Raw genomic sequence first — 48,110 nt, 5'->3', positions numbered from 1 at the left:
TGAAAACCACTCGGTAACACATGCAGTAAAAAACGTCGGATAAACTCATCGTGTGTTAACGTCATAGTGCGGTGTCGATTCTGCTCCTTTACACGATAATTCTTCCACTTAAAACTCACCGTTTGCTTATCCATAGCAACCAAGCGAGAATTCGCAATCGCAACACGATGGGTATATCTCGATAGATAAGCCAATACTGCTTGTGGCCCAGCAAAGGGCCTTTTAGCATAAATCACCCAATCCACTTTACGTTGATTATTGAGCCACGCCAAAAAGGGTCTTTCCTCCTCAATCGATAAACACTCACCAAAGAACAGTAATTTATTTTGCTCATACGCTTCACGTAATCCCTCAAGGTACAGCCGTCGAAACAAACGTGATAACACACGTACAGGTAAGAAGAACCCTGCTTTGCACGATACCCATTTCTCCCCATCAAGTGATAAGCCACCCCCCGGGATAATCCCATGCACATGGGGATGATGTGTCATGGCGCTACCCCACGTATGCAAGACAAAAGTAACACCTAAACGCGCACCTAAGTGTTTGGTATCTTTACCAATAATCAACAGGGTTTTGGCCGCGGCTTTGAGTAACAAACCATACATCACGGACTTGTTGTAGTACGCCAATTCACTGATAGGTTGTGGCAAAGTGAAAACAACATGATAGTAATCGACAGGCAGTAATTCGGTTTGCCGTGCCGCTAACCAGCGTTTCGCTGCACTGGCTTGGCACTTTGGACAATGTCGATTGCGACACGAGTTATAAGCAATTTGACTATGCTCACAGGCTGGGCAATGTAAAACATGACCACCAAGCACCTCACTACGACAATATTCAATACCCGACATCACTTTGAGTTGTTCTAAACTGACATGACCAGCATGGCTATCTCGCCAATGTTGACCGTGTGCGCGAAAGACATCGGCCACTTCCAGTGTTGAGCGAGGCATAGGCTCACTTCACGCCCTTTACTTTCTTTTTCTTAGGCGTAATGGTATCTAACGGACTGATCACTTCTTTGAGTAAATCCGTTGCCACCTGTGTATAACGCGCAGTAGTATTAAGCTGAGCATGACCAAGCAATACTTGAATAAGTCGAATATCGACTTTAGCTTCGAGTAGATGAGTCGCAAAGCTGTGCCTCAACGTGTGCATTGATACATTCTTGTCAATATCAGCGGCATTAGCGGTTTGCTTACATACTCGACTCAGGTGACGCGAGGTCATATGATCGATAGGGTTCAATCCTGGAAATAACCAACCGCCCACAAACATTTGCCCTTGTTGATTGGCAAAGCGCCACCAATCTCTCAGATGCTCAAGCAGTACAGGTGATAACAAGGCGTATCTATCACGGCTACCTTTACCTTGCTCCACACGTAATGTCATACGTTCACTATCAATATCACTGACCTTTAAGGAAACGACTTCGCTAACACGCAGACCTGCACCATAAGCTACAGCTAAAGCCGCTTTGAATTTAGGGTGTGTTGCAAAGGCCATAAAGCGTTTAGCTTCTTCCAAACTCAATACCACAGGTAATTTACGTGCAACCGTTACAGGACAGACCCGTGCAACCACCTCCGGTTTGTCTAAGGTTATCTGGAAGAAGAACTTAAGTGCTGTAAGCGTGGCATTAACGGTAATGCCAGAAACACCGTGATTGACCATGAAAAGTTGAAACTCACGTAACTCTTCTTGGGTGGTATTTCTAGGTGAGCGTTGTAAATAGTCACAGAGTTTATTAACACCGCGTATATACGCAATTTGTGTTTTAGTGGCGAGTTTACGCATCGTCATGTCTTCGTTAAATCGTTTGCGTAAGGGTGCTGAAAAGTATGGGCTGATGTTCATGGGATATTCTCCAATCTAAGATGAGGCGACATGCCTCAAAACTTAGTGTAGGAAAAAGTGAATGTGTTATAGGGGGAGACGGTGCTTGCCAAGGTCACCATTACCGCGGAGCGGTTTAGTTCAAAGCGCACCAAGCGGTCTAAAATAAATATATTCTATTGCGTTTTTACTTCAACTTTGTAGTGAGAAAGAGATAATAAGAGGTCAATCTCATTTGGTGATTGGTGATTGGTGATTGGTGATTGGTGATTGGTGATTGGTGATTGGTGATATTAAAGATTATGCGTAGTCACACACGGTTAGCATAATATCTTGGTATATGGCAAGTCGATTAGATTACAGACTGCCTTTAACCCCACGGCTAGCGCATTTTAATCCCTGATTCTAAAAGGGTTGACCGATATTCATCGTCTAGCCCTGCCATCTTCTTTTTCCTCGACATACTTGCTGACTTTGTTTCATCTTGTTTAAATAGCGCCATCGCTATTTTTCTCATCACATTAAAAACTAATGGGCCTTGCTTTTTCCTTATACGAGATTCATCTTCCCTGAAGGTCATATCCAGCACCCAATGCATACTTTCAACTTGCCAATGGCTGCGTACAGCGTTTAATGCTTGCTCTGCATTTAAGCCTAGAGAGCTGATAAACCAACGGGTTTCCTCTGTATCTTTACCCGTCGATTTATCATGAACTTGTGCCTTGATTTTTATAATGCTTTTAAATCCAGTCCACTGATATGATTTATCTAACCAGCTTCTATCAATCAATAATTGATGGCAAGTTCTCGTTTCTATTCGACCATGACCTGCACTAATTTCTGTATGTTTTTCATATGAACTTTCAGATAAACCTTCTCGCTGGCTTTTATGCCTCCAAGCTTCTAACTCTGCCTGCATACCAGAATGATTGCCTTTGAGTGCAAGTATATAATCCGCTTTCTGTTTAATGATTTGCTCAGCGATTGCTTTTTGACACCCCATGGCATCAAGGGTAATGATACTATTTTCAATATCTAGCATGCTTAATAACTCAGGGATAGCGGTTATCTCATTACTTTTTTCGCTAACGGCCGTTTGTCCTAAAACTAATTGATGTTGGCAGCTCCAGGCACTTACTGTATGAAGTGCATTCTTTCTATCTTTCGTCGTAAAAGAGCGTCTAGCCGTTTTTCCATCAATCGCAATGACATCGCATCCTGTAACTTTGACAAGAGAAGATATCCATGATTGAAAGGCCTGTTCTATCTCGTCCGTCTTTAACCGGCAGATAACTCTAGCAATCGTATCGTGCTTGGGAATACCCGCTTCAAAATCACGATACTTTCTTAACCAATCAAGCTTTAAGTGGCCAAAGTCTTCGATATCTTCCCAGCCTTCAGCACCAGAAATTACGGCACTGATAGCCAGTAAAAGAATATCGAGTAAGTTATGTTTTTTACAACGCTCAATACGTGGGTCGGTTATTGACTCAAAATGCTTTAAAAAAGTAGTACTCATACGGGAAAACCAAGGCTTTGTTATACCTTGATTTGATCACAGCTACATCAATAATTCAATTTATAATGATCTTGCCGTGCCTTTAACCCCTAATAAATCACGAATTGCTTGTGATATTTCGTCAATGCGATTAACGTTTATCGGAGCGATAAAGATAGTATCGTCGCCGGCTAAAGTCCCTAGAAAACCTGCTTACTCTCCCATTATATCTAACATTATGGATATCAAGGGTGCACCGCCAATACCAGTTTTAAAAAATATTTTGCATACGATTATGTTTAACACTTACAGTTACATCCTGAGTTAACTGCATAGCCATGTAATACTATCGATTGTTTTGACTTGGATACTGCTAATTCATCCAGTGAAATATAGCGAGTTTTTAATACAGGATACCTGACTGGTGCATTTCCTTACATCTTTTAAACAAAACCCGACTTGCCATCTGTGGTGAAAACGATAAGCTAGTCACATGCATAAAATTTTTCGCAAAACGCGCATTTTATTACTTGTAATTCCCTTACTTAGCGGCTGTAGTGCCAGCTCATTCACCAACTTATTTAGTAACTACAGTCAACAAATGTATGGTGTAAAACAAGCACAGCAACAAGGGGATTTCCAACAAGCGATTAGCTTAATACCTATACGTAGCAGTACTGATGGTAGCTATAGTTTAGGGTTATTAGAGAAAGCCCGTTTGGAGTATTTAGCAAATAACAATAAGCAAAGTAGACAAGATTTTGAACAAACTTATAAGCTGATTCAACAAAGCCAACAAAGAGCAAAAATTGAGCTTAGCCTAGGAGTTGAAAATGTTGCCGCTGTAATGAGCAATGACAATGCTATTCGCTATGACATACCCCGCTATGAGCAAAGCATGTTACACAGTTATCAAGCATTAAATTACCTTTCTCAGCAAGACTTATCTGGCGCTTTAGTCGAAGTAAGACGCGCTAACCTAGTACAAGAAAGCGCGTTAAAAGCCAATGCTAACAATATTGATGCTAGCCAAAAGAGCATAATCGCTCAAGGTGCTAGCATGGATAGCCTATCTCAGCAGTATCCCTCCATGAACCGTGCGATTGGTAAGGTTAAAAATGGTTTTCAAAATGCCTATACCTTTTATTTATCAGCGTTACTTTATGAAGCGGCAGATCAAAAAAATGATGCTTATATTGATTACAAAAAAGCGTTAGAAATTTATCCTGATAATCGCTATTTACAGCAAGACATATGGCGCTTAGCGAATACTTTACACATGACAAACGATATAAGCTTATATAGAAAAAGCTTATCACAAGAGGTCACTAAAAAAAGTGCTGATGCTAGTAATAATAATCAGGGACAAGTTGTCTTTATCATCGAAAATGGCATAGTCGGAGCCAAGCAAGAAGCGTCATTAAGTTTGCCTATTTATACTAGCCACGGTGATATGCGTTTTTACAGTGTTGCTTTGCCTAGCTATCAAAACCAGTTAACCGTATATTCACCTTTAACACTGACGTATCAGGGCAAAAGTTATCAAGCAGAAGAAATTGTCCGTTTACAGTCTTTGGCCGCCAAGAAGCTACAAGATCAATTACCCATCATTGTTACTAGACAAATCACACGCATAGTCGCTAAAGAAGAAATTAGGAAGAAATTAGTTAAAAAAGGCGGTGATGTCGGTAATATATTTGCTAACCTCTATAATATTGTTACTGAAAAAGCCGATACTCGCAGCTGGAGCACTCTACCTGATAGCATCCATATTTTACGCTTAAATTTATCGGCAGGTATTCATACCCTTAATATTCACATTAATGGAGTAAACCAGCAAATTGAAGTAGCCATTAATCAAAATAAACAAACCTTAGTCACATTAAACACTATTGGCACTTATGTTGGCCAAAATATTTTCAACTTATAATACGCTACACTTATTACGAGGAAATAAAGCTATGTCGTTCATAAAAAATCTCCCCCTACTATTGCTGTTATTACTGTCAGTTTTTTTTATTAGTGCCTGTAAAAATGTTCCACCAGTTACTTCTGGTATAGGCAGTGAAAAACTTGCCCTCGAACAAAAGTACAGCAAACACTTACAAGTACATAATAAAGAACTAGCAAGCCAACTTCATATCAGTGAAATAAAATCACGTAAACAAAATGATTTATTACAAGTCAATTTAAGCCTAACCAGTACCTATAAAAAATCACTTCAACTGCAATATCAGTTTCAGTGGTTTGATAAAGACGGTTTTGTTATTGAAGCAGGAAAAAGCCCTTGGCAGTCGCTTGAGTTGCACGGCATGCAAACCCAAACAGTGTCAAGTTTAGCACCAACACCTAACGTGGCTACATTTAGCCTATATGTACGTAAAGTACCTGAAAAGTATTTCAAATATTAAATAACGTTTAGAAACGTTTTAGACAATATATTAAATAAAATACTACTCACATAAAAGGACATATTATGAACAAATTACTCGTTACCGCCACCATTAGCTTAGCCCTAATAGCATTAGGTGGTTGTACAAATAAATCAGTCGTTCGCTATGGTGATGCTACTGCGGTTGAAACTACCGACATTAATTTTGGTTCAACAGACTTACAAACAATTGCTGGCCAAATGACAGACTCATTATTACTCTCACCTGTTGTTGGTACCTTAACGGCAAACACTCGTCCAATTCTTTTTGTTGAAAGTATCAAAAATAAAACCAGTGAGCATATTGATACCGAGTCAATTACTGATTCAATTTCAACTAAGCTATTACGCTCTGGTAAGTTCCGTTTTGTTGATATGGCTCGTGTTGCCGCTGTACAGGAGCAACTTGAATTCCAACAAAACAGCGGTATGGTAGATGCGAGTAAAGCAGTAGCATTTGGGCAGCAAGTTGGCGCGCAATATATGCTATACGGTAATTTGGCCAGTATTGTAAAATCGAACAAAGATAAGTCTGACGTTTATTATAAGTTCACGTTACGCTTAATGGATTTGAAAAGTGGCTTAGTCGAATGGGCTGATGAAACTGAAATACGAAAAACCAAAGAGAAAATGTTTATCAGTTGGTAAGGAGGCAATATGAAAACGATATCACTTGGCATTTTAGCGTTATGCATTTTATTTTTTAATTCTACAAGCGTTTATGCTAATTACGACAGAAACAAGGCAGTACCAGTAGAAAAAGTACTTTTTGGCAGCGTGGTATCTGTACGTAATATTAGTCATGAAGAGTTAATACGTGATAAAAAAAATGGTTGGCACACTTTTGGCGGAGCACTCATTGGCGGTGTTATTGGTAACCAATTTGGTGGTGGTAGTGGCAGAGATGTAGCTACCATATTAGGCGCAATTATTGGTGGATCTATTGCCAATAATCGTCACAGTCAGCCTGAAAAACTGATCACTTATTTAGTTGAGTTAATGATCAAAACAGATAGTGGTGAGCAATTTATGGTGATTCAAGACTATGATAACAGCATGGTTTTTCACTCTAAAGATAAAGTCAGAATGATCTATCTAGCCAACAGTACCGTGAGAATTGACAAACAACGCTAATTTCTATTTAACTAATAAATAGTCAGTTAAAATTTATCATTTTCATTTTCTAACTCTTAATGACTTTGTGATATTATAATCTCGCTTAAATTAGAAATAAGTAACGTTTTCAATAGTCATAATTCATTCGAGGTTGATATAGTGCGCAGATTGATTTTTAACAAAAAAGGTGGGGTGGGTAAAACTAGTATTGTTTGTAATTTAGCTGCCGTAAGTGCTATGTCAGGTAAGAAAACCTTGGTAATAGATTTAGATCCACAGGCTAATTCAAGTCATTATTTGTTAGGAGATCAAGCTTGTGATCTTTCAATTGCTGATTTTTTAAATCAAAGTGTCGGTTTTTTTGGCAAAACACGTGGCGCAGAAGAATTTGTATTTGAAACCCCGTTTGAAAACCTTTTCATCATGCCTGCTTGCGATAAATTACCTGAAATAGAGCATAAATTAGAATCTCGCTACAAAATTTTTGCACTACGCAAAGCGATGGAAACGCTAGAAGAGTTTTATGATGAAATATACATTGATACACCACCTGCACTAAATTTTTATACCAAGTCGGCATTAATTGGTGCTGACAGAGTTTTGATCCCATTTGATTGCGATGCCTTTTCTCGCCATTCATTAGAAAGTGTTTCTGCATCAATTCATGAAATATGTGAAGATCACAATAACGATTTGGTTATTGAAGGTGTAATCGTTAATCAATTTCAACCTCGTGCCAAGTTGCCGAAACAATTAGTAGATGAATTAATAGAAGCCGGTTATCCAATTATACCTGTAATGTTAAATAGTTCGGTAAAAATGCGCGAGTCTCATCAACATGCAATGCCATTACCTTATTTTGCACCTAAGCATAATTTAACACAGCAATTTAAAGCGCTTTATGATTTCATTGAAACACCCCGTAGCAGCGGTTAAAAAATAAACTGCTAATATTGATTTTGCGCAGTTAATGCCAAGATATTTGTTTGAGCATCGATGAGTTGCTGACTAACCACTTTGTGGTGTTTAACTGCTTGTTCAAGCGCTATGTAATAGGTAGCGCTGTTTTGCTCTGCAATCATAATGTAATTTTCGCCTGCCACAATAGCTTGTACTGCGGCAACCCCCATTTTAGTTGCTAATAATCTATCTTTGGGTACGGGCGAACCACCTCGTTGAATATGTCCTAACACACAAGCTGTACATTCAATTCCTGCTAATTCTGTCAATTTTTTTGCCAGTTCAATAGCACCGCCCGGCCATAAGTTTTCGGCCATCACAATAATATAACTACTATGACGGTTTTGCTGAGCATTTTTGATTTCTGTTGCCAATACTTTAAGTTTACTTTGTTGCTCAGCCACCGAGAAATTTTCAAAAGATAATACTTGTTCTGCACCGCAGGCAATACCCACATTAAACGTGATATGACCGCTATGTCGACCCATCAATTCAACGAGAAAAATCCGCTCAAAGGCATCAGCGGTGTCGCGAATTTTATCAATCGCTTCAATGGCTGTATTCACTGCCGTTGAAAAGCCTATGGTAAAATCTGTGCCATCAAGATCGTTATCAATAGTACCGGGAATTCCAATTAACTGACCTTGCCAATAGTTTTTCAATGCTAATAAACCGTTAAAAGACCCATCACCACCGACAACAATTAAGGCATCTATGTTTTTTTCTTCTAGGGTTTTAGCTGCTTGTTTGAGGCCGTCTTTTGTTAGCATTTGCTCACAGCGAGCACTTTTTAAAAAAGTACCACCACGATGAATAATACTATTAACATCAGTGAGCTCTATAAGCTTTGATTCATTTATACTTTCAGCACAAATCAAACCGTTATAACCATGATAAAAACCAATAACATCGATATGATAATGATGAGCAGACAGCACAACAGCGCGAATAGCGGCATTCATGCCCGGCGCATCGCCACCACTGGTTAAAATAGCAATGCGTTTACAATTGGTATTCGACATGTGGATATTTCCTGTAATCTCAATTTTATCTCATTAAGAAAACTATACCACAACCACATCGAAAAATTTTAGCGTTACTAAGCACTAATAAGTGCCTATAAGCTTTATGAATAACTTACCGAGATAGGAATAGTGAGCACTTTGCGCCCTTGATGTTTGAGCCAAAAATAAATACCCGCAAAACACAAGAATACGGCAGCAATATAAATACTTGCCATAAATGGCGCAGCAAAAAAGTTACCCACTTGAAAACATAACGTTGCCATTAAATAAGCCAGTAAGAAACTCCAAATAGCAGCAAAACCAGCCCAACGAGTGCCTACTTCATTTTTAATTGCACCCATAGCAGCGATACATGGCGTGTATAGAAGAATAAAAAGCAAGTAACTAAACGCACCCAACTGTCCGGCAAAAGCGGCTTGCATTACTTGATAAGTACTTAACTCTACATCTTGATCTTTAGCTACCTGCGCTAAATCACTCAGGTCACCAACATCAATACCTAAAGGATCATCGGGCGCGATACCCAATAAATTCTCTTTAATACTACTAATGGCATCATGCCAACTTGCCGTTAACGATGGCGCTTCACCGTCTACACTATTACTTGGGGAATATAAACTGTTAAACGTTGCTACCAGAACTTCTTTAGCAAAAATTCCAGTAATAATACCAACACCTGCTTGCCAATTATCTTCCTTAATGCCCATAGGCGTAAGCAGTGGCATTACCACTTGTGCGCTTTGGCTTAAAATAGATTTTTCGCTGTCTTGATGACCAAAACTTCCGTCTGTGCCTATAGAGTTTAAAAAGTTTAGTAAGCACACCACAATAACAATAGTTTTACCTGCGCCGGTAACAAAGCTATAAGTACGTTGCCACACACGTTTACTGATAGTGACAATTTTAGGTAATTCGTAAGGTGGTAATTCCATTATATTCAATGAACTAGTACCAGATAATACGGTTTTTTTAAGCAAAAACCCCGTGAATATAGCAGCAGCAATGCCAATCAAATACAATAAAAACACTAAGTTTTGGCCGCTTTCAGGAAAAAAGGCCGCGGCGAATAATGCGTAAACCGGTAAGCGCGCTCCACATGACATAAATGGCGACATCATAATAGTGGTAATACGCTCTCTTTCGCTGTCGAGTACTCGCGCTGACATAACCGCTGGTACGGTACAACCAAAACCAACAATAAGCGGCACAAAAGCTTTACCCGGCAAGCCAATTTTTTGCATCACGCTATCCACTACAAAAGCAGCACGAGCCAAATAACCTGAGTTTTCTAATAATGATAAGCCAATAAATAAACAAGCGATAACAGGAATAAAAGTAGCAACAGTTTGTATGCCACTACCAATACCTTCCACGATAGTGAGTGACCACTGCGGTAAACCTAAAGGAGCAAGAAAATGGAGCGGATAGTCAACAAAAATGGTGCCACTGAGAATATCAAAAAAATCAATAAACGCACTACCGACATTAATAGCAAACATAAATAATAAATACATCATGCCTAAAAATACCGGAATACCCGTCAGCGGATGCAAGACAAAATTATCTAAGCTATCAGAAAAGCGAGCTCCGCCTCCACCAACACTTGATCGGGATAAAACATCTGCAACATAATCTTGTCTTGCTTGAATTGCTGATGAACTTTCACCTGGCAGGTTTTGATTTTCTTCTGTTTTAGCTTGTTTTAAAACTTGGTCTTGTTGGGTAAATTCTTGTTGCGCTAATAATAAGTTTTTCTCCATGCAGACTAGTGCATCTTTATCATGCGCACTTAGCGCCACCACAGGACAGCCTAATTCTGCGCTTAATTTACCAACATTAACCGAGGCATGTTTCTGCCTATCCATTTTATTCAGCACTACTATCATAGGCACGCCTAATTCAAGCAGCTGTGTAGTAAGATAAAGTTGACGGCTTATTTGGTTAACATCAACGACATTAATCAAACAATCAATATCATTGGTTGTGATAAATTGTTGAGAAATAGTTAAGTCTTGACCTTGCTCACCGCGTTTAGTTAGTGAACTTAGGCCGGGTAAATCTGAAAGAAAAGTGTCGACACCATTTAACTGTATTGATGTTTTTGTCGCCGCTACCGTAATGCCTGAGAAATTACCAACATTTTGCTGGACTGCATTTTTATTATGAGAAGACAGTAAATTAAATAATGTACTTTTGCCTGTATTAGCAAATCCAACAAGGGCGTAATGCAACCCTTTTACTGGCAAGACAGCACCTTTATCAGAAGATTGGCTGCATGATGAAGAACTAGAACAACAACTCATGATGAAAACTCATATAACGCTTACTAAATGGAACGGTGTTTAAATACGTCGTAGGATTGAAGCCAAACCTACAAAAAATTACATGCTAGCAACTTGAATTTGTTCGGCAATAGAGCGTTGAATGCTTATTTTAGTGTTATGTAATCGAAAAGCGATTGGTCCGTTAAATGGCGCTTTATGCGCTAATGCTACTTCGGTACGCAAAGCAAAACCTTGCTCTAATAATTGAGCAGAAAGCATTTCATCAAGCGGTAACCCGCTAATTTTAACAACCTGATTTTTGGCTACATCAACTAAAGTCATTTCTTTACCTTTTTCTACTTCACCTTTAACAACAGTTGGTTAAAGACAAGCCGGCTAAATACAAATAAAATATCATCATTACTTTGTTAGTAACATTCGCTAAAAATATACTTTAGAGAACACAATACAAAAGATAATGAGAATTACTACTATTTGCATTCTACACTGAGATGGGTAAGGACACAATGAAAACAATTATTGTTTACGTCTTAGTTGATGTTGATCAATGAATGATACTAATTTGAATAAATCAGCAAAGGGAGCCATCCTTGGCACCCTAGAATTTACATAACATTGTAGTTTTTCAAGAAATAAAATTTTACTCTTTATCGCTAATATCTAGTTCCACTTCAGTTAATTTAATCAACTCCACATCAACTTGATCTACCCTTTGCAAACCACGTGGTAACTTATTACCCCTACGGCCACGTTCGCCACGATAATGCTCAATATCACTGGTTTTTAAGGTGAGTTTACGTCTACCCGCATGCAAGGTAACTGATGCACCATCTGGCACAATGGCAAGCAAAGTAACAAGTTCTTCACGTGCCTTAGCGCGCGCTGATGGAATATTAATAATTTTATTTCCCTTACCTTTACTTAAAATAGGTAGATTTTTCACCGGAAATACTAACATTCGTCCTTCAGTGGTGATAGCTAAACAAGAAGCACTCTCAATATTTTCAATTAACTGCGGCGTTAACACCCTTGAACCTTTTGGCAATGATATCATTGCCTTACCATTTTTATTGCGACTGTTCATATCGCCGAAACAACTAATAAAACCATACCCAGCATCACTAACCAGTAAATATTGGGTGTCATCATCAGCCATTAAACAATGTACAAAATTTTCACCTGCTGCTAGGTTAAATCGCCCTGTGAGTGGTTCTCCTTGGCTACGTGCCGTTGGTAGCGTATGCGCATCGGTAGTAAAAGCCCTTCCTGATGAGTCAATAAAGACTACCGGACGGTTACTTCGTCCTTTGGCTAAACATAGATAACTATCGCCCGCTTTATAGCTAAGTGCAGTAGCATCAATATCATGCCCTTTAGCACATCGCGCCCAACCTTTGTCTGATACCACAACAGTGACGGACTCACTTGGCACCAGATCTTTTTCAGTTAAGGCTTTTGATTCAGCACGCTCTACTAATTTAGAGCGACGATCATCACCATATTCTTCTGCTGCAGCCAAAATTTCTTTTTTCATTAGCGTACTCATGCGCGCTTTTGAATTAAGAATTTTTTCTAAATATTCTTGCTCTTCGCGTAAGTCATCTTGCTCTGCGCGAATTTTAACTTCTTCTAATTTAGCGAGCTGTCTTAGTTTAATTTCTAAGATGGCATGGGCTTGAATTTCTGACAAACTAAAGCGCGACATTAACTCGGCTTTTGGATCATCATAACCACGGATGATCTCAATAACTTCATCAATATTTAAGTAAGCGACTAATAAACCGTCTAAAATATGTAAACGTGCCAATACTTTATCTAAACGATATTGCAAACGTCGACGAACTGTTTCACGACGATATTCAAGCCACTCAGTTAAAATCTCTCGTAAGTTTTTCACCGCTGGGCGATTGTCTAAACCAATCATATTGATGTTAACGCGGTAACTTTTTTCTAAATCGGTACTCGCAAACAAATGCTGCATTAATTGCTCTATATCAACTCGATTCGATCGAGGAACAATCACTAAGCGTACAGGAGTTTCATGATCAGATTCATCACGAAGATCTACCACCATAGGCAGTTTTTTCGCGTTCATTTGTCCCGCAATTTGTTCTAATATTTTACCACCTGATGCTTGATGCGGTAATGCGGTGATCACCACTTCACCCTGTTCTATATCATAAACCGCACGCATTTTAATGCTGCCACGCCCCGTTTGATATATTTTTTCAATATCTGCTTTAGGGGTAATTATTTCCGCATCCGTTGGGTAATCCGGCCCTTGAACAAATTCGAGTAAATCACTCACTTCTGCTTTAGGTTGCTCAATTAAATGCACACAGGCAGCGGCAATTTCACGGACATTATGGGGGGGAATATCGGTTGCCATGCCTACAGCAATACCCGTAATGCCGTTGAGCATAATATGAGGTAAACGCGCTGGCAGCGTTTTTGGCTCTTGCATGGTGCCGTCAAAGTTTGGCACCCAATCAACAGTTCCTTGGCCAAGCTCAGCTAGAAGAACCTCACTAAAACGTGATAATCGTGATTCTGTATAACGCATAGCCGCGAAAGATTTTGGATCATCGGGTGCGCCCCAGTTCCCTTGCCCATCAACTAAAGGATAACGATAAGAAAACGGTTGCGCCATTAATACCATAGCTTCATAACAAGCACTGTCACCATGAGGATGAAATTTACCGAGCACATCACCAACGGTACGAGCTGACTTTTTATATTTAGCTGTTGCCGATAAACCCAGTTCTGACATGGCATAAACGATACGTCGTTGAACTGGCTTTAAGCCATCACCAATATGTGGCAAGGCACGGTCCATAATAACGTACATGGAGTAGTTTAAATAAGCTTCTTCTGTAAAGCGTCTTAGGGGAACTTGCTCTACCCCGTCAGGACTATATTCGAGCACATCAGACATGAAATGATTTTCCTATTTCCGTAAACATGAATATCGCAAACACGAGCGTCTAAAGTATGAGTACGATTTATTTTTATTATTAATAATGATATGAAGTAGAATTAAACTACTGCCATATTACCTTTACTTTGCAGCCACTCTTTGCGATCGCCACTGCGTTTTTTTGATAACAACATATCCATCATTTCAATGGTTTGGCTGTGTTCTTCATCAAGCGCAGTTAATTGCACTAAACGGCGGGTATTAGGATCCATGGTGGTTTCGCGTAATTGTGGAGGGTTCATTTCGCCCAAACCTTTAAAGCGCTGTACGTTCACTTTTCCACGCTTTTTCTCGGCTTCGATTCGGTCAAGAATTCCGTCTTTTTCGGCTTCATCTAGCGCGTAAAAGACTTCTTTACCAACATCAATGCGATACAATGGCGGCATTGCTACATAAACATGCCCTGCTTGTACTAGTGGTAAAAAATGTTGAGTAAATAAGGCACATAATAAGGTGGCAATGTGAAGTCCGTCGGAGTCAGCATCAGCAAGAATACAAATTTTACCGTAACGTAATTCTGATAAATCATCACTATCAGGATCGATCCCTAACGCAACCGAAATATCATGAACTTCTTGCGAGGCAAGAATTTGGCCTGAGTCAACTTCCCACGTATTAAGAATTTTTCCTCTCAGTGGCATAATAGCTTGTATTTCACGATCACGTGCCTGTTTAGCACTACCGCCCGCAGAATCACCTTCCACTAAAAACAATTCTGTACGCGCTAAATCTTGGCTACCACAGTCGGTAAGCTTTCCTGGTAATGCCGGGCCTTGGGTAATCTTTTTTCGTACAACTTTTTTACTTGCACGCATTCTTTTTTGAGCGTTGCTAATACAAAATTCTGCAAGGGTTTCAGCTATGTCCGTATGTTCATTTAGCCATAAGCTAAAAGAATCTTTCACTACACCTGTTACAAACGCTGCACATTGGCGTGATGATAAACGCTCTTTCGTTTGGCCGGCAAATTGTGGGTCTTGCATTTTTATTGATAATATATAGCTACATTTGTCCCAAATATCATCAGGCGTTAATTTAACACCGCGAGGAACTAAGTTTCTAAATTCACAAAACTCACGCATAGATTCTAACAAACCTTGGCGTAAACCGTTTACATGTGTGCCGCCAGCAATAGTAGGAATTAAGTTAACATAACTTTCGCCTATTCCTTCTCCGCCTTCAGGTAGCCAAGTTACTGCCCAGTCTGCCGCTTCATTTTGCGAAGAAAACACGCCAACAAAAGGCTCTTCGGGTAAATTAACATAACCTTTTACAGACTCTTTTAAATAGTCTGTTAGACCATCTTCATAACACCATTCGTATTTTTTATTTTCAATTTTGTCATGAAACTTAATGATTAAACCGGGACACAATACCGCTTTTGCTTTTAATAAATGGGTAAGCTTTAATACAGAAAATTTAGAGGAGTCAAAATAGCTAGGATCAGGCCAGAATTTTACTCGAGTACCGGTATTACGTTTGCCAACAGTGCCCGTTTGAGTTAACTCTTCAACTTTATCGCCATTTTCAAAAGCCATTTCATAGACAAGGCCATTACGCCTTACGGTAACATCTACACGCGTGGACAAGGCATTAACAACAGAAATACCAACACCATGCAAACCACCGGAAAATTGATAGCTTTTATTAGAAAATTTACCACCCGCGTGTAACTTACAAAAGATTAGCTCAACCCCTGAAACGCCTTCTTCAGGATGAATATCTGTTGGCATACCACGGCCATCATCAGTAATTTCTAATGATTGATCGGTATCTAATACCACTATAATATTTTGTGCATGACCGGCAAGTGCCTCATCCACCGAGTTATCAATAACTTCTTGACCTAAATGATTTGGGCGCGTGGTATCAGTATACATACCTGGGCGACGTCGAACGGGTTCTAAGCCGCTTAGTACTTCGATGGAATCGGAATTATATTGGTCGGTCATGTTTATATCGTATCTTTATAAATATTATTTTTTATTGGATGTTTTTTGCTGTATTAAAAACTGTTAAGTTGAAAAAGTCTGCTATTACCGGTAAATGTTGTTCAAAATCGACAAAACTATGATCACCACCCTCCTCCACTACTAGTCGACAATGTTGGTACTTTTTCACTGCTTCTTGGTAATTTAACACTTCATCATCGGTTTGTACCATAACTAGATAATTATTTTTTTGCTGCATATCAAAACTAGGAGGCTTTGGTTCAATCACTTTTAGTTCAGTCATATGCTCTGTGGTGACTTGATAAACTTCTTCAGTGTAAGGGTTCACTTGTTCGCCAAGATAGTCTTGAAGTAATTCAAAAGGTTTAATGGCAGGATTAATAAGTACACAAGGGAAGTTATATTTTTCTGACAGGTGACTAGCAAAATATCCTCCTAATGAGGAACCCATTAAATACCATAAGCCCTTAGTTTGAGACGATTGAATTATATGTTCTAGTTGATCAATAGCCTCTTTGGGATTGCTGGCAACTTGCGGACAATAAAAATGAACCTGAGGAAAGTTATTGAAAAAATATTGTCGTGCTTGCTCTGCTTTTACCGATAAAGGTGACGAATTAAAACCATGAATATAAAGAATGTTTTTTTGCATTTTTGTACTTCTAACAAATGAGATTTTTTAATGAATAATTATTTAAGGCCTGATATTTAAGGCCTAACAATTTCACTCGCAATTGTACCATTACTGTCAAGGTATAATAATCGATAACTTGGCAAAATAGAGGCCATTTTTTCTTTAGTATCACCAAATTGAACAGACGTTGCGGGGCAAGTATAAATATCAACCTGGTCTTTAGTAAGCTGGCTAGCTCGATGTACATGCCCACAGGCAATGGCTTTTATCTTCATGTCTTCATTATTTAATTGATTAACGGCTTGCCAAAAAACTTGCTGGTTTTTTAAGCCATGTTTATCAATATAATAGCCAATATCTACCGGGTGATGGTGCATCATCAATAGCTGAAATTTATTTTTGTCTATTCGTTGTGCTAATTCATCTAAGGCTGTTTCGCTAACCAAGCCTGATGGCGTTTCACTTTTACTGTCTAATAGTTGTACTTGCCAAAAATCATGGCTAATGATGTTATTGGTTTGAAAGTTTGGCACCACTAAATATTTCGCAATCATCTCTTTATCATCGTGATTGCCAGCCAAGAAATATACTGGGATGGTAAACTTAGCCTGTGCTACCGCTTCAGCAAAATATTGATAAGATAATTCAGAATGGTCTTGAGTGAGATCACCTGTAAAAACCGCACAATCAATATTGTCTCGAAGCGCAATATCAGTTAATACTTGTGTTAGATTTTGCCAAACATTAGCACCAAAATGTTTAACCTTTTTATCCGCAAACAAGTGGCAATCGCTAAATTGGGCAATGATAAAAGGTTTATTTTGAGTAGTCATAAGGGTGTTTGTAACTCAACATCAACTTGTCCATGCGTTAAGCAAAGATGTAACCATTCATTTAAAAATTGATTGATTTGCTGCTTCTCATCCTGTTGGTGCATGTGTTTATTAGGGTAATCGTAACGAGGTTTCACTTGGTGTATGTCTTGGCTGCTGATCACTTCAGCCATACGAGCATCATGATACAGACGAATAGACATACGAGGATGAATAGAATGAAGTAAGGTTTTATTTGTAGACTTTGTTTGTTCAAAGTCTTTTAGCTCAAGTACTTTATGTTCCAACACTTTTTGTTCAAATGTGATGAGCGAAGTATAACGAGTCACTTCATTAACCGTTATTACATAGGCAAGATGGTCATTAATGAAAAAATGGCGCTGTTGATAAAGTTGAGTTTGATCCGCCTGTATTTTTAAAAATAAAAAATAGTTATTGGCGCACAAAGACATCAAACTAACGAGGTTAGGCTGATATTTTTTTCTGCTATTAACTTTACTGCTCGGGAAAAAACTCACTTATGAGAGTCCCTCTTTATAACTATACTCATGTTACCTCGAAATACTCGTTTCAGCGAGAATTAAAAGGCTTAGAGGCAAGGCATTGATTGAAGATAATGGTTACTCCCTTCTCGAAATCAATAACGCCGCATATAAGCCTTTTAAACTCGCCCTACGGGAGCTTCTGAATAAATCATGCTCGTCGTTGCATCTATTTTTAAGGGAACACCATTAATAAAAAGATGCGCCTTGATCATAAATTATTCAGTACCCCTGAAACAGACATTTTGAAGTATCATGAGTATTTGCCGTTGCATTATAGTTCCCACAATCAAATATAGCCTATAAATTTTGATAATTTATGGCCAGCCATTGTAAGCCAATTACCGTTGCAGCGTTACTAATTTTGCCATCAGTGAGTAATGTAAAGGCATCATTACGTGACACGACATGTAGCATAATATCTTCATTTTCATGGGCTAAACCATGAATACTCCCTGATGATACTTTACTGCTATCAAAAGGTGCCCAATATAAATGAATACATTCACTCGTACCGCCAGGGCTAGAAAAATATTTCATAATAAGTTGTACTGATGCTGGCTTTAATTCAATGTTGGCTTCTTCTTTCGCTTCACGAATAGCAACATCAATTGGGCTTTCGTTATCATCAAACATACCCGCAACAAACTCAAGCATCCACGGTGTTTCATTTGCCCGTAATATACCTGGCCTAAATTGCTCTAATAACAATAAGGTATCTTTTTTGGGATCATAAAGCATAACCACAACAGCATCACCACGCTCAAACACTTCACGAGTAAAGGGTTCACTTTGATCGCCAGAAAATAATTTATGATTAAGATGGTATTCATTCATCTTAAAAAATCCGTGATATTTTGTTTCAATAGCAGATATAGTTACATCCGTTTTATCATATTGAAGTATTGAAGCTTGCTTTTTTTTATTATCTTGCATAAACAATCTCTTTTTAATAATAATTTGTTACACTAGTTAAATACTTATTTTATTTGGTTAATATATAAAATTAGGTAACATAACCGAGTATAAAAATAACACTTAATATGAGTATAAATATCTACTCAAGGAAAGCCTTACCCATGAAAAAAACATTAAGCACGTTAATTATAGCTATTGCCAGTGCAATAACTAGCGCTAATGCTCAAGCCGATGATTTATTAACGGTTTATCAGCAAGCTCTATTAAATGATACCGTGGTATTAAAAGCACAGGCACAGTACGAAATTGTTAAAGAAGATATTGAACAAGCACGTGCTGTTTTATTGCCTCAAATCAATGCCTTTGCCAGTTATAGTGACGGGGAAACTGAAACCTATAATCCGGGTTCTACTTTGATATCAACTTCTGAATTTAATTCTTTAGGTTATGGCGCTAGCTTAAACATGCAGCTTTATCACCATAATAGTTGGTTAAGTTTGGATATTGCGAAAAAATCAGCACACCAAAGTGATTTAGTTTACCAAGTCGCAAAGCAAGATTTAATACTTAGAGTAACCCAAGCATATTTTGCTTTGTTAGGTGCAAAAGATGACTTAGAATTCGCGCAAGCAGAAAAAACTGCAATTGCTCGCCAACTTGAACAAACTAAGCAACGTTTCTCTGTTGGTTTAACTGCGATAACCGACGTGCATGAAGCACAAGCGCAATTTGATACCGCGGTAACAGAAGAAATACGTTCAGAAAATGCTATTTATAATGCTGAGGAAGAATTACGGGTAATCACCAATACTTACCCAAGAGATATCAACATACTCAATACGGATAGATTTAGCACAACTACGCCTACCCCAAATAGTGCTGATGAATGGCAAAAAACCGCTGAAGCGAAAAACTTAGATTTAATAACAGCTAAAGTAGGAATAGATATTTCTAAACAAGTTATTGATGCGGCTAGATCAGGTCATTATCCTACCTTGGATTTTGGCGCCAGCTACAATAGTAATGATGGCGAAACGAATGGCAATGATATACCAGCTTTAGATGATTACTCTATTGGCATAACCCTAAATGTGCCAATTTATTCTGGTGGTGCTGTTCAAAATTCTGTACGCCAAGCCCAAAATAACTTTGTACTGGCTAGCCAAGATTTAATGCAAACACACCGCGGTGTTGTTCGTACTACTCGTAATGCCTATAATACGGTTATTGCTACTATTTCAGGTATTAGGGCTTTTGAACAATCTGTACTCAGTGCCAGTAAAGCGTTAGAAGCTACCGAAGCAGGTTTTGAAGTGGGTACACGTACTATTGTTGATGTGTTAGACAGTACTCGTAACTTGTATAATGCTAAACGTAACTTATCATCAACACGTTATTCCTATATTCAGAATGTTTTATTATTAAAACGTGCTGGTGGTACTATCACAGATGAAGATATCACCTCGATTAACTCTGGTTTAATAGCAAAGAAATAAGATTAAAATTTTCCAATAAAAAGCCACTTACTTAAGTGGCTCTTTTTTTACATCTAATGAGTTCTTTCTTCTGCTTGGCTTGCTTTACATTAAGCTTCTAAAAAACCCTACTAGCTGCTTAGATTCTCTTTGAACAGAATAATGCTCTAAAACCCGCTCTCGGCCATCAATTCCCATTTGCGCTAATTTATCTTCATTATTAAGTAGTAAGTCCATTTTATTTATAACCGCAGGTAAATCATTAACAGGTACAACGTAGCCATCAGTTCCTTCTCGCACCACTTCAGGCCATGCACCAGCTTCACTTGCCAACACGGCTGCGCCACTGCTCATAGCTTCTAAAATGGTCAAGCCAAAACCTTCGTTTTCACTTAACGCCACTACTAAAGACAAACTACTGAATATTTTAGGAATATCAGCAAAATTTTGTTCGCCAGCAAAAATAATACGTTGGCTTAAACCCGCTTTTTCAATCTCGGCTTGTAATTCTTTTACAAAGCTTTCATTGCTTGAGCTAATTGAGCCGACAACAACAGCAGTATAATCTGGATGTTTCCCAAGTAACTCGATACAACTTTTAACAAAAAGATGAACACCTTTTTGCGCTCGAACTCGTCCCAATATGGCAATACCTCGTTTGCCCTTTTCAACACCCTCGGGTAGTAAGTTTAATAATTTCCAGGCCTCTATTTTATCGACTGGTGGCGTATAAACATCGGTATTCACGCCATGATAAATAATGGCATCAGGTTTTCGGTGTAAATAACTCGCTGATGCTTTACACATAGCTAACACTGCATCCATTTTATCGGTTAACCAAAGAGTAGAGCCACTACGATAACGTTGCGCTGCGCTGCTAAAAATAATTTTGATTTTGGCGCGAAAAATATGTTTTAAAATTAAAGCCTGAATCATTTCATCAACACGGCGGGCATGAAAAATTCTAAAGCGTCCATCCGCTAATGGTTTTAGACACATTTTAGCAACTTGCCAAAAGCTAATATTTAACGATTGGTCCGTTAAATGATGCTTTCCCATAACCCGTAAGTTAATTAATTTTTGTTGCTCAGACAATAATTGCAACATAGTGGATGTGACACCAGAAAAATTAGAATTAGAATTTCCAATAATTAACTCTATTTCGTCTCGATGATTATCATGATGGTCGGCTGTATTCATTTTATTTATACACTAACAATGTCCAAAGTTATAATTGCTATTCTACGATAAAACCCTCAAAGACAACATAAGTTAATTGCCCATTTTCAGGTAACTTAGGTATAATCACTTCCAGAAAAAATTTTAAGCAGCTTTACTAAGCGGCTTTATTAAGAGTAAATACTGTGAGTCGAAATAAAGTTTTACAACCTGATTTTAAATTAGCTTTTTTATTGCCGAAATATTGGTTAACTTGGTTAGGCGTTTTAATTCTCTATAGCATTTCATGGTTACCTTATAAATTGCAATTAAGCTTAGGTAGATTGATTGGCCGTTTACTTTTTAAAATAGGCTCTAAAAGAAAACATATTGCTGACACTAACTTAAAATTGTGTTTTCCCAAGATGAGTGATCAAGAACGACATCACATTTTAAAAAAGAACTTTGAAAACACTGGCATTGCTTTATTAGAAACGGGTATGGGCTGGTGGTGGCCAAATTGGCGCGTTAAACGTAAAGTAAGCGTAGTCGGTTTAGAGCATATTGAGAAAGCACAACGTGAAGGCAAAGGCGTATTATTACTGGCAATGCATTACTTAAGTGTTGAAATGAATGCTAGAGGCATAGGTCATGGCCACCCTATGGTAGTATTTTATCGTCCGCATAATAATCAACTAATGGAATATTTTCAGTTTCGAGGCCGTGGGCGATCCAACAAATATATGTTAGGTAAACGTGATGTTAAAGGCTTAATAAAAGCACTAAGAGATGGTGAAGCCTGTATTTATTTACCCGATCAAGACTATGGTAGAAACCGTAGTTTATTCGTGCCTTTTTTTGGTGTAAAAGAAACCGCAACGACGACTGGAACCTTAATTTTTGCACGACAAAGAAATGTTGAAACCATGATGATAGTTCCCACTAGAAATGAGGATGATAGTGGTTACACTCTTGAAATTATGCCACCACTGGAAAATTTCCCAACTAAAGATGACGAAGCCGATCTTATTCGTGTAAATCAAGAATTAGAAAAAGCTATTTCTCGAAAACCAGAACAATATATGTGGTTACATCGACGTTTTAAAACACGTCCAGATCCCGACTCACCCTCTTTATACAAGTAATTGTCTGCGTTAAAACTTTGAAAAATAAATAAGTTTTTTGTATTATTGAAGAAAATTAATGTAAATCAAATCAAAGAGTAATTATGGGATTTTGGATTAGAAATATTATTTTTGCAATTATTTTAATTGGTTTGGCTGTTGCTTTCTTTATTAATCAAGATTTTTTATTGTCGCTAGATGGTTCTCTTGAACAAGAGCCCGCGACTGAAGTCGTTGAACTTAAAGGGACAACACCTAAACCAGTATCTACTCCAACTTCACCTATAAAGTCTTCATATCAACAAATCAAAAAACCAGCCAATGCAGCAGCCGAAGGGCTGTCTAATTTTTATGCTAAAATCTACGGTGATGGGATTGACAAAAAAGGTCCTAAAATTCGAAATAACATAATTTACTTGCCAGACCCACGTGGGGATTTAGTTGAGATATTACAAGCAAGGGAAATGGTTGTCCGTCCATATCGAGCAAATTGGCAAGGCACAACAGCTTCTCGGGCTTTTAGAAAAGACCAAACTCTGTATCAAAAATTAACTGAATATGCTAAACAAGATGGGCTTGAAATTATTTGGTGGCTCAATAGAGATTTCATTATTAAAGACGCTTTTCGCATCGAAAAAAATATTTTAAAAACAGCTTACCAAATTGGTGAAGCGGTTTCAGGTCATTTTCCCGAAGGTATTAGTAGCTATTTTTGTTATCGTCAACGTACCTTAGTTTTTATTAATGAAGCACCAAAATACCTTAATGACGAGTGCTCTTTATTAAAACCAAAAAATGCTTATTAATTAAATTAACATCTTAAACTGTATCTATTCACCATACCTAGTATTCCCGTCATTCCAGTTGTATCTTTGCCTACAGGACGTAGGGTCTAGCTTTGGTCTGGAACTACAAAGCTGAAGCTGGAATCTCAGTGTTAAAATTCTAGACTCCCGATTTAAAGACCTCGGGAGTGACGATAGGTGAATAGTTATCTTAAACTAACCCTATGGTAAAAACTTCCTCCATACTAACATCACTTTATTTCGTTCGATCACCGTATCTTTATTAATCAGTAGCGCTTCATTTTGTAACGTTGCTTTGTGCCCTAAACCTCTTAATTTCTGATAACAGTTAGCTAATAACTGTTGTTCTTCTTCTGTTAATATTTCAAGATTAGCTAACTGATTGAATATACTCAAATTATCACAACACTGACTTAAAACTTCGTGCGTATGACAATGAGCCAACACTAAATACTGTGCTAAAAATTCAATATCAACTAACCCACCTACCCCTTGTTTAATATCAACAAGTTCATCGGTAGATTTATCAAGATGATTACGCATTTTTTCACGCATACTACTCACATCAACTTTTAATTTATCTAACTCCCGCGCAAGGCTTAAGACTTGCTGACGTATGTCATTAAACCGCTGTTCAATGACACTGTTACCATAAACAATGCGAGCACGTACCAATGCTTGGTGCTCCCATGTCCACGCATCTTCTTGTTGATATTGTTCAAAAGTATTTATATGTCCAACTAAAACACCCGAGTTACCCGAAGGGCGCAAACGCATATCTAACTCATACAAAACACCACTGCTCATGCGTGTGTTAAAAATATGCATAATGCGCTGTATTAGCTTCATATAAAATTGACTAGCAGATACACTTTTATCACCATTGGCTAAACCCGTCGTTACATCACCCTCAGGGCTATTATGTACGAAAACCAAATCAAGATCAGAGCCATAGCTAAGTTCATTACCGCCCATTTTTCCGTAGGCGATTACCGCAATACCTTTATTTTGGAAGTTATTTTGGTTAAAATTTTTCTCATTACTTGGCGAATTAACGATTGATTTCGGTACACCAAAACGGCCAACAACTTGTTGCCAACCAATATTAATGACTTCAGCAATAATAGCTTGCGCTAGTGCTGTTAAATGTAGGCTTACTTGCTCTACAGTTAATACCTCAGAAATATCTGCGGCAGCAATACGTAATTGTTGAGCTTGTTTGAATAATCGTAAACCATCCATTTGTGCTTCTAAATCTTCCTCAGGGATTCGTAACATACTTTCACGTAATTCATGACCGTAAGCCGTTATTTTTGTGGGATTATGTAACAATCGTGGATCGATTAATTCATCCAGTAAAATAGGAGATTTAGCAATATAGTCAGTCACCCAACGACTGGCTTGGCACAAATGAATTAATTGCTTTAACGCGCCTTCATTTTCAAATAACAGTTCTAGGTAGGCAGTACGGGTAACTATTTTTTTAAACACATGTAAAACGCGTTCCAGTACAAATTCAGCTTGTTTTGCTTGCTGGATATGACAAATAAGTAAAGGAAGCAACTTATCTAACACTTGCCTCCCTCTATTCCCAATGCTCCGTTTACTAACATCATCCCTGAAATCTGATAACAAACGCCAAATATCTTCACTGTTCCAGTGAGTTTCCTCGCTATCACCTTGATCTTGTTCTAACCAAGCAATGGACTCTTCATCATTCCAACGGCTATGCCACAAGGTTGTCCAATGCTCATCTTGAATTTGATGATTTGGGCTTTCAATACCAATAAGCTGCTCAAATTTATCATGAACATCATACATGTGTTTTTCAAGTACTAAGCAAAAGTCTTGCCACGAAGTAAACTCAAGCACATGCAGTATTCTTTGCTTGTCTAATTCATTGTCAGGCAGCGTTTGTGTTTGTTTATCAGCCAATGCTTGAATAATATTTTCGACTCGACGTAAAAAACAATAGGCATTTTCCAGAACCAATTTACTGTCTTCTTCCAGTTCTCCTGAAATCACTAATTCAGGCAATACGGTTAACAGGCGACGTTGCTGTAACGCTTTTACTCTACCACCACGAATTAGCTGGAACACTTGCACGATAAATTCTATTTCACGAATACCGCCGGCACCGAGTTTTATATTATTCACTAATTGCTTACGGCGTACTTCTTGTGAAATCATCATTTTCATACGGCGTAAACTATCAATAACACTAAAATCGATATAGCGACGATAAACAAAAGGTCGTAATAGTTTTGATAATTGGTGATGGTATTTATCATCACCATTAAGTGGAGGAATTACCCGTGCTTTTAGCATGGCATAGCGCTCCCAATCTCTTCCTTGCTCTTGGTAATAATCTTCCATTGCACTAAAGGTTAATACTAACGGGCCACTTTCACCAAAAGGTCTTAAGCGCATATCAACACGATAAACAAAACCGTCGGCAGTATGCTGATGTAATGAAGTTATGAGCTTTTGTGCTAAACGGGTAAAAAACTGTTGATTCTCAATACTTCGTCTATGGCCCTGAGTTTCACCGCTGTGAGGATAGACAAAAATCAAATCAATGTCAGAAGAGAAATTTAACTCATACCCACCTAGTTTTCCCATACCATAAACTAGCAATGGCTGAATTTCACCCGCAGTACTTGTTGGTGTTCCCCACTTGTTTTGGCAAAAAGTGGTTAACCAAGTAAGACTACTTTGAATAAGTGCATCGGCTAATAAAGATAAGCGTTCTAATGACTGCTCAAGAGAAATGTCTAGCACCAAATCAGCCACGGCAATATTGACCATTTGCTGTAAGCGAAAGCGCCTCAATAATCGGTGCAATTGCTCTTCACTTTCACACGCTATTAATAAGTCATTTAATAACGTTGCATAAGGTGGCACTGTTTTTTGGTAGACATCTTTATTTACAAATAAATTCAACACTAACTCTGGTGCTTGCAATGCACTTGTTAGAATAAAGTCACTCAAAGTGATAGCCAAGGTAAACTGTTCAAGCTGTTCAGACGTCAGCTTTTGATATCCTTCAGGATGTTGTTGGCTAAATTGTTGCCAGCTTTTTTGTTTTTGCTGTGTTAATAGTGGGGATAAATTGGTAGATAATGAGGATGAATACACAAGCAGTCCTTTTTATTACTTAAAATAAATGCATCAAGATAGTATAATCAAGACAATATAATTTGAACAATAGACATAATATGTCATTAATGCTATTAATACCCTGAACTATTCAATCGCTGTCTTCCTCGAAGTGTATTAATCGAGGCCTTAGTGTTTTATCGTAAGGTTACAGAGTAATAAATTACCAAAATAATTCACTCACGATATTTTACTGAATAGATATTCTTAACATAGCATTTTTATGGAGATGATAGCAGAAATGCAAAGTCTAAAAGACTCTTTTATCAAACGATTTTTTAATAAAATGTGCACTAGATCAATGTTAGTGCTCTCTATTTTATTGTTATCTGCTTGTGGCGATCCCGTTAAAGAGCAGGCTCTACAGCAACTCCCTATAACCGAGAAAAGAGTTACTCAGTTGGGTGAGGCGTTAACTAATGGTCAGGTGCGCAATGCTAATTTAATTCATCAGTATGCGACAAAAGTATCAATACTCAAGCCAAGTTTAAACGCATTGACTGATGAGTTTAGTAAAGATGCTAGCATACAAGGTCCGATGTATCGCGCCTTACTCGATAGAGTTAATACCGCAAAAAACCAACCGCAAATGTTTGCTTCAAGCCAAGCCCTTTATGACGAATTACTCAATATTTATCAAGCGGCTGATCCGGTACTTTATTCTGAGGCATTAAGTGATCCCCTAAATGTATTAGCTGATATGTCTGACGGTCAATTACCTAGAGTAAACTCTTTATCTAAATCACAATCTCAACAAGCAAATAATGCGCAAGATTTTGGCACGGGTGAACAGCTTATTGGCAATCCAAGTTATGGTAATTGGCAAACGGGTAGTAACGGTATGTCATTTTGGGCATGGTACGGTATGTATTCTATGATGGGAAACATGTTTGGCCGCCCTGCATACTATAGCGACTGGGGACGAAATAGAAACTATAGCTACTATAATGATTACGGCAGAACTCGCTATAGTTCACCTAGCCAGCTAAATAAACAAACGCAACTTGATCAGCGCACTAAAAAATCATTTGCCAGTAGAGGCAAAAAATTTACCAGCCCCTACAATAAAAACCGTACTGGCTCATCGAGTTTATCTTCCAAAAGTAAAACAGCACAATCTAGCGCTAATCGTTTTCGAAATAATACCGCTAAAAAAAGTAACTATGCGAGTAAGTCTACTTCTAAATCAAAGTATGGTAAAAACTCAAGTTTTAGAAACTCTAACACCAATACATCACGTAGTTTTCGACGTGGTAAATAAGAATAAGTAACAAGAAATAGGATAGATAGTTATGAACACATTGATAGATCTCGTTGGTGTTAATCAAGAATTACTGGTTTATTTAGCCATAGACATCACTATTGCTATCATGCTTTTAGGTGCTATGCGCTTTTTATTGGGTTTAACAAGCCAAGTAAATAGTACTGAAGAATTAGCACAAAAAGATAACTTTGCTTTTGGTGTTAGTGTTGCCGGTAGTATTTTTGCTTTGGGCATAGTATTAACCGGTGCTATTACTGGAGAAAATGCGCCAAGTTATATGATGGAAATCATCGGTATGTTGGCCTATGGTACCTACGGATTAATATTGATTAAAGTGGGTCGTATCATTCAGGATAAGGTAGCTTTACAGCACTTAAATAAAACAGAGTTAATAAAAGATAAAAATCTAACCATTGGTATTATTGACGCTGCTGGTGCAATTGCTACAGCAATTATTATTCGCGCGGTATTGCTTTGGGTTGATGGTTTAGATGTTTCAACCTTCATCGCCATTACCAGTGGTTTTATTGTCGCGCAAGCGGTGTTAGTGTTAGTGACTCGTATTAGAGAGAAAAAATACGCTAAAGATAATCAAGAAGATTGCCTACAAGAAGCGTTAAGTGATGGACATTTAGCACTGGCTATTCGTTATAGTGGTCAAGTCATTAGTACCGCTCTTGCCGTTACAGCAGCAAGTCACTTCCTTGTTTATAGTCCTGACACCTTAGTAGTGAATTTACTGGGCTGGTTAGTCTTTGGTATAATAATGACACTATTAGTTACAGTGTTGACCTCAATAGCCAAACGCATTGTGCTTTGGGGGATCAATCTAGTAGAAGAAGTAGATCAGCAACATAATATTGGTGTTGCTAGTATTGAAATGGCGACGAGTATTTCAATAGCCTTGATATTAACCGCGTTAATGGCCTAACCAGTTACGAGTTAACAGTTTCGAGTTGCGAATAAAGTGTCTTCGTAACTTGATACTCGAAACTCATGTATTAAAAACCACCAAAAATCCAAATTCACGCTAGTCAATATTCTTATATGTTTTCAAAAAACACCCACTATTTAGACGACACACTACTCATTTTAACCATGGCGGTTCTCGCTGGTTGTGGTTTGATTTATGAATACCTCCTTTCACATTATGCTGGCCGAGTGCTTGGCGTAATGGAAAGCACTATATATACCATGATTGGTTTAATGATTGTCTCAATGGGATTAGGTGCTTTTGCCGCGCGTAAAGTGCGCTGTGCCTTTAATGGTTTTGTTTATTTAGAATTAATCATTGCTTTACTGGGTGCTAGTGCAATTTTAATCATTGGTGGCTTGATAGCCATTACTCAAATATTGCCACACATCATTGCCGATATGTTTGCCCTTCCTCCTGATATGCTACCTAAAGGAGGCGTATTTAAGCAGTTAAGTTTTATTGCCATCAAAAGTCCATATTTTTTCGGTGTGATATTAGGTTTTCTTATCGGTATGGAAATTCCACTTATTGCCAGAATTCGTGAAGAAATACATGGTCAGCATCTCGCGAATAATTTAGGGACTATTTATGGCGCAGATTATATTGGTGCTGGGGTTGGCGCGGCGATATGGGTTGTTTTTTTACTTAGTATAGATATCAGCAAAGCTGCAGCATTAACAGCAAGTTTAAACCTAATTGCTGGCGCTTTTTTTGTTTTACGTTATTGGCATAAACTAACGTGGCGTAAAACCTTTCTTGGTTTACATCTTGTGTTGGCGTTAATTATTGTTCTAATGTTTAATTACGGTAATCAGTGGCTTAATCAAATGAATAGCCTGCTTTATTTAGATAAAGTAGTACACGTGCAAAAAACCCATTATCAGCAACTGACCTTCACTGAGCGCCATTTAGGCCTTAGTGCTGACGAAGAACAAACTAGCATTATTAACTTTTATCTAAATGGTCGGTTACAGTTTTCATCTATTGATGAACATATTTATCATGACTATTTAGTCGCACCCGTTTTAGCAGGCTCAGCCCGATATGATAATGTACTCATTATTGGCGGTGGTGATGGTTTAGCATTACGAGACGTATTAAAATACGAACCCAAAAAAGTCACCTTGATTGACCTCGATAGCGAATTGATTGATATATTCCAGAAACCAGAAGAGCACCTTAATGCTAGCTTAGCTCGAAAGATAAGCCATTTAAATCAAAATAGTTTACAAGATAAACGCGTCACTATATTAAGAAGCGATGCTTTTATTACCGTTAATGAACTACTTAAAACTGGACAAATATTTGATGCGATTATTGTCGATCTTCCCGATCCTAGTCATCCAGATCTCAATAAGCTGTACACGGTTAATTTTTACGCTCGATTAAAACAATTACTTTCAGGAGATGGCTTAATTGCCATTCAGTCAACAAGTCCTTACCATGCTAAAAACTCATTTATATCTATTGGAAAAACATTAAGTGCTGCAAACTTTGCGCATGTTCAGCAATATCACGACAATGTGCCAAGCTTTGGCGAATGGGGTTGGACTATCGGAGCAAAGATGGGAGTAAGCCCATTAGCAAGATTAGAAAACTTAAAGCAGTTACCGGTAAAACATAATTGGCTCAATCTAGAAATATTAAAGTCAGCTTTTATTTTCCCTAATGATTTTTTTAAAGATGAGGAAAGCATAGATATAAATACCTTAGGTAGTCATAAGCTTTATCAATTACACCAAAAAGCATGGCAAACTCAACAAGGGATTAATTAACTTGCCTATGTACATGGCTCAGGACGTCATCCCCGTGGTGTATTAGGCTTTCGTCATTCCAGTGGTGTTTTGCTGACGTGGCATGGGTGCCACTTATTAGACTATGCATGGAGCACATCGTCCTGAATCCAAGCAATAATACAATGGATCTTCGATCAAAAACTTCGAAGATACGCTACATGGATGTAGTTTATTAGACAATGCAGGAGCATATTGTCCTGACGTTTACAGCAAGCTCCTGAGTTAACTACATAGGCATGTTAATTAATAACGTAATAACGGTAATAAATTTTAAGATTAAGAAAAGAAGTCTAGAATAGAAACAAAAAACACTTGACATAATATGTCAAGCTGCTAAATTTAACCACGATGACATATTATGTCGTCTATATATTTTTGATAAGGATAGGAAGTACATGAATATTCATACTATAGCTGATCATTTAAATAGTTTGGCCGACAATTCTGACACAGGAATGGACTTTGACTGTCAACCAATATCCGGTGAAGTCGATGTACTGCAAATAACGCTTTTGGGTCGAGAAGAACTACCCATTTTTGTATCAGTAACCGATGACCAAATTTTGTGCATTAGTTACCTTTGGGGAGCTGATGAAGTAAAAACTGAATGTGTAAATACCATGCACGAAAGTATGTTAGAAATGAACATCCCCATGCCATTATCATCTTTTTCAAAAATCGGTGATAAATATGTAGTTTTTGGTGCTTTATCTATCAATTCAACTTTTGAAGATATTGAGCATGAACTGGCGGTATTAAGCAATAACGCCATAGAAGTAATTGATGATATGAGTGACTATCTGCTGTAAGTCGTAGTGTAATACGACAAACAAATTCAAGCTAAAATGTCATCTTATTAGGAGAGAAAAATGAGTATATTTAAAAAGATTATGACCGCCATTCGTGGTGGTGCTTCAGAAGCTGGCGAAGCAATTATTGATGCAAATGCTACCCGTATATTTGAACAAGAAATTCGTGATGCCGAAAATCACTTAACCAAAGCAAAACGTGACTTAACTGGCGTAATGGCTGAGCAAATGTCAGCAAACCGTGAAGTAACTCGTTTACAACGTGAAATAACTGAACATGAAGGTTATGTTGGTCAAGCCTTAGAAAAAGGCGATGAAACATTAGCACTTGCTGTTGCCGAAAAAATTTCCACCTTAGAAAATGATCTAAGCGCACAAGAACAGGCACTAAATAGCTTTACCGGCAATGCTGATAGACTTAAAGAGTTAGTAAAGAAAAGTGAGCGCCAAGTAACAGAACATAAGCGCCAATTATCTATGGTAAAAACTACAGAAAGTGTGCAAAAAGCGACTTCTGCTATTACCGATAATTTTTCATCAAGCAATTCTAAATTGTTAAGCGCTAAAGATTCGTTAGAACGTATCAAAGCCAAGCAACAGAAATTTGATGATAAAATGAAAGCTGCTGAAATACTTGAATCTGAAAACTCTGATTCATCATTAACAGCACAATTGAAAGCTGCTGGTATTGGCTCACAAGAAAACAGTGCCAACTCAGTACTTGATCGCATTAAAGCGAAACAAAAGTAATTAATATAATGACTTTTAGAGTAGCGAGTTAGCAATAGCTCGCTACTCTATTACTTCCAACGATTAAATCACAACTATTAATTCGAAACTGTTTATTTGAAAATTGAGATAAATCATGAGTTTTTTTAAAAAAATATTTAACAAAGAAGCGCAAACTCAACGTAAATTAACTCACGTCAACCAACTTTTAGCCGGTGATATTATTGTATTAACTGATAGTTTTGCATTACCCAAAGTGTTACAAGGTCAACAGTTTCAAGTGATCGCTGTTAATAGCTATGAATACGAACAAAACACACAAACTGAATGGTCTTTGCAAGGTAATGATGAACTGGCTATATTTTTATCCTTAGAGATTGATGACACCACCGAGCTAAAGTTTTCATTGAAAATCGAGCATGATGATGTTGAAACGTTATTTGATCTAGATAACTTCTCACAAATTTTTGATGAACCCGGTCAAGCCTTTTTAAACCGCCAAGGTGATAATGATGTCACTTCAACTTGGAGTAGTGAACAATACCAACAAAGCATTTTTGCAAAAGTGGGTTACTTTCATCGAAAAGATCATCGCAGTGAAGATCTTTCAGCCTATGAAGGTGAAGGTAGTGGTGAACAACTTGAGCTGTACACCTTGTATAACGAAGATCAAAGTAAAGGCTTAGATGTCGAAGTGTGGCAAGATGGTGATACTGATGTTTTTTTAACCTTATTTAGACCATTAACCGATATTATTGATATGTACCCGGCGAGTTAGGAACTAGGAAATAATATGACAAAAGCGAACACTTCATCTATCCCTACAAAAAAAGATAGAAAAATTCCTGAAAAATGGCAGTCTTCCGTAAAAGCAATGAAAGCCGTGCAAGTTGCTTTTGATATGGATGAAAAAATTCAATTGTCCATTCGCAAGCAGGCACTTGATGCCGGCCTTAGCCCATCAGATCAAATTCGTGATATTTTAGGCTTGCCCATTAATAAACGCCCCAAACGCCCTCGTCTAACGGTAAGTTTAGCACTAAGTGATTATGAATTATTAGCTGAAAAATACGGATTAGAAGCTAAACAGCAACTAGATATCAAGAGAAAATTAATGGAAGAACTCATTGAATCTGTCAGCTTAAGCGACAATAAATAAACACCTAAAATTGATTTTGTAAAATCAAACTTATATGTGTCATACTCTTGTTAATACCAAGTTGATTAAGTTCTTTCCCACTCAGCGAGAATTAAAAGGCTTAGAGGCAAGGCATTGATTGAAGAGAATGGTTATTCAGGATAATGTGCTCCTGCATTATCTAATAAGCTACATCCATGTAGCGCCATTATCAAAATCAATAACGCAGCATGTAAGCCTTTTAACCTCGCCCTTTGGGAGCTTGCTCGATGCCCACTAACTTCGTTAAATTTATTTGATTTATAGTGACTAAACCGAAACAAATTTGCCTTGTTATTGAACATCGAGCATAGCTCTGAGTTGGGAAGAAATTTAATCAAATTGGTATAACATGAAAAACACAACACTAGGGATATAATTATGTTAAAACAAAAATCACTTATAAAAAATATACTTACTATTAGTTTTGCATTAGGCTTAACTGCTTGTGCAAACACTGAAAACTTAGAGGCAAGTATTACCAGTTTATCAAATAAAGTTGACTCACTATCAAGCGAAGTTTCAGCGCTTAAAACACAACAACAAGCTGCCAGTAACAAAGCTCAAGCAACTAGAAGGGCAGCAGAAGAAGCAATTGAAAGCGCAGCGAAAGCAAATGAGCGCATTGACAACGTTGTTGCTTCTTTTAAAAAATAAGCAACTACTGTCCTAACTCGATAGCTAACCCCTGTGGTTTATCAAACATAGGGGTTAATTTTTTCCATACGCTATTACTTTTACCAACAAACCTTTTTACCGCCGACGTTATTGTGTTTTTTTGAGCAATATTTTCAATGGTTAAAGGGGAATGTATTTCAATCACCCGTCTACCACCACTTTCATAAGACATTTTTATCGGTTGCTCAATAATGCGCACCTTAGTATTTAATGGAATATTTTCAAACAGCCATTTAATATCATCGTCAAACATACGAATACAACCTGAACTCGCACGCATGCCGATTCCAAAACGCTGATTAGTACCATGAATTAAATATTCACTTTTTCCAAGTCGTAAAGCGTATTTACCAAAGGGATTACTGGGCCCTGCAACAATTTCTTTTAACATGGCTTTACCGTGTTCCTCAAAATATCGCTGACGCATAGCGACTGTTGGACGCCAAATAGGATCTTTTCTTTTACTGCTAATATAACTCGTTACTTTCGGTGTCTCCAAACCTTCCCTTCCTATACCGACAGGAAATACATGTACTTTATTTTCTTGTGGTAAAAAATAATATAAACGTAATTCAGGTAAATTAATGACGATACCTTCACGTTTTATATAGGGCAATAACATAGCGCTAGGAATAACAATATCACTATCAAGTTCAGGTAAAAAAGGATCAATACCAGGGTTTGCTGCCATTAGTGCCAAAAATCCAACATTATACTGTTCAGCAATTTTTTGAAAATAATCACCTTTTATAACTTTATGGTTTTGATCAACCCCGATGAGTCGAAAGTCTTTTGCTGGTAGCTCATATTCTGTTGCATAAATTAAATTGCTAACAAAAAACAAGGTGATGAAGCTAAAACAGGCAAAATGTCCTAAAAATTTATTATTACTATTCACTACGTTCTGTCTCTTTGATGATATAAAGCATAGCCTCGAGCCGCCTTACTTAACTTACCAGGCTTCATTTGAATCACTGTCATTAACTGCTCCGCTAATGCAAATAACGCTTGCTCTTCACCACTAACTAATTCAATTTCTATTTCATTTATAGCAAGTGTCTCAACATTAGGAGAGGTAAAAATTTCACCGCGATCAAGTGCTAATTCAATAACACAATTTTCTTGAGTGATTAACCACGTTTGACGAGAAAAGTCGGTATTAAAAATCACCTGCAAACTTTTTTGTAGTTTAACTACATCAACATGCTCAGGCCAAATATGTTTTGGAAATAATAATAAATCTAAGTGGTTACCTTCAAGAGAAACATTATATTCCGGCCTTTGGTGCAAACAACCAACAACTTTCCCTGCTGTTTTAACTGTTTGTTCATATTCTTGGTCAACCCCTCTTATCCTCAGCCCTATATCCATTTTTCTTAAAGCTAAGTCTTTATTATCAAAATAGTTATTGTTCAACTGCTTTCTATCCAATGTAAAAGTTCTATTTTGTGCTTTTAACATTGCCGTAATCTTATCAGCAACTAAATCATTATCTTCATGATTCGCTGATATTAGGTATTTAAGTTCTATCTCTGTAGTCATTTTAGTAAACTTCAATTTTGTTACATGATTCAATCACTAACAGCATACACTCTGTTAGGCTAGATACTCAATCTTAACTTGCTATCAAAGCGCCAAACACATAATATCTGAGTTTCAATAGTTTATTTATCCAGTGGTTATTTCATGAAAATGTCTTCTAAGGTCGTAAAACAAAAAATTAAGCAAATATTTGTCAGCTTTACCATTTTACTTTTTGCTGTCATATCTGCTCAAGCACAAGAAACTAATTCATCAAAAAATAAACAAGGCTTTATTTCTGATGATTTATCGATATACATGCATACCGGCCCTGGTACAAATTATCGCATATTAGGCACTATTAATGCGGGTTCAGAGATAAAAACAACTGGGAAATCAGATAAAGGCTACAGTGAAATTATTGATGATAAAAATCGTAATACTTGGGTAGAAACAAAATATCTCACCACTAAACCTGGTTTACGTTTTGTTGTAGCAGAACTTAATGGCAAGATTGCCGGTAGTAGTGATTACACTAATCAGCTTGATGGTGAAGTTAATCAATTAAGAAGTTCTGTCGAAATACTGAGTAAAGATAAAAAACAGCTATCAACTCAATTAAAACAAGTTGAACAACAGCTCAAAACAACCATGAGTAAAGTAAAAGATCAAGATACTAAAATATTAACGCAACGTTTTTATAACGGCGCTATCGTATTAAGTGTAGGTTTAATATTAGGCTTGATTATACCCAGATTTTTTGCACGTCGTCGTAGTTCAATGGACAGTTGGAGTTAATATTTCTTTCATCGCGCTATTAGTAGAAGCAATACAGCCTTTACTAATAGCTAAAATTTAAAGTGTTTATTTACTTAGTTGAAACTTGTAACCATTGCTCAGGTAAAATTCCCGAAGCATCCGTGTAGTGAATCCATTTATTTGGCGCGATCACTATTTTATTTAGATTCGCATTTAACCAAGCTCCCCACCAGCTAAAACTGCTATTAGCAATGATGTTGTGTTTACATAAACTCATTAAATGCATATCTTGAAACGATTGCTCTCCTGAATTCCAATCAACAAATCGAGCGTTTTTAACCTTAATATTTTCTTTACACCATTCAATATCATCTGAGAAAACAACATATAAGGGGTTATCTACTAACGTTTCAATCTTCTCAATAGCATTTTCATAGTAAGGTAAGTCACAAATTCCACCTAAAGCTTTATGCTTTAAGTAATCACCTCGGCGAATATGAATAGCTACCGTTTCTTGACCTTGAATGTCTTCACAAAGAGCAATGCTTTTGGCGTCAGAAAACTCAGGAAAAACTAAATGCTCACGTAATACGTGTTCAACATCGTCAAAATATAGCGGGCTTTGCCATGGGCCACGATAATAAATATCGGTGTCCACAGTACCAAAATTTTCAGGTTGAAAAGTAAAGTGGTGATGCTTTTTTTCTTTAATATAAGAGGTGTTAATAAACGGTATATGCTTTCTAACTTCTTTCGTTAATTTAGTAAAAATATTTTTAGTACCCTGATACTGTTTTTTTTCAGCCATAGTACAGTAATCAGCATTGAGCTTAAAAATACGTTCTAATTCAAAGCCATTATGCAATGCATAACTTTCCATATCAAAAGCATCAAGCTTTACCGTTTCATTAAACTTTTCTTTAATTGCTAAAAAGAAAGCGTATTGAAATAATTGATTACCAAAACCGCCACAGATTCTTACTATTTTCACAGGTGTTACCCTCTAAGTATTATTATTTTTTATTTTACACGGAATTTATCAAGCTATCATTAATAAAGCCGAGATTTCATCAGAATAACCCCGTATAATTCCTGACAGTTCATACTCATACTAAAAAAGAGATCAGCAAATGACAAAAAATAAAGTAGCTTTAATCACTGGTGTCACAGGCCAAGATGGCTCTTATCTGGCTGAGCTTTTATTAGAAAAAGATTATGAAGTTCACGGTATAAAGCGCCGAGCTTCATCGTTAAATACTGAACGAGTCGATCACATATTCGAAGACAATCATAACCAAAATCAAAAGTTTTTCTTACATTATGGTGACTTAACTGATTCTTCAAACCTGACCCGTATTATAAAAGAAGTACAACCTGATGAAGTTTACAACCTTGGTGCACAATCCCATGTAGCTGTATCTTTTGAATGTCCTGAATATACCGCTGATGTTGACGGAATGGGTACATTACGCTTATTAGAAGCCATACGCTTTTTAGGATTAGAAAAGAAAACTAGATTTTATCAAGCATCTACCTCTGAGCTTTACGGCGAAGTTCAAGAAATACCACAAACTGAAAAAACGCCATTTCATCCAAGATCGCCTTATGCCGTAGCCAAAATGTACGCCTACTGGATAGTAGTCAACTACCGTGAATCTTATGGTATGTATGCCTGTAACGGCATATTATTCAATCATGAATCTCCTCGTCGTGGAGAAACCTTTGTAACCCGTAAAATTACCCGTGCAATCGCTAATATATCTCAAGGTTTAGAGTCATGCTTGTACCTAGGTAATATGGATGCTTTACGTGATTGGGGGCATGCTAAAGATTATGTACGCATGCAGTGGATGATGTTGCAACAAGAGACGCCTGACGACTTTGTTATTGCTACTGGCAAACAAATTAGTGTCAGAGAGTTTGTTAAACTATCAGCAAAAGAAGCGGGTATTGAACTTGAGTTTAGTGGAAAAGGTATCGATGAGGTTGCTCGAGTAAGTAAAATTACTGCCGATAATATCCCTGCACTACAAGTGGGGGATACAATAGTAAAAGTAGATCCACGTTATTTCCGCCCTGCTGAAGTAGAAACACTATTAGGTGACCCATCAAAAGCGAAAGCAAAACTTGGCTGGGTACCACAAATCACCGTTGAAGAGATGTGTGCTGAGATGATCGAGAGTGATTTACGTAAAGCTAAACAACAAGCAATATTAAAAGCACATAACCTTCAAAAGTAAAGAGCACAAGAATAGAGTAATTATCACAATGAAAATATTATTAACCGGCGCTAATGGTATGGTTGGCAAAAACATTCTTGAACTTGCTAAACAACACAAACATCATTTTTTAACACCTAGCAGTAGCGAACTTAATTTACTCGACAATGCCTCGGTACAAAAGTTTTTAACTGAGCATCAACCTGAAATGATTATTCATGCCGCCGGTATTGTTGGCGGTATTCAAGCTAATATGGCCCAGCCTGTAAAATTTTTAGTCGACAATATGCAGATGGGACTTAACATACTCAATTCTGCCAAAACGTTTGCCATTAAGCGGTTTTTAAATTTAAGCAGCTCTTGCATGTACCCTCGTGATGCACAAAACCCTTTATCAGAAACATTAATTCTAAAAGGTGAACTGGAGCCAACTAATGAAGGTTACGCCCTAGCTAAAATTGCCGCTACGCGCTTATGTGAATACATTAATCAAGAGCAACCTGAGTTATTATACAAGACGATTATTCCCTGTAACCTATTTGGTCATCACGATAAATTTTCTGAGCACAACTCACATATGATCCCCGCAGTAATTAAAAAAATCATTACAGCTAAAGAAGATAGCACTGCTGAAATAGAGATTTGGGGTGATGGCGAAGCAAGACGCGAGTTTATGTATGCTGGTGATTTAGCTGAATTTATTTTTTATGCCATTGAGCATTTTGATCGAATGCCACAAAATATGAATGTTGGCCTAGGTACAGATTATACTATTAATGAATATTATCAGCGTATAGCCGAAGTTGTTGGTTATAAAGGCGCTTTCAAACATGATTTAAGCAAACCTGTTGGTATGAAACAAAAGCTCATTGATGACAGCAAACTAAAAGCATTTGGTTGGTCACATAAAACTAGCTTAACTTCGGGTATAGAAAAAACAATAGAATTTTATTTAAGTGAGAAAAATAATGACCAATTCACTAACTAAGTACTCGTTAGCAAGTAGCACATGGGATGAACATGAATATGGAGCGATTCAAAAAGTAATCGACTCAGATATGTTCACCATGGGTAAACAAGTCGCACAATATGAAAAAAAATTTGCTACTTTTTTTGGTAGTAAATATGCGCTAATGGTCAGCTCTGGTTCAACTGCTAATTTATTGATGATAGCAGCTTTATTTTTCACCAAAAATTCAGCTCTAAAGCTACAACGTGGTGATGAAATTATTGTTCCGGTAGTTTCTTGGTCAACGACTTATTTTCCACTTCAGCAATATGGTCTGAAGGTGAAGTTTGTTGATATAGATCGAGATACCTTAAATATCGATTTGGATAAACTTTCTGCTGCCATTACAGATAAAACTAAAGCCATTTTATCTGTAAATCTACTAGGTAACCCTAATGATTATGAGCGGATGCAAAAGATTATTGGTGAACGAAATATTTTTATATTAGAAGATAATTGTGAATCAATGGGCGCTACTTTACAGGGTAAACAGGCTGGAACTTTCGGTATTATGGGCACTTTTAGCTCGTTTTTCTCACATCACATTGCCACAATGGAAGGTGGCTGTATTGTTACCGACGACGAAGAGTTGTATCACATTTTATTGTGTATTCGTGCCCACGGCTGGACCCGTAACTTACCTAAATTCAATCAAGTCAGTGGTGAAAAAAGTGATGATCCTTTTGAAGAGTCATTTAAATTTATGCTACCTGGTTATAATGCTCGTCCGCTCGAAATGAGTGGTGCTTTAGGCATTCAACAGCTAAAGAAATTACCCGATTTTATTACCATCAGACAAAAAAATGCGCAACTATTCCAGCAATTATTTACTGCTCACCCGTACATAACGATCCAACAAGAAACTGGGCAAAGTAGTTGGTTTGGTTTTTCATTGGTCTTAAAAGAAAACGCCCCCTATTCACGCCCTGAATTAGTAAAACTTTTAACTGAAAATGGTATTGAATGCCGCCCTATTGTTACTGGTAACTTTCTTAAAAATTCACAAGTATTAGAGTATTTCGATTATGAAATAGGCAGCTCAATGGAAGCCGCTGAATACATAGATCAACATGGTTTGTTTGTAGGTAATCATCAAAATGATATCGAAAAAGAAATCAAACTGCTTGCTAAAATTCTCACATAAATTTAACGCCTGATATAAAGGGGACTCATGAAAATATTAGTTATTCCCAACCGTGGTCGCTCTTACCATGCTGTTCGTCCTGAGGCAGAGTGCTACATTGATTTAGCCAAAACAGGTCACGATATTACCATAATGACCTGTATGACCAATGCCTATATTGATGAATACAAGAAATTCAATATAACCATCGTTGAATTAGCCTCACTTAAAAAGCACAGTTGGGCGGTAATAAAACAAGTTCATCAATACATCAAGCAACATGACATTGATATTGTTTATGCCACTGAATCAAAAGGTATCCCTAACGCCGCTTTTGGCTGTATTGGTACCAAAGCAAAAATGATCGCTTATCGTGGTACCTCTGGTGGTATGTATAAAACCGATCCTAGCAATTATCTTTGCATGCTACACCCAAGAATTGATGGGGTAATCTGTGTTTCAAGCCCTGTAACTATTAACGTAAAAAACAAAGTCAGAAGCTCGATAAAAAGAAAAATAGTAACTATTTACAAGGGTCATGATTTAAGTTGGTATCAAGATCCCGCTATAGATTTAACGACACTTGGTAGTGATGATAAGTATTTCAACATCTTATGTGTTGGTAGCCCAAGGCCTCATAAAGGTACGCACATTTTACTTGAAGCAACAAAAGAGCTAAGTGATATTATCGATTTAAGAATTATTTTGGTTGGCGATGATATAGAAAAACAACCGTTTATTGATCAAATTAAAAACTCAGGCATGGCGGAGCGCATTATACTAACAGGCTTTAGAAGTGATGTACCAGCCATTGCCAAAGCCTGTGATTTGCTCATTCTTCCTTCATTAAGTAAAGAAGGCTTAACCAGAACCGTTTTAGAATCTTTATCTAATGGCACACCAGTAGTTTCTTCAGCCAATGATGGGGTTTTAGAAACGATAGAAAATGGAGTTAACGGCTATCTAGTACCTATTGGTGATGCTAGTGCTATTGCCGAAAAAATAAGATTACTTTATAACGATAAAGCAACATTAAAAAAACTTACTAATAACGCCACAAACGTAATTACGAACAAGATGTCTCATACTAAAACAGTTATTAATATGGAAGAATATTTTTTAAGTCTGATTAAAAAATAATCCTAGGTTTACAATTGCCAATATTTTAACTTTTTACGCATTTTAAAACGCCTTAATAAATTTAGCGGCTTATTTTTTACCGCCACATTTTGCCCTGCTAACAACTCATCAGCAGCTGCTAACACTCGTTGTGAGGATTCGCCATCAACATAAGGATGAGTGTCCTTAATAAAGCACTCAACTTTAGCTTTTAATTCAGCAGGATAAGAAAGCGCATATTCAATGCTTTCTTCTAATTTATCTTCATCATTAATATCAACCATATAATCTTGTGGTGAAATATTATTAAAAGTTACCACGGGTTTATTCAACATTAAAAACATCATTAATACAGATGAGGTATCACAAACCATTACGTCTGCTTGTTGTAATAAAGGAATAACATTATCAGTTTCAATAAAGGATAAGCTTCCACTTTCGAGGCTTTTATATTGCTCAATAATCTCTTTTGGCATTTTAGGATGAAACTGGATCAGCCATTGCCATTTACCACTTTCACTTAAACGTTTGACGGTTTCAAACAAGTGAGGTGCGCAAGTCAATGCTCTAGAAAAAGTAGAACACATTAAAATGATTGGTTTCGCCCCTTTACTAACATTGGTTAAATCAAATAAAGGATCTAAAGCTGGCCAACCCGTTTGCTTCACTGAAAAGTGTTGATGTTGTTTTGCAAGCTCAATAAAAGGTAAGGTAGTGTTAGGGCCTTGAGTGCAATATAAATCAAAACATCCACGAATATTAAAGTGATCTTCAAAACCGCGTCTATTTAATTTTCCAGAATTAAATCCATGAAATACACCTACTTTAATGCCAGAAATAAAACTAGGTACCACATTTCCCGGAATAAAGACCACATCGGCTTTATATTGCTGTACTGCGTTTACCGACTTAAGCTGTATTTCATTTGCTAATAAATAACTCGCATTAACTTCTTTGCCCTCTAAAAACCAAGCAACTTGATCGCCTCTCGCTAAAATAATATTTTGCAAAGGTCGTAAAATAGCATAAGAGTAATTTTGAGAAATATAAAACAAATAGCGTTTTGCAGACATGAAACATTCAACTTATCTAATGAAATAAAGACCTGTTAATTATCACCATTTTACCTCTATATAACAGCGATGAAAACACGTATAATCCAGTTTTTCTGCGTTAATGTATATTTCCATGATGAAATCAAATGGAATTGTAAAATTATTAAATGGGTATTTCCTAGCATGCTATCTTCTAACTCACTCTTTACTGCGCTAATTTTAGCGGCAGGTATAACCTTAAGCACGCACTCTTTAGCTGAACCTTGGATAGACACTTCAGACATTTACTTAAAAGCTAATATTCAACTACTTGCTGACACTGGTCATATCATTACTCCAGTAACTACTTACCCGTTAATGTGGAACGATATTATTCGCGATATTAAAAGTATCGCCCTCGATAATTTAAGTTCAAATCAGCAAAGCGCTTATCATTATATTAATCATCAATTTAAGCTAGCCAATCGCAACCAAACACGTTTAAAAGCGCAAGTAGGTGTTGAAAATAAGCGTTTTACCAGTTTTGGCGATCAAGTCAGCGATAAAAATAGTGCCAGTGTACACTCAAGTATACTGTTCGAAAATTTTGCTGCTAAGTTTGCTCCAAGCTATACCCATGATCCTATTGATGGCGAAAAGACCCGTTTAGATGAAAGCTATATTGCCGCATTTGTTGGTAATTGGGTAATTTCTTTGGGGCGACAAAATCGCTGGTATGGTCCAACTTGGGATACGAGTTTAAGCTTAACCAATAATGCTCGCCCAATTACGGCACTCGCGATTTCACGTAAATCAGCCGAACCATTTATTGTGCCTTTTACTGAATTTGATATTCCATGGACTGTAACCAGTTTTATGGGAAAAATGGATGATGAACGTGTAGTTAAAAACACCTTATTGTGGGGGTTTAGATTAAATTTAAAGCCGTTTAAAAATTTAGAATTAGGCATTACTCGCTTAGCGCAATGGGGTGGCGATGGTCGTTCTCAAAGTTTATCAACTTTTGGCGATGTACTGCTTGGTAAAACTAACTGTGGTATTGATGATGTAGTTTGTAATGAAAACACGCCAAACCCTGCGAATCAACAAGCAGGCTATGATTTACGTTATAGTTTTAATTTGTTTAATATTCCGATGAGCGTTTACGGACAAAAATTTGCCGAAGACGGTGCTGAAGGCACGCTAAAATATGTTACCAAAGCACAACCCCAAGTTGGCTTTGACGCTCATTTAGCTATTTTTGGCAAGCCAAGCACCATATTTATCGAATTAGCTGATAGTTTGGCTGATTGTGGAGAGAGAGATAATATTGGTGATTGTTATTATGAGCACTCAAGTTATCAAACAGGTATGCGTTATAATGGCCGTACTATTGGTAGCACTTATGAGAACGATGCGAAAACCTATGTGTTAGGCGCTTTTTCTCAGCTCGATACAAATACGCGGCTCACTACCAAAATACGTTATTTAGATTTAAATTATGATAATCAAGACAAAGCCCCTGACAACCCAATCATTGGCAATACCGTGACCAGTATTGCCGAACAAGTTTGGATGGTATCAAGTAGTGTTCTGCATGATTATAAAAACTGGCGTTTTACCTTAGCCGCAGAGATAAGCCAGTCAACTTTTGATAATGATATTAGTGATGAAACAGATTTCAATGCCTCTTTTATGGTTGAGTATAATCTCTAGTATTAAGCGACATATAACTAATTTATCTAGCACTTAATAATATTTCATTTGACAGTGTTAGAGCATATGCGTTATTAATATGTACATAGTAATTTTTGAACAGATAGTTTACCCAATAAAATGATAAAATTAATAAAGCACTCTACATTCAACCTCCTCGCACTCATCATGCGCGGTTAGGTTTTATTGCTTATTTAATTACTTCATTTATTAGAGATAAACAAATAAGATATTCAAATGAAACCTGCGCTAATTAACGCGGGTTTTTTTACGTCTATGCGTTAGTTAGCTTCAATACATAATTAGCAAACAACAATTAGGCATATAAAGGATAAGCAAATGAGTAATAAAGCAGCAACAAATGACAATGTCATTATTTTCGATACAACCTTGCGCGATGGCGAGCAAGCATTAAACGCTAGCTTATCAGTACATGAAAAACTACAAATAGCTTTATCACTTGAGCGTTTAGGCGTTGATATTATGGAAGTTGGCTTTCCAGTATCTTCACCCGGTGACTTTGAGTCAGTACAGGAAATTGCCCGTACCATTAAAAATGCCCGTGTTTGTGGCTTAGCACGTGCCGTTGAAGCTGATATTGATGCGTGTGCACAGGCATTAAAAGTAGCTGATCAATTTCGTATTCATACTTTTATTTCTACTTCTGATGTTCATGTACAGCAAAAATTAAAAAAAGAATTTTCTGATGTACAAGCCATGGCTGTGCACGCGGTAAAATATGCACGTAGATTTACTGACGATGTGGAATTTTCATGTGAAGATGCGGGTCGAACGCCAATTGATAATTTATGTCGTATGGTTGAAGCAGCCATTGATGCAGGTGCAACGACCGTAAATATTCCAGATACGGTCGGTTATACTTTGCCATTTGAATTCCAAGGCATTATCACCAACTTATTCAACCGCGTACCTAATATTGATAAAGCAATTATTTCTGTACATTGTCATAACGACTTAGGGCTAGCCGTAGCTAATTCTATGGCGGCAGTACAAGCGGGTGCTCGTCAAATTGAATGTACAATTAATGGTATTGGTGAGCGTGCTGGTAATTGTTCTTTAGAAGAAGTAGCAATGATCATGCAAACTCGCCAGGCATTATTAGGCGTAAATACTAATATTAACCATCAAGAGATTGCTCGTACCTCTAAGTTAGTCAGTACGTTATGCAATATGCCCGTGCAATTAAATAAAGCCATTGTTGGTGGAAATGCTTTTAGCCACTCATCAGGCATTCATCAAGACGGCATGTTAAAAGCCAGTAATACTTATGAAATAATGACGCCTGAAAGTGTCGGTATTGCTAAAACAAAATTAAACCTTACCTCACGCAGTGGTCGCCATGTAATTAACCACCGAATGGAAAGTTTAGGTTATAAAGAAAATGATTATGATATCGAAGAACTTTACGCTGATTTTTTAGCATTAGCAGATAAAAAAGGCCAGGTATTCGATGATGATTTAGAAGCGTTAGTCTTTAAATTACAACAAAAAGATTTGAAAGATTATTACCGCTTGGAAAATATAAAAGTGCAATGTGGTGATGGTGATTTTGCTACTGCGAGTATTAAATTAATCTCTGGTGATACTGAAGAAAGTAAAGTTCACGCTGCTACAGGCAATGGACCAGTTGATGCTTTATATCAAGCTATCAAGCAAACTGTTGATATTGAGTTCGACGTAAGTGATTATAAAATATCAAATAAAGGCTCAGGTGAAGATGGTTTAGGTCAAGCTGATTTAGTTATCACTTGGCAAGGCAGAAACTTCCATGGCTATGGTTTAGAAACCGATGTTATTGAAGCATCAGGACAAGCACTTATTCATGCCTTGAATAGCATCCGCCGCGCCATGACTATTGCAGAATTGAAAGCAGAAAAATAACAAACAAAAACAATGGATTCCCGATTAAAACACCACGGGAATGACGGCTTTACTGTTGTCATCTTCGAAGTGCCTGATCGAAGATCCGTTTTTTGTAATAAATTTAAAATTAAAAGGTTACCAAGAACATGTCCAATATAGCAATTTTAGCCGGTGATGGTATCGGCCCAGAAGTAATGGTTGAAGCTAAAAAAGTGTTAACCGCTATTTCAGCCAAATTTGAGTTAGAAATTAACACTAAAGATTATGATGTCGGTGGCGCTGCTATTGATATTCACGGCAATGCTCTACCTGATGCAACCATGAAAGGTTGTGAAGAAAGTGACGCCATTTTATTTGGCTCTGTCGGTGGCCCTAAGTGGGCAAATTTACCACCAACCGAACAACCAGAGCGTTGTGCACTGTTAAATTTACGTTCTCGTTTTGAATTATTTTGTAATATGCGCCCAGCAACATTGCAGCCTGCCCTGTCATCACTATCAACCTTACGTAGTGACATTTCAGAGCAAGGTTTTGATGTATTAGTGATTCGCGAATTGACTGGCGATATTTATTTTGGTGAGCCAAAAGGTCGTAGAGGCGAAGGCGAAGAAGAAACAGGTTTCGATTCTATGTTTTATTCACGTCGTGAAATAAAACGTATTGCTCATATGGCTTTTCAAGCAGCGAAAAAACGTGATAACAAAGTAACGTCAGTAGATAAAGCTAACGTTTTAGCTACCAGTCAATTATGGCGTCAAGTCGTTGAAGAAGTTGCCGTTGAATACCCTGAAGTAGAATTAGAGCATTTATATGTTGATAACGCGGCAATGCAATTAGTGCGCGATCCTAATCAATTTGACGTTATGTTATGTCCAAACTTGTTCGGTGATATTTTATCTGACATCTGCGCGATGATCACAGGCTCTATGGGCTTATTACCTTCGTCAAGTCTGAATGCACAAGGCTTTGGCATGTATGAGCCTGCAGGCGGAAGTGCGCCAGATATAGCAGGTATGGGCATTGCCAACCCTGTAGCACAAATTTTATCAGCGGCATTAATGCTTCGTTATAGTTTAAATGAAGATGCTGCAGCAAATGCGATTGAAGAAGCAGTAGCTAGCGCTTTAGATAACGGCATATTAACTGCTGACTTATTACCCGCAGGTGAAAGAGAAAATGCAAAAACCACCAGCGAAGTTGGTGATTATATCTGTCAACACATTACTGCCCAGAAAAAAGAGAGCGCTTAACATGACAACCAGTACTGCACCACAAACATTATATGAAAAATTATGGCAAACGCATTTAGTAGAAGAAAAAGCAGGTGAAACACCATTGCTTTACGTTGACCGTCATTTAATTCACGAAGTAACTTCACCGCAAGCCTTTGCTAATTTGCGTTTTCATAATCGTCCTGTGCGCCATCCTGAGCGTACGATAGCGACCATGGATCACAATATTTCAACTCGCTCTATCAAAATTGATGCTGCTGGTGAAGGCGCTGCTAATCAATTACGCGCGCTAGAAAAAAACTGTAAAGACTTTGGCATTGAGTTATTTGGTAT

The 48,110-nt window shown here is 37.4% G+C and carries 44 protein-coding genes (1 of these 44 only partly in view); 25 read left to right on the top strand and 19 right to left on the bottom strand.

Going from position 1 to position 48,110, the window contains the following annotated elements:
* The 4 genes from DWA31_RS15775 to DWA31_RS17625 form a co-directional block, all read right to left on the bottom strand.
* Positions 1-956: IS91 family transposase (locus tag DWA31_RS15775; RefSeq protein ID WP_114327521.1), on the bottom strand; the 956-nt coding region annotated here is incomplete at its 3' end.
* Positions 957-960: 4 nt separating this feature from the next.
* Positions 961-1,860: a tyrosine-type recombinase/integrase gene (locus DWA31_RS15770; protein ID WP_114327520.1), complete on the bottom strand. Its 900-nt coding sequence runs from the start codon at positions 1,858-1,860 to the stop codon at positions 961-963.
* A gap of 361 nt (positions 1,861-2,221) precedes the next feature.
* Positions 2,222-3,358: an ISAs1 family transposase gene (locus DWA31_RS15765; protein WP_114327519.1), complete on the bottom strand. Its 1,137-nt coding sequence runs from the start codon at positions 3,356-3,358 to the stop codon at positions 2,222-2,224.
* 60 nt (positions 3,359-3,418) lie between these two features.
* The gene (locus DWA31_RS17625) at positions 3,419-3,508 is read right to left on the bottom strand and encodes a hypothetical protein (RefSeq protein WP_245942652.1); all 90 of its coding nucleotides are present in this window, start codon (positions 3,506-3,508) and stop codon (positions 3,419-3,421) included.
* Between the two features lie 322 nt (positions 3,509-3,830).
* Here DWA31_RS17625 and DWA31_RS15755 point away from each other — a divergent pair, with 322 nt between their 5' ends.
* The 5 genes from DWA31_RS15755 (at position 3,831) to DWA31_RS15735 (ending at position 7,820) form a co-directional block, all read left to right on the top strand.
* Positions 3,831-5,267, top strand: coding sequence for a COG3014 family protein (locus DWA31_RS15755; protein WP_210725618.1), 1,437 nt, complete (start codon positions 3,831-3,833; stop codon positions 5,265-5,267).
* A gap of 31 nt (positions 5,268-5,298) precedes the next feature.
* Positions 5,299-5,748, top strand: a complete 450-nt coding sequence (locus DWA31_RS15750; RefSeq protein WP_114327531.1) for a YcfL family putative periplasmic lipoprotein — start codon at positions 5,299-5,301, stop codon at positions 5,746-5,748.
* Positions 5,749-5,813: 65 nt separating this feature from the next.
* Positions 5,814-6,416 (top strand): penicillin-binding protein activator LpoB, encoded by a 603-nt coding sequence (gene lpoB, locus DWA31_RS15745; protein WP_114327518.1) that lies wholly within the window; start codon positions 5,814-5,816, stop codon positions 6,414-6,416.
* Positions 6,417-6,425: 9 nt separating this feature from the next.
* Positions 6,426-6,902, top strand: a complete 477-nt coding sequence (locus DWA31_RS15740; protein ID WP_114327517.1) for an outer membrane lipoprotein — start codon at positions 6,426-6,428, stop codon at positions 6,900-6,902.
* 141 nt (positions 6,903-7,043) lie between these two features.
* The gene (locus tag DWA31_RS15735) at positions 7,044-7,820 is read left to right on the top strand and encodes a ParA family protein (RefSeq protein WP_114327516.1); all 777 of its coding nucleotides are present in this window, start codon (positions 7,044-7,046) and stop codon (positions 7,818-7,820) included.
* A gap of 11 nt (positions 7,821-7,831) precedes the next feature.
* Here DWA31_RS15735 and DWA31_RS15730 read toward each other — a convergent pair whose 3' ends face one another.
* The 9 genes from DWA31_RS15730 to DWA31_RS15690 all read right to left on the bottom strand — a co-directional run bounded on the left by DWA31_RS15730 (position 7,832) and on the right by DWA31_RS15690 (position 19,028).
* The gene (locus DWA31_RS15730; protein WP_114327515.1) at positions 7,832-8,866 is read right to left on the bottom strand and encodes a 6-phosphofructokinase; all 1,035 of its coding nucleotides are present in this window, start codon (positions 8,864-8,866) and stop codon (positions 7,832-7,834) included.
* A gap of 104 nt (positions 8,867-8,970) precedes the next feature.
* A complete protein-coding gene (gene feoB / locus DWA31_RS15725) occupies positions 8,971-11,172 on the bottom strand; it encodes a ferrous iron transport protein B (RefSeq protein WP_114327514.1) in 2,202 nt (733 codons plus the stop codon).
* A 78-nt stretch (positions 11,173-11,250) separates the two neighbouring features.
* Positions 11,251-11,475, bottom strand: coding sequence for a FeoA family protein (locus DWA31_RS15720; RefSeq protein WP_114327513.1), 225 nt, complete (start codon positions 11,473-11,475; stop codon positions 11,251-11,253).
* Positions 11,476-11,794: 319 nt separating this feature from the next.
* Complete coding sequence (gene parC / locus DWA31_RS15715) at positions 11,795-14,089, bottom strand: DNA topoisomerase IV subunit A (RefSeq protein ID WP_114327512.1); 2,295 nt, start codon at positions 14,087-14,089, stop codon at positions 11,795-11,797.
* Between the two features lie 101 nt (positions 14,090-14,190).
* Positions 14,191-16,083 carry a DNA topoisomerase IV subunit B gene (parE, locus tag DWA31_RS15710; RefSeq protein ID WP_114327511.1) on the bottom strand — a complete coding sequence of 631 codons (1,893 nt, stop codon included), beginning with the start codon at positions 16,081-16,083 and terminating at the stop codon, positions 14,191-14,193.
* A gap of 31 nt (positions 16,084-16,114) precedes the next feature.
* Positions 16,115-16,735 carry a YqiA/YcfP family alpha/beta fold hydrolase gene (locus DWA31_RS15705; protein ID WP_114327510.1) on the bottom strand — a complete coding sequence of 207 codons (621 nt, stop codon included), beginning with the start codon at positions 16,733-16,735 and terminating at the stop codon, positions 16,115-16,117.
* A 56-nt stretch (positions 16,736-16,791) separates the two neighbouring features.
* The gene (locus DWA31_RS15700; protein ID WP_114327509.1) at positions 16,792-17,550 is read right to left on the bottom strand and encodes a metallophosphoesterase; all 759 of its coding nucleotides are present in this window, start codon (positions 17,548-17,550) and stop codon (positions 16,792-16,794) included.
* Positions 17,547-18,068, bottom strand: a complete 522-nt coding sequence (locus DWA31_RS15695) for a DUF1249 domain-containing protein (RefSeq protein WP_210725617.1) — start codon at positions 18,066-18,068, stop codon at positions 17,547-17,549. Before DWA31_RS15695 ends, DWA31_RS15700 begins: the two co-directional genes overlap by 4 nt.
* A gap of 324 nt (positions 18,069-18,392) precedes the next feature.
* Entirely contained in the window at positions 18,393-19,028 is a 636-nt protein-coding gene (locus DWA31_RS15690) for an NUDIX domain-containing protein (RefSeq protein ID WP_114327508.1), read from the bottom strand.
* A gap of 143 nt (positions 19,029-19,171) precedes the next feature.
* Here DWA31_RS15690 and tolC point away from each other — a divergent pair, with 143 nt between their 5' ends.
* Positions 19,172-20,506: an outer membrane channel protein TolC gene (tolC, locus tag DWA31_RS15685; RefSeq protein WP_114327507.1), complete on the top strand. Its 1,335-nt coding sequence runs from the start codon at positions 19,172-19,174 to the stop codon at positions 20,504-20,506.
* A gap of 84 nt (positions 20,507-20,590) precedes the next feature.
* Here tolC and DWA31_RS15680 read toward each other — a convergent pair whose 3' ends face one another.
* Positions 20,591-21,685, bottom strand: a complete 1,095-nt coding sequence (locus tag DWA31_RS15680) for a glycosyltransferase family 4 protein (RefSeq protein WP_114327506.1) — start codon at positions 21,683-21,685, stop codon at positions 20,591-20,593.
* 164 nt (positions 21,686-21,849) lie between these two features.
* On the opposite strand from DWA31_RS15680, the gene lpxL reads away from it, so the two are divergent.
* Both lpxL and DWA31_RS15670 read left to right on the top strand, forming a co-directional pair.
* Positions 21,850-22,788, top strand: coding sequence for an LpxL/LpxP family Kdo(2)-lipid IV(A) lauroyl/palmitoleoyl acyltransferase (gene lpxL, locus DWA31_RS15675; RefSeq protein WP_114327505.1), 939 nt, complete (start codon positions 21,850-21,852; stop codon positions 22,786-22,788).
* Positions 22,789-22,871: 83 nt separating this feature from the next.
* Positions 22,872-23,573, top strand: a complete 702-nt coding sequence (locus DWA31_RS15670; RefSeq protein WP_114327504.1) for a TcpQ domain-containing protein — start codon at positions 22,872-22,874, stop codon at positions 23,571-23,573.
* A 201-nt stretch (positions 23,574-23,774) separates the two neighbouring features.
* Here DWA31_RS15670 and glnE read toward each other — a convergent pair whose 3' ends face one another.
* Positions 23,775-26,711 (bottom strand): bifunctional [glutamate--ammonia ligase]-adenylyl-L-tyrosine phosphorylase/[glutamate--ammonia-ligase] adenylyltransferase, encoded by a 2,937-nt coding sequence (gene glnE / locus DWA31_RS15665; RefSeq protein WP_114327503.1) that lies wholly within the window; start codon positions 26,709-26,711, stop codon positions 23,775-23,777.
* A 307-nt stretch (positions 26,712-27,018) separates the two neighbouring features.
* Between glnE and DWA31_RS15660 the strand changes: the two genes are divergently transcribed.
* The 8 genes from DWA31_RS15660 to DWA31_RS15625 all read left to right on the top strand — a co-directional run bounded on the left by DWA31_RS15660 (position 27,019) and on the right by DWA31_RS15625 (position 34,140).
* A complete protein-coding gene (locus DWA31_RS15660; protein ID WP_114327529.1) occupies positions 27,019-27,993 on the top strand; it encodes a hypothetical protein in 975 nt (324 codons plus the stop codon).
* 31 nt (positions 27,994-28,024) lie between these two features.
* On the top strand, positions 28,025-28,927 hold the full coding sequence (locus DWA31_RS15655) for a DUF350 domain-containing protein (RefSeq protein ID WP_114327502.1): 903 nt from the start codon (positions 28,025-28,027) through the stop codon (positions 28,925-28,927).
* Positions 28,928-29,043: 116 nt separating this feature from the next.
* Positions 29,044-30,747: a polyamine aminopropyltransferase gene (locus DWA31_RS15650; protein ID WP_114327501.1), complete on the top strand. Its 1,704-nt coding sequence runs from the start codon at positions 29,044-29,046 to the stop codon at positions 30,745-30,747.
* A 416-nt stretch (positions 30,748-31,163) separates the two neighbouring features.
* Positions 31,164-31,577: a YjfI family protein gene (locus DWA31_RS15645; RefSeq protein ID WP_114327500.1), complete on the top strand. Its 414-nt coding sequence runs from the start codon at positions 31,164-31,166 to the stop codon at positions 31,575-31,577.
* A 60-nt stretch (positions 31,578-31,637) separates the two neighbouring features.
* Positions 31,638-32,327, top strand: a complete 690-nt coding sequence (locus tag DWA31_RS15640) for a PspA/IM30 family protein (RefSeq protein WP_114327499.1) — start codon at positions 31,638-31,640, stop codon at positions 32,325-32,327.
* 115 nt (positions 32,328-32,442) lie between these two features.
* Positions 32,443-33,084: a DUF4178 domain-containing protein gene (locus DWA31_RS15635; protein ID WP_114327498.1), complete on the top strand. Its 642-nt coding sequence runs from the start codon at positions 32,443-32,445 to the stop codon at positions 33,082-33,084.
* A gap of 15 nt (positions 33,085-33,099) precedes the next feature.
* Positions 33,100-33,465, top strand: a complete 366-nt coding sequence (locus DWA31_RS15630) for a hypothetical protein (RefSeq protein ID WP_114327497.1) — start codon at positions 33,100-33,102, stop codon at positions 33,463-33,465.
* A 399-nt stretch (positions 33,466-33,864) separates the two neighbouring features.
* On the top strand, positions 33,865-34,140 hold the full coding sequence (locus DWA31_RS15625) for an Lpp/OprI family alanine-zipper lipoprotein (protein WP_114327496.1): 276 nt from the start codon (positions 33,865-33,867) through the stop codon (positions 34,138-34,140).
* Between the two features lie 4 nt (positions 34,141-34,144).
* On the opposite strand, the gene DWA31_RS15620 is transcribed toward DWA31_RS15625, so the two are convergent.
* Together DWA31_RS15620 and DWA31_RS15615 are read right to left on the bottom strand one after the other, a co-directional pair.
* Complete coding sequence (locus DWA31_RS15620) at positions 34,145-35,059, bottom strand: L,D-transpeptidase family protein (RefSeq protein ID WP_245942650.1); 915 nt, start codon at positions 35,057-35,059, stop codon at positions 34,145-34,147.
* Positions 35,059-35,703, bottom strand: a complete 645-nt coding sequence (locus DWA31_RS15615) for a CYTH domain-containing protein (RefSeq protein WP_114327495.1) — start codon at positions 35,701-35,703, stop codon at positions 35,059-35,061. Before DWA31_RS15615 ends, DWA31_RS15620 begins: the two co-directional genes overlap by 1 nt.
* A 144-nt stretch (positions 35,704-35,847) precedes the next feature.
* Here DWA31_RS15615 and DWA31_RS15610 point away from each other — a divergent pair, with 144 nt between their 5' ends.
* Positions 35,848-36,480, top strand: a complete 633-nt coding sequence (locus DWA31_RS15610; protein WP_245942649.1) for a TIGR04211 family SH3 domain-containing protein — start codon at positions 35,848-35,850, stop codon at positions 36,478-36,480.
* A 70-nt stretch (positions 36,481-36,550) separates the two neighbouring features.
* On the opposite strand, the gene DWA31_RS15605 is transcribed toward DWA31_RS15610, so the two are convergent.
* Complete coding sequence (locus DWA31_RS15605) at positions 36,551-37,432, bottom strand: alpha-1,2-fucosyltransferase (RefSeq protein WP_114327494.1); 882 nt, start codon at positions 37,430-37,432, stop codon at positions 36,551-36,553.
* A gap of 139 nt (positions 37,433-37,571) precedes the next feature.
* On the opposite strand from DWA31_RS15605, the gene gmd reads away from it, so the two are divergent.
* The 4 genes from gmd to DWA31_RS15585 are packed head-to-tail and all read left to right on the top strand — an operon-like array spanning position 37,572 to position 41,932.
* Entirely contained in the window at positions 37,572-38,681 is a 1,110-nt protein-coding gene (gene gmd, locus DWA31_RS15600; RefSeq protein WP_114327493.1) for a GDP-mannose 4,6-dehydratase, read from the top strand.
* 28 nt (positions 38,682-38,709) lie between these two features.
* The gene (locus DWA31_RS15595) at positions 38,710-39,648 is read left to right on the top strand and encodes a GDP-L-fucose synthase family protein (protein ID WP_114327492.1); all 939 of its coding nucleotides are present in this window, start codon (positions 38,710-38,712) and stop codon (positions 39,646-39,648) included.
* The gene (locus tag DWA31_RS15590; RefSeq protein WP_114327491.1) at positions 39,629-40,813 is read left to right on the top strand and encodes a DegT/DnrJ/EryC1/StrS family aminotransferase; all 1,185 of its coding nucleotides are present in this window, start codon (positions 39,629-39,631) and stop codon (positions 40,811-40,813) included. Before DWA31_RS15595 ends, DWA31_RS15590 begins: the two co-directional genes overlap by 20 nt.
* A 27-nt stretch (positions 40,814-40,840) precedes the next feature.
* Positions 40,841-41,932, top strand: a complete 1,092-nt coding sequence (locus tag DWA31_RS15585; RefSeq protein WP_114327490.1) for a glycosyltransferase family 4 protein — start codon at positions 40,841-40,843, stop codon at positions 41,930-41,932.
* A gap of 8 nt (positions 41,933-41,940) precedes the next feature.
* Here DWA31_RS15585 and DWA31_RS15580 read toward each other — a convergent pair whose 3' ends face one another.
* Positions 41,941-42,984 carry a CDP-glycerol glycerophosphotransferase family protein gene (locus tag DWA31_RS15580; protein WP_114327489.1) on the bottom strand — a complete coding sequence of 348 codons (1,044 nt, stop codon included), beginning with the start codon at positions 42,982-42,984 and terminating at the stop codon, positions 41,941-41,943.
* A 165-nt stretch (positions 42,985-43,149) separates the two neighbouring features.
* On the opposite strand from DWA31_RS15580, the gene DWA31_RS15575 reads away from it, so the two are divergent.
* The 4 genes from DWA31_RS15575 to leuC all read left to right on the top strand — a co-directional run.
* Positions 43,150-44,661: a capsule assembly Wzi family protein gene (locus DWA31_RS15575; RefSeq protein WP_168427372.1), complete on the top strand. Its 1,512-nt coding sequence runs from the start codon at positions 43,150-43,152 to the stop codon at positions 44,659-44,661.
* A 339-nt stretch (positions 44,662-45,000) separates the two neighbouring features.
* Complete coding sequence (gene leuA, locus DWA31_RS15570; RefSeq protein WP_114327487.1) at positions 45,001-46,563, top strand: 2-isopropylmalate synthase; 1,563 nt, start codon at positions 45,001-45,003, stop codon at positions 46,561-46,563.
* A gap of 128 nt (positions 46,564-46,691) precedes the next feature.
* Complete coding sequence (gene leuB / locus DWA31_RS15565) at positions 46,692-47,795, top strand: 3-isopropylmalate dehydrogenase (protein ID WP_114327486.1); 1,104 nt, start codon at positions 46,692-46,694, stop codon at positions 47,793-47,795.
* A gap of 1 nt (position 47,796) precedes the next feature.
* A protein-coding gene (leuC, locus tag DWA31_RS15560; protein WP_114327485.1) for a 3-isopropylmalate dehydratase large subunit crosses the window boundary here: on the top strand, positions 47,797-48,110 show its beginning. Its footprint extends 1,111 nt past the window's final position; 314 of the gene's 1,425 nt are visible here — the first part of the coding sequence; the start codon lies at positions 47,797-47,799; its stop codon lies off the right edge, out of view.

Source organism: Candidatus Colwellia aromaticivorans (assembly GCF_003333305.1).
GTDB classification, from domain to species: domain Bacteria; phylum Pseudomonadota; class Gammaproteobacteria; order Enterobacterales; family Alteromonadaceae; genus Colwellia; species Colwellia aromaticivorans.
The sequence above is the reverse complement of the archived record's forward strand: the minus strand, read 5'-3'. Positions and strand labels throughout refer to the sequence as shown.

Bases quoted from the DNA above. Each gene is read 5' to 3' on its own strand.
- DWA31_RS15770 (WP_114327520.1), bottom strand. From the start codon at position 1,860: ATGAACATCAGCCCATACTTTTCAGCACCCTTACGCAAACGATTTAAC.
- DWA31_RS15765 (WP_114327519.1), bottom strand. From the start codon at position 3,358: ATGAGTACTACTTTTTTAAAGCATTTTGAGTCAATAACCGACCCACGT.
- DWA31_RS15755 (WP_210725618.1), top strand. From the start codon at position 3,831: ATGCATAAAATTTTTCGCAAAACGCGCATTTTATTACTTGTAATTCCC.
- DWA31_RS15750 (WP_114327531.1), top strand. From the start codon at position 5,299: ATGTCGTTCATAAAAAATCTCCCCCTACTATTGCTGTTATTACTGTCA.
- lpoB (WP_114327518.1), top strand. From the start codon at position 5,814: ATGAACAAATTACTCGTTACCGCCACCATTAGCTTAGCCCTAATAGCA.
- DWA31_RS15740 (WP_114327517.1), top strand. From the start codon at position 6,426: ATGAAAACGATATCACTTGGCATTTTAGCGTTATGCATTTTATTTTTT.
- DWA31_RS15730 (WP_114327515.1), bottom strand. From the start codon at position 8,866: ATGTCGAATACCAATTGTAAACGCATTGCTATTTTAACCAGTGGTGGC.
- feoB (WP_114327514.1), bottom strand. From the start codon at position 11,172: ATGAGTTGTTGTTCTAGTTCTTCATCATGCAGCCAATCTTCTGATAAA.
- DWA31_RS15720 (WP_114327513.1), bottom strand. From the start codon at position 11,475: ATGACTTTAGTTGATGTAGCCAAAAATCAGGTTGTTAAAATTAGCGGG.
- parC (WP_114327512.1), bottom strand. From the start codon at position 14,089: ATGTCTGATGTGCTCGAATATAGTCCTGACGGGGTAGAGCAAGTTCCC.
- parE (WP_114327511.1), bottom strand. From the start codon at position 16,083: ATGACCGACCAATATAATTCCGATTCCATCGAAGTACTAAGCGGCTTA.
- DWA31_RS15705 (WP_114327510.1), bottom strand. From the start codon at position 16,735: ATGCAAAAAAACATTCTTTATATTCATGGTTTTAATTCGTCACCTTTA.
- DWA31_RS15700 (WP_114327509.1), bottom strand. From the start codon at position 17,550: ATGACTACTCAAAATAAACCTTTTATCATTGCCCAATTTAGCGATTGC.
- DWA31_RS15690 (WP_114327508.1), bottom strand. From the start codon at position 19,028: ATGCAAGATAATAAAAAAAAGCAAGCTTCAATACTTCAATATGATAAA.
- tolC (WP_114327507.1), top strand. From the start codon at position 19,172: ATGAAAAAAACATTAAGCACGTTAATTATAGCTATTGCCAGTGCAATA.
- DWA31_RS15680 (WP_114327506.1), bottom strand. From the start codon at position 21,685: ATGAATACAGCCGACCATCATGATAATCATCGAGACGAAATAGAGTTA.
- DWA31_RS15670 (WP_114327504.1), top strand. From the start codon at position 22,872: ATGGGATTTTGGATTAGAAATATTATTTTTGCAATTATTTTAATTGGT.
- DWA31_RS15660 (WP_114327529.1), top strand. From the start codon at position 27,019: ATGTGCACTAGATCAATGTTAGTGCTCTCTATTTTATTGTTATCTGCT.
- DWA31_RS15655 (WP_114327502.1), top strand. From the start codon at position 28,025: ATGAACACATTGATAGATCTCGTTGGTGTTAATCAAGAATTACTGGTT.
- DWA31_RS15650 (WP_114327501.1), top strand. From the start codon at position 29,044: ATGTTTTCAAAAAACACCCACTATTTAGACGACACACTACTCATTTTA.
- DWA31_RS15645 (WP_114327500.1), top strand. From the start codon at position 31,164: ATGAATATTCATACTATAGCTGATCATTTAAATAGTTTGGCCGACAAT.
- DWA31_RS15640 (WP_114327499.1), top strand. From the start codon at position 31,638: ATGAGTATATTTAAAAAGATTATGACCGCCATTCGTGGTGGTGCTTCA.
- DWA31_RS15635 (WP_114327498.1), top strand. From the start codon at position 32,443: ATGAGTTTTTTTAAAAAAATATTTAACAAAGAAGCGCAAACTCAACGT.
- DWA31_RS15630 (WP_114327497.1), top strand. From the start codon at position 33,100: ATGACAAAAGCGAACACTTCATCTATCCCTACAAAAAAAGATAGAAAA.
- DWA31_RS15625 (WP_114327496.1), top strand. From the start codon at position 33,865: ATGTTAAAACAAAAATCACTTATAAAAAATATACTTACTATTAGTTTT.
- DWA31_RS15615 (WP_114327495.1), bottom strand. From the start codon at position 35,703: ATGACTACAGAGATAGAACTTAAATACCTAATATCAGCGAATCATGAA.
- DWA31_RS15610 (WP_245942649.1), top strand. From the start codon at position 35,848: ATGAAAATGTCTTCTAAGGTCGTAAAACAAAAAATTAAGCAAATATTT.
- gmd (WP_114327493.1), top strand. From the start codon at position 37,572: ATGACAAAAAATAAAGTAGCTTTAATCACTGGTGTCACAGGCCAAGAT.
- DWA31_RS15595 (WP_114327492.1), top strand. From the start codon at position 38,710: ATGAAAATATTATTAACCGGCGCTAATGGTATGGTTGGCAAAAACATT.
- DWA31_RS15590 (WP_114327491.1), top strand. From the start codon at position 39,629: ATGACCAATTCACTAACTAAGTACTCGTTAGCAAGTAGCACATGGGAT.
- DWA31_RS15585 (WP_114327490.1), top strand. From the start codon at position 40,841: ATGAAAATATTAGTTATTCCCAACCGTGGTCGCTCTTACCATGCTGTT.
- DWA31_RS15580 (WP_114327489.1), bottom strand. From the start codon at position 42,984: ATGTCTGCAAAACGCTATTTGTTTTATATTTCTCAAAATTACTCTTAT.
- DWA31_RS15575 (WP_168427372.1), top strand. From the start codon at position 43,150: ATGCTATCTTCTAACTCACTCTTTACTGCGCTAATTTTAGCGGCAGGT.
- leuA (WP_114327487.1), top strand. From the start codon at position 45,001: ATGAGTAATAAAGCAGCAACAAATGACAATGTCATTATTTTCGATACA.
- leuB (WP_114327486.1), top strand. From the start codon at position 46,692: ATGTCCAATATAGCAATTTTAGCCGGTGATGGTATCGGCCCAGAAGTA.